Below are 57671 nucleotides of genomic sequence, written 5' to 3' on the forward strand. Positions count from 1 at the left end.
TAAATGCAGTACCACCAAATCTTTGGCACATATCTCACATATTATCGTCACCTTCATATTATTAAACCGTCCAGTCGGTTTTGTTTTTCAGAACAAAAGTATAAGAATTCTTAATAGAAACAAAGCAAAAGCCGAAACAATTGTCACCTATGTGTTAACAAGTGTTTCGGCTTTACCCTAAATGCAGTGATAAATACTTGCTATCGCGGAATCATTTTGATTTTGACCGGGACTCCCTGGGAATTCAAGACACGGACCGGAGCCTTTTCGCTTGCCTTAACATAGAAGAGGAGATAATCCTGCGCCCGCTGAGACTCATAATACCCTCTATCCCGGTATTCGGCTATCCACTTTTGAATTACGGGAACCTGCCAACGGTTCATCAACACATAATAAGCGGCATCGTATTCGGAATCGCTCAGGAAAATATTCAGTTTTAAATAATCCCACCAAAAACGTTCTTTCTCTTTGCTGTGGGCATTGAGCGCAGCTATGCGAAGATTGTAGGCTTCGCCGGGGTCGTCTGAATAGTAATCCCATGCGAATACATCGGGCGTACCACCCTCCACATTGTTCCTATCAGGAGCAAAAGATTTCAAGGCCTCCAGCGAAGCATTGATTTGGCTATATGTGCTTGTCTCGTACTCCTTATAATAAGAAATGACATTCTTCAACCGGCTTGACGCGGGATGAACCAATACTGCCCGCGCCTTTACATGGCGTTTGGCATCGCTGCTTACTTTTGCCAACCGCTTCATAAAACCGGCTTCTGAATTTATCCGTTCTGCCGGATCCGTCTTTACCAAAGGGAAATCTTTATTGATTTTGCGTATATTGCGGTGCAGATAAGGCAAACGCAATGCCCCACACGCACAACAAATGGAAGCACGGAGAATCTGGAAAATAGGTGTACGGTCGCCTTGAGGCGCCACATAAGGAAGATCAGAGATGCTGAAAAGCGCTTCGCTACCGACAATAAGGGTGACGGAAAGCGACTCATTTTCTTTCAACTCTCCCGTAAGTTTGAAATCACGCTGTTGGACACTTACCCAATCTATGGGTTGCAATGCCAAGAGGAGAACACAAAAACTACCATTGTGCGGTGTGTAATCCACATTCTGCGGTCTGGACTTGGAGACCACCTCGTTGAGGAACCTAATTTTTTGACTATCTACCATAATTAAAATCGGTATTAAGTGAAACTTCGTATTAACGGTACAAAGGTAAGCAGCTATGCAGATTTGTCTGTTCCGATTTTCGCCGAAAACACTGCACAAATAAATTTTCTAAACTAAATTCTGCATCATGCAAAGGAAACCTGTACATCCGGTAAAATTCCGGTGATGTTGGAAACTGAGTTGACAGAGACCTTAACAGGTTGCAGCCATGCCAGTTTTTGTTTCAGTTTTTGCTGCCAAATGCCCATTCGTGCCCTGCGCTCCGCCAGATTGGCTTCGTCCCATTCGATACAAGCGATAATAGCCAGTTGAACACCGCTGTCAAGCAACCGACTATTTATCTGTGTGAAGAACTCTTCGTCATTTGTAGAAAAGCGTGCGGCACCTGTGGCAGTGGCAATCGAATCCCTAACCTTGACGGCAATCCTCCGCATCAATTCTTCGCCTCCGGCATTAAGCACTGCACGAGTGCTTTCATCGCGGGTATGTCCCCGATAGTTTTTGACTTCAATCAGAAATAACTGTTTCTCCTCATGAATGCCCATGAAATCTACCGCCTTTGTAGGCTTGAGAACCTTTTCCACCTTTCGGTGCGCGATATGTTCATCGTACTTGACGACCACCCAACTGGCATCTTGAAAACTGAAATTGATGCCGCTCTCCTGAAAATCACTCATAACTGCTCATGTATTTCTGTTCCAAATCATAGAATGCCGCATACTCCTCCAGAATCGGATTATTCTGTATGGCTGTGAGCGTATCGCTTTCTTCGACCGCTATACTGCCTTCTTCTTTGTGCAATCCGAAGAAACGAACACATACACCCGTGTGTTCCTTGTACTCAGAATACAAAGAAAGCATGTGTGTAAGCAAGTAATCATGTGTGGCGATGAAAATCTGCAAGCCACACTTCTGAAGTTCGCGAATGAACTCGGCCACTACCCGGATGAGAGCCGGATTGAGATTGGACTCCGGTTCGTCCCAAAATAAAATCGTTTTGGCATTGATTTCACCGTTCAGGATAAGGTAAAGGATGGATGCCAGTTTGCGCAACCCTTCAGCCACCAAGTGGGCTTCCATGTTTCCCTCAGCCGTCTGTATGTAAAAACGGCCGTTCATCTGAAGCACTTTGAAACCCAATTCACTCTCTAACAATTCGATAGCCGACTTTAAGGGATTGCCTTCTATATCGCGCAAAACGGGAAGAGCAAGCGAGTGCGCCAGATTGATGTAAGTCTGATCGAATGAAAGTTCACGTTTGCTGCTCAATCCTATAAACCCCTCAAACAGGGAAAACATCTCACGCGGCGGAATATAGATGAACTGGCACTCGCCCCATTTGTCGTCTCCCTCTATCTTGACTGTTGTCTTGGATGTAGCAGAAAAGCTGAATGCCAAATCCTTGTCATCCACAGCAACCTTTACAAATGCTTTACTTGCCACCATACTCTTGTTTACCAGATTGCCGATGAAATCCGGTTTGAAATAATGGGTGACGTTTTCTGCTAATGTGTATTCAAACTGTTCTTTGGAAGTAGTTTGCTTGGCAAGGAACTCATGACGTGCCTGCAAGGCAGAAGCTAAGCATTTGAGCACATGTGTCTTTCCCGTACCGTTTTTGCCAATAAGGACATTGACTCCATTGACAAATGAGAAACTATTGTCGATGAAGCTGGTAAATCCTGCTAATGTTATACTGTTTATCATTGAAACCTCTGATTAATAAAACTGTTACAAAGTTAATTGAAAAATGAAAAGCATCCAACTTAAATAAATAAAAAACGGAAAAACAGATATAGCAGGCATTGCTCTAACTAATCGTGATGTGGATTATGTAATTATAACTAAAATTCAGTGATATATATATGCTGAGAATGAGCATATAAGCATAACAATGTTTTTCAAAGACATCACTCACATAAGAGACATCAATGATTTTTATGGCGCTGGAGGGAACTTTATGTTGTTCCCTTTTTTAATGATGCAAGAGGAAGCTTCATCTTGAATTTTTTTTGTGATACGGGTATAATTTGTTTCTGTTCGTAGCTTTGAATCTGGTAATTCTTTCCAATCAAAAGTATGCTCTATATTAAAAACATTCTGTTCATTGGCTGAAGTAAATCGCATGGATGATTTTACATGGATACTACCCTCCGGTGTCCGGACATTCCAATTGAATTTTGGATGGAATTGTAACTTTGCAGCAAGACATAATCTTTCGACTGTTGCCTGAATTATACCTTTAGTCGTGTTTAAATCTTTCAGACTCTGGGAGTAATACCATTTGAATTCATCATAAACTTTGAAATCTAAAGGATTTTCAAATGGCTGGAATAACTTGTAAATTTCTGCACAAAAAGATGAGTCATAATCATTTAAGGATGCTGGAACTTCCTGATCCATTAAGACACGACAACCTTTGGCTCCTGCCTGTTCCAACTTTACAGCCTTGCTCACGGCATTGCCCAGCAGCATTTGTCCTAAATTGTTGTTATGGTCTTCAATAATATCCCCATAGGCTATTCCACCACGACATAAAATGCCATTCTGCAAACAATCCCACATGATAGTATGACAAGACAGTATGACATCCTTCATGTTTTCAGACCAAACGAAAGCACAATCGGACAACTGGGTGAAATTCACTTTAGGGTACTTATTCTGGCAGTTTGTCAATATTTCACGAAATAGTATCAATATATTAGCCGCAAATTCCTGATTCCCTGAAGTCTGAAAATGTTTAGAGACCTGCCAGATGTGAAAATCGTCTTCTGTAAGCTGGATTTTATTTTGGGTTAAAGCTGTAAATCCCAGTATATCTACATAGAAGACAAAACCTTTTAGATTTTTCAAGCTCATCATGATGTATCGTTTATAATCTATTAAAATCGTTTTATACAAAGATAGATTTTCAAATTTAAATGTGGAAGTACTTTTGAGGTTATAATAAAGTATTTCCACATTTTAAACTGGATATAGATAAAAACTGTTCGGCATTATAACGTATCAATTATATTTGTTTACACAGATAGCACTTCTGAATGAGATAACCTAATGGATGACGGGGTTCATTTGCCCTGAACATAAATACCTTTCCAATTTTCAAGGAAATGCTTTTCTGCCCACATGCTGTTGAATCTTTAGGGTGAACAAATGGAATTTGCCGTATAAAAGACGGCGTAGAAAACAGAATACGAAGGATTCCCTTTAGCTTTCGGAATCTGCTAGAAAGAAAAACCACCCCGAAAGGTGGTTCTGTTTATCCATTTTGTTTTTCTCTGAACTCCTTTAATTTCTTTTCAATAAATGCAAAATCGTTAATAGCTTTATCCTTATTTTTTGCTTTATCATATTTTTCTCGCCATTTTATAATTCCATACTTATAAAATTTAAAACCTTCTTCTGTTAAATCTTTGATCCAAAGTTCGGAATCATCATTAGCTTTTTCGTCACTGTTTAATATGATTCTTGTTGTAAAGCCATTATCTTGCAAAAAATGGATATAATTTTCAAAAAAACGATATTGTCGTTCTATATATTCTTTTGTTAGTGGTGGAATAGATTTTCTTTGTGTTATCCATCCTATTTTTTCTATTATAAAATTCTCATCCATAATGCTTTAGTGATATTTAACTTCTTTTGATTCTAAATCAACATCTAATCTTGTTGTTTTAATATTTGATATATCATAAAGTTTACCTTTTTTTCCAGGTTCTTTTATGTATGTTCCGCCACGCCGCTTTATCCGCTCCTCTTTAAGAGCCTGAAATGATTTATCTGCTGTTGAACTTGTGACCTCATAAACACCAATTACTTTTCCATTTTCTACTACTACAAAGTCAACTCTTCTTCTTGAACCTGTTACAACATCATAGACACTTTTTCCATTGGCATATTTTAAATACCTTTCGGATAAGATTTCAGCATTTGGGAATTGATTTTGTAGCCATTTTTTTGCAATGGTTTCTCTTTCTAATCCTGCGGCTTTGTTTGGAATTATTTCGAGTCCTAAAATATCTGTCCAACTATTTGTATCGTGAACATAACCATGGAGTGTTGGATTTCCACCAAATATTCCAATCGGATCTTGCGAGACATACATCCCGATATCTGGGTTGTAGTACCTGAATCTATTATAATATAGTCCTATTTCTTCATCCGCATATTGTCCTTGGAACCTGAACGGACAATCGAACTCCGTTCCCTTGTCAACGGCAAGCACTTTTCCGTAAATATCCAGTGTGCAGTCCCAGGTCTTGTTTCCCTGCCCGTCGTACATCTGGATAGGAGTACCCATGTAGTCGGACACGATGGAATACTGTTTATCGCCCTGTATCTTTGCCGCAGGTACAAACGTGCCCGCCTCGAACACCCAGGTGGTAATATCTTCTGCTGGTTCTTTGGGAGGGATGTTTCCCTCTTCGTCCGATTGTAAGCCAATGGCTTTGTAACTCCATTCGTGCAGCGGTACGTTGCCATCCCACACCCAGCGTGTGACCTTCCCGAAATACCGTTTGGCCGTGCGGCGCCCCAACGCGTCATACCGGAACTCCACCGGCCTGCCGTCCGGACGTATCACTTTCTTCAGCATGCCGTTGGACGCCCACCCGTAGAGCCATCCCGTGCCCGTAGCCAAGCAGCGGATGCCGCGCTCCTTCTCCAGGCGCTTGCGGTCATGAGTCACGGCGTTGTCCTGCAACTCCTTGAACTCGCGGAAAACGAGGTTGCCCTCGTCGTCGTAGTGGTAGAAACAATTCGGGTCTTCCAGCAGCCGGCCTCCCGCACCGTACTTGCGGTCTTTCCTCTCCGGCGTTTCAAAGAGGTTTCCCACGAAGTCCGGCACGCGGTATATCACGTCCGTCTCGGAACCGTCTGTCGTTTCCTGGCGGATGAGGAAGTCGAAACGGTCGTAATCGTAGCGCATGACCGTTCCCGTCAGCTCGTTCTCCTTGGCGAGCAACCGATTAGCGATGCCCCACTCGTAGCGGTACGCCCCGCGCTCGATGCCGCCCGACCGCACGGACTTGCGCACCTCGCGCCCGAAACGGTCGCGCTCCGTCCTGACGGTCACACCCCCGGAGAACGTGCGCTGCACCTCCAGCCCCGTGTTGTCACGCACCCAGGACGCCTGCCAGCCTTCGCCCGACTGCATGGCCTGCAAGTTACCCTCCCGGTCGTATGTATGGCGGATGTCCGCTCCCAGACTGCTGGTGATGCGGGTGCAGTTTCCTTCGCTGTCATACGTGCGGCTGACGGTATATTCTCCCTGTTTTTCCCCGGTGACCAGTCCTGTCTTCCTGTCACGGATGAACTCCAGCAGGTTCTCCGCGTTCTGTGCCTTGACGAGCAGGCCGTCCTTGTCATACGTGTAAAGGGAGACCTCCCCGTCGTACTGTTCCTCCTTCAGGATGTTATCCAGCCCGTCGTAGAGGTATTCGGTCCATTTGCCGCCGGGACGGTTCACCCGTGTGACTCGTCCCGCCCCGTCACGCTCGTACTCGCGGCGGATGCCGTCGAAGCCTGTCTCCGTAATGACCTGGCCCAGCCCGTCCAGCCCGAAGAAATAGTTGTCGCCCGCCTCGTTCCCGATGCGGCGGAGCTGCAGCTCGCTGTTGTAGCCGAAGGTGATGCGGTGACGCTCCTGCTCGCGGCTTTTCAGCACGCCCAGAGCACCGTAGGTGAACCTGACCTCACGGATGTTGTCGGCGGCATGGACCAGGTTGCCCATGGCGTCGTACTCGAAACGGTGCACGTTGCCGTCCGGCTCCTCAAGGCGGATGAGGTTGTCGGCACGGTCGTAGGCGTAGCGGGTGGCGTTGCCTTTCACGTCCACCGCCTGCACGAGCCTGCCCCTGCCGTCGTATTCCCAACGGCGGAACAGCCCGTTGGGGAACTGCAACAACTCAAGGTCGTACCTGTCGTTGAAGGTGAGCGTGTAAACCCGTCCCTGTCCGTCGGTGATGGTGCGCAGGACTCCGCCGTCGTAGGTGTATTCCACCGTCTCCCCGCTGAGCGTGGTGCGGCTGACGACACGGTCCTGTTCGTCATAGTCCCATGACAGCTCCCTGCCTTCCGGTGTGCGGAGCGAGGTCAGGTTGCGGTTCTTGTCGTAATTCAAGAACGTGTCCCCGCCGTTCTCGTCCGTGATGCGGACGGGCTGACCGAACTCGTTGTAGGCCGTCTTGCGGGTATATCCTTCGGGATTGACCGTGACCTCCAGCTCCTGATAGCCGTTGTACTGCTGGCGGGTAATCCCGCCGTTGGCATCCACGATCTTGTAGATGAGCCTGTCCTCTCCGTAGTAGTATTCGGTCTCGGCATCCTCGCCGTTGCGGATGCGGGTGCACCCCTTGGCGTAGCGGATGAAGTATTCCATCACGCCGCCGTCGCCCCACGTATGCACACACCGGGCATTTTCGCCCCTGCCTTCATATTCCCAATGGAAGGACATGCCTCCCTGGTTGGTGAGCTGCACGAGCAGGTGTCCGTCGGCATAGACGAAATGCTTGCTGACATCCAGCGCGTCGGTGGTCTCCACCATGTCGCCCCGTCCGTCGTACCGGTAGCGGACCAGCTTGACCTCCTCGTTGTCCTGCCGGATGGACACGCAGCATACACGGCCCAGCCCGTCGGTTTCCACTTTCAGGCGTTCGCCGCGGGAGGATATGATGCCCGACAGGCGTCCGGCGGAAGCGTACTCGAAACGGATGCGGAACCCGTCTTTTGTGGAAATCTCCGACACCATGCGGTATCCGAAACGGTTTTCCGGCCCGCCGAAACGGTATTGGAGCCCCCGGATGTCGGTGAGCAGGTAGCCCTGTGCGTCGAGTGTCCAGAGAAGCTGCTCCTTGCGGTCGAAATAGGAACCGCCGGGTTCCAGCACGGGCAGGAAGGACTCACGCCCGTCGGCGTGGCGGAAAAGGAACGCCTCTTCCTCCAGACGGCGTATGCCCAGGTTGTAGCTGTGGTGCCAGTTGTAGCCCAGCGGCCCGTCCACAGCGGCATCGCTGTAATAGGTGCGCTCCCAGACGATGGGGATGGGGCCGGGAAGCTCGAAGTCCACGTTGGTGTGGTACACCCTGCCTGTGGCGGCATCCACCGGCTCGCCGAACGTCTTGCACTTGATGGGCTGGAGAATGTCCGCCAGCCTGTTCTTTCCTTTCTGTCTCAGCCTGTCAATCAGTGCCTGGAACTTGTCGCCCAGCTTTTTCCACAGTTTCCCCAGTCCCTTGAGGCCGAATTTCAGGGCCAGGGCGAACATGTCGATGGTCGGCGGGCCTCCGACAAGCACCGGCTTGCCCGCCGAAGTGATGGTGGACAGCATGGAGGTGGGGGCCATCAGCGCCTTGCTTACCTTCTTGGGCTTGCCCTTGCGGGGGACGGTCGGTATTCCCACTATGTTGCAGGAGAGGGCCGGATGCGTCAGGGCGGAACAGGGGGCGCCGTCCGCCAGTACCGTAGAGCTGCCCATCCACATCTCGGACTCGGACATGCCGCTGACCAGCGGGGCGGAATGCAGGACGTAGGCCGGCAGGTGCACGATGCCGATGCCCGCCTGGGCGATCCACTGGCCGTGGACCTTCACGGACGGGGCCATGCCCTTGAGTATGCTGCCCGCCACGCCTGCCACGCCGCCCGCGGACGGGGGGATGGCCGTTGCCAGGCTTGCCATGAGGTCGGCCAGGAGGTCGTACACCTTGCCCACGTGCGGCACGGGCATGACGGGGGAAGGCGGCGTGACCGTGGGGTGCGTGTCGATCCCTACGGACAGGTCGCCGAACTTGGCCACAGGCATGCCCGGCACGGAAGGAAGAGCTCCTGCCAGACCTGACTGGAGCCTGTCCAGAGCCGCTTTCGAGGCCGTGAAAAGGTCGGAAAAGCCCCGTCTGACGCTGTTGCTATCAACGGCGTCAGCTATATTTTTGAATACATCTGACATAGTGAGAATTTTTTAGGATGTAAAAAGGAGAGTAGCTGAAGAGCCCCGCCGGACCCTTCAGTTACTTCTAAAAATACTCATTTATGCATCCTGTGCATAATCGCTGTTCCATTCATTTTCATCATCCCCCTTCGTTCCCTCCAGCTTGATGACAAAGCTCTTTGCCGGGAAATAGGGAGTCAGGTGAATGTCGAGGAAGATACGGTCCTTCTGCTTCGGGTCTCTCTCGAAGCGCAGGATCTTGAATTTTTCAATCAGGCGTCCGGGACCTTGTATGCTGTCCAAGAAATTGCTAATCTGCCCGCGCAAATCCCTTTCAGCCTTGCTGTTCCAATTTTCGAAGGCACGGCGGTTGAGAAAATCCATCAGGACCTTTGTCACCCAATCGAACACACGCACCACCGAGTAGGTCTGCAAGCCCAGATTGTCACCGTTGAACAAGGTCTTTGCCGAGAAAGCCATGACTTTGCCGTATTCCTTTACCATCGGTATCAGACCAATCTTTTCTATTTCGGAGATTTCGCTCTTCTTCAGGTTGAAAGCCACGCTGTCCACCTCGCTCATAGAGCCGTACTTTTTTCCGGCAGTGACCTGTGCCATCACGGTTTTGTACACACTGCCAGCCAGTGCAGCCGAAGGTGGAATCAGCAAGTCCTCGGTTTCTCCCAATTCGGTATAGCGTCCACGTCCTACCAGATAGTTGCATGTCATGCAGACATTGGACTTATAGACATCGCCACCTGTCAGATTGGAATCGAAGAACATCTCAATCACATCATCCGGTTTTTCAAGGTCTGCAAAATCAGTGAAAATCATAACCTTGTTGTCATGCGCTATTTTTGCCCATTTCTCCACCACCTTGTTGGAACCCAGGTATCCGGGGATTACCAGCAGTGAATAATTGGTACGTAAATCCAAACGGTCATAGTTGGCACGAAGCTCGTCGGCAATAGCGTCGATAAAGAAAGAATTGTCCAAATCGGTAAGCTGCGCCATGGAAGCGTTGACAATGGATACGTTCTTAATCTTGTCAGCATCCGTATTCTTGTAGAAAAGCATGACCGTGCGGTATGATTTTTCCAATTGTTTCACTTCTTCTACCGCCTTCAGCTGATTTTGAGAGAGCAGGTCAGAGACGGCAGCAGACTTTTTCTGGCACAAATCCACCATTTCGCTGATGGACTTGCCGTCTTTCAGCATATCTATCCACATCTCAATCCTTTTTCTCAGTTCCTTACGCTCGTTAGCCCGTTCCCGGTCAGTAAGGAATATATTCCGGCGTGCCTTACGTTCCGGATTCAAATTCTGTATGCCGTCCACCGAAGATTCCAAGACGTTGAAACCTCCGAACTTTGCCAAAGCCTGTAACTCCGCATTCAAGTTTTTGGTTTGTACCGCAGCCTGCTGTTGCTGTACTGCGGTTTCCTTCTGTGTGTTCTGTTCGCTCATGGTTCTCATTCATTTACAGGGTTAGACTTCTCATTTTCCTTTAATTCGTCCAACATGATAGACAGTGTATTGACGAACGCCTTGCGTGTAGCCGGGTTTTCCAGAACCCGTTGCAGCACCTTGTTAGACCGTAACGACTTCTCCATCCTGTCAGCAAACTGTTTTTCCGCATTCAGCCCCGACAGGAAAGGACTCTGTTCCGTCATTTTCTTCACGGAGAAATCTCCCACATTGTGGAAACGGAAGTTCTCTTCAACAGGAGCCCCTTCCGCATCAGCGAACTCTATATCAATTTCCGGCTGGAAATGTGCAAAGACTTCGTCAATGCTAGTCAGACCGATGACCACTTCGGGAGCTACCGGTTCGTCCTTTGTCAATTGTTCAACCAATAATGTCCGGTTCTGTGGAATTTCCGCAATACCTTCGGAGGCATCCATTTTCACTTCATTTCCGCCTATTCCGTAATTTCCTAAATCCATACTTAATCTGTTTTATAATTAAAAAAATATGTTAGTAAATCTCACTCATCCGAAAATCTTACTTTTTCTTCTGGCTTTTGCCTGCTGCATGGCCGGACCCTCCACCAGTTGTTTCCAATCTTCTCCCAGCCATTCCTGAAGCTGCCCTTCCAAGACCTCCATATCAATCGGCGCACGTACCTGCCTGCCAGTGTGGAGCGCCAGATATGCCGCATAAGTAAACGTGGAGTTCCGTCTGATTTCTTCGGAAAGATAACTCCCGGCTGCCAAAGCAAGCAGAAAATACTCGAAAGCCTGATTCAGCTGGCCTTCCTCGTAGCGTAAAAAGCCACACATACGATAACCTTCCATGACATAGTAGGGATCTTTTTGTCCGATAGCTTTCTCCGCCAGTCCCTCATACAGTGCAATTGCTTCCTCCCGTTTTTTCTCTGCCGTCAGGACAGCCGCTTTCATGGAAGTTGCCATTTTCCAGTAGCTATATCCAGCCGCTTCGCCATTATCCATCGCCTTTTCCGCTTCCCTGATCGTGTCGTCGCTGTACTTTATGCTATGTTTGTATTCCCGAATCGCATAACACGCTTCAGCGGCGATGAACAGAGCGGACGTCAATATATTCGTATCCTTCAACTCCTTGGCTACATCCAGCAGTTTCCGGATTTCCTTGTCCAACAGTTTCCAATCCTGTTTTTGCGTGCAATCCATGACGGCACTCACCTGCTGTTTGAACCGGTTTTCGGGTGCAATCAGGTCATTGCCCGTATCGCTCCGTGCCATCCGGTTATGCAGGGCCGCCGCCATATCGAACTTGGGGCAGATATAAATTACAGCCGGCGATTCATCCAGATTGACACTTCTGTTTTTCTTCATGTCAATGGTCGTTAACCGGATTCCCTGCGGAATCCCTTCTTCCAAGACCTTCTTGAACCATTCGGTCCTGGAAAGCCCCCTTTCCTGTCCCAGAGGAAAATAGATGCAGAAACAGGCATTCTCCAATCCGGATATACATGCCTTGAAACGCAACATCTCTTTCCACAGATTGGCTGCCGTATGTTCGACAGACATGTCCGGGACATATTCTTCTTTCAACAGTCCATCGTGCCGCAAGGCCTTGATGATGTCGTATTTTTCCTCCACTTCTTCTGAGAACCAGCCGGCATATTCCTGCCATAGCTGTTCGGTGTATTCATCACCGCTTCCCTCATACGGCGTCTCAAACCGGAAGAAAATATCCTCGAACTGTCCGACAGGCGAGCGTTCGATTTCCAAGAACCTGTCAACCAAATCCACATCGTTCTGTCCGGCAATCCATATAGCCAGTTTCCAGTCCTCCTTATCGGCAATATCCGCCCAATAATCGACCGCCTTAAAGTATTCCTGTACAACAGACGCAGATGCTCCCATATCCTGAGGTTTTATGAGTTGAACTTTATGATTCCTCCTGTTACCGCTACATCGGCTGTGCCTTCGATTGACAAGTTTGTACCTTTGACTGTGCCTTTCTGAGTACTCAAGTCATATCCTTTGGAAGCCTCCTGCTTGATATTGGTTCCACTGCTGCCGATTATCTTCTTTTCACCGCTGAGTATCATGTTCTCACCGCCTGACAACAGTGTAATGCTTTTCCTCCCTTCAATGGAAATCGTATCAGACTGCAAGCCGATAGACCTGCCATCCATGATAATAACCGACTCTTCTTCGTTGGTGACGGTCACCGTTTTCTTTGCCATGATATTAATCGTATCTTTCCCATCCAGAACAATAAGCTGTTTCCCAGTCTGGTCCATAATGGTGATACTTCCCGTCTCATCATCAAAAAGAATGGTGTTTCCACTTCGGGTGATGATACTTTTCAGTTTGTTGTCCTTGTCTCCGCCCTTTCCCGAGTCCTTGTGAAACATGGCTCCGGTTACATAAGGACGGTCCGGATTGCCGTGTTCATAACCGACCATCACCTGGTCCCCGACTTCCGGAACAAATACCCATCCCCGGTTTTTGGATACCGCATCGCTTGTTCCCGCATTAGGGCTCTGTACCCTGATCCAATTGGTCGTTTTTCCCTTTTTCTGCCAATCAAAGACAACCTTCACGCGTCCCTGTCCTTTTTCGTCATCGTTCTTCTCCACCGTTGCCAACTCAGGCAATGCCAACGGCATTTTCACATTGGGCACAGGGATATGTGTCATTTGATCCGGGATGCCGACAAAACTATTCATATAATGTCCGTCCCGATTCACCTCGTGGGTGATTTCAGTAATACGGAATTTCCCTAAAGGAGACAATTTCATCCTATCCGGAAAAGCCACGTCAATAACCTCTCCGATCCTGATCCGGCATGTTTTTCCGATCCCCTTTATATTCAAGAGACCGGCACCGGATGAATTTTTTACAATTTTCATTTGTTCGTCCAATCCCGCCTTGTCTGTGATATGCGGATTTGCCGCAGAAGTGGTGCGGGCGCTGTAAGCCTTTTCCGAACAGCCATGAGCAATGGACTGGAGGTCGTTCATTCCTTCCGGTTTAGCGGGCGTATCTGCCTTATGTATTTTGTTCTCCTGCGCTACATAATCGTATCTGGCAGATTTCCCCGGTACCAGATTGGCTACCAACCTTACTTCTTCCAAGTCCACGTCATACAAGATCTTCTTAGGGTCGTCCTCCTTGTCCGGCTTGCCAAAATAAGTTTTGGCGCCATCGTAATAAAACCATTCCCCATACAGGGCCGAAAGGCGATTCATAAAATCAAAGACACTTTCGTTGTATTGTGCCATGTAAGGGATAGGCAAATCATATTCAGGATTAGAGACCAGACTGACTTTTCCGTACTCCTGTGTCACTTCCTTTATAATGGCGGATAAGGTCTGATCCGTCCATGAGTCGAGTGTCTTGTTATTTTCATACAGTATAGTAGGGCTTGCTCCATGAATAGCCACTCCGCCCGTTTCGCCCACACTTCCAATCATTTCCACCTGATTGATAATCCCTTCGAAATCATAGCTTTCTCCGGTCTGCTTGTGGACGAATGAAATATTGGCAGTCTCCCCAATGTAATTGATGAATTTCTCCGGAGTCTGCTGAAAGGTGTTGTTAGGCGACAGATAGTTTACAATTATAGTAAACGTGTGATGCCGGTTGAAACCTTGATGAAGGCGTAAAGAAACGAATTTTTGTTCTTCCCCCTTCACGGTTACCTTGGTGGCTACCAAATTCAGAAAACTTGCTCCCATACTTATTAATATCTATTTAATTCCCATTTATTAATCCGACTGGTCGGTATGTTTTTGAGTGCCGAAATAACCGGAATTGGTATATTCCGGCACTCCAAGAATTTGACTAGAAACAACGGTTAGTTGTTTTCCGGCCAGTCTTGTACAAATGTAGCATCAGCCATCTTCACTGTTTGAGCAGAGATGGAGAATTTGATTGTCATTGGGTATGAGTTCGCTACATTCAGTGCCTCCTCGTACTTCACAATATACCCGTTCTCAAATACCAGTTCCTTCATCTTGGCATCCTCGTCTGCTTTCTTGAAGACGATGTTTCCGTTTACAGGCTGATACTGCTTGAACATTTTGTCCAGTACAATCGTATCCGGAGTTGATTCAACCTCGACATTAATTGTACCACCATAGATGTCAGATGCCGGACGACCCTTAGGATCCACATCACGGTTGAACTTGACATCCCATCTCAACACATCAAACTCTTTCGAGTCCGAGAACTTAAATGACGCTTTAAATGCCATATTCTCAATGTTTTAAGTTAATAAAAATGTTAATTCTGAAATTATCCCTCATCCATGACCGGTTGCCCCGTCATTTTTGACTTCTAATTTCGGTGCCCAATTTATGGCATTTTGCTGAAATAACAAAGCGTTTTAGGAAAAATTTTCGATTTTTCTCGAAAAAATGCCCTCAGGCATAAAAAAAACGCTCTAAAAGTAGCGGATTTTCGTTTTTTGCCTTATATTTGCGGTGTTCTCCTGCGCAATTTTAAATCTTATTGATTATGGATACAGGAGTTGGTTTCATTAATCTTGATGATTCTATAAAAATTGCGCTTAACATAGCACAGGCAGTGGCCCGTGAAAATGCAAATGAGTATTATACCCCTTCGCATTTATTGAAAGCCTTACTTCATAAGGAAGTAGGGCTAAGAGATTTTATTTTAAGTATAGGTAAGGATTTGGGCTATCTGGAAGAATGGGCGGATGTTCATATCGAGCAATGCCCGAAATCTACCCAGCTGTCAGAAATCAAGCCTTCGGAAAAGATTGGCAGCCTATTCCGTGCTGCCGATGATGTGCGCATAGAGCTAGGGCTGTTCGATATTAACCCTATATGTGTATTGGCTGCCCTGGCAAAGCCGGGAGTCGCCTTTTCGAGCGACCAGCTCAAATCCTTTCCCATACTGGAAAAGGATATCCGTTCCATATATAATAATGAGCCGTCAGGCAACCCTCCCGTTTTCATGACGGAAAGTCCTGTCCTGTCCCCCAATTCATCTTCATCTTCCTTTTTAACCAAATACTGTATGGACCTTACCGCTGCTGCGACGAACAGCCTGCATCCGGTAATCAACCGTGACCGCGAGAACCGCATGATCATGGAGATTTTAGGCAGCCTCAGCAAATCCAATGTGCTGATTGTCGGCGATGCCGGGGTCGGGAAAACGGCTTTAGTTTATGGGCTTGCGTGGGATATCGTGAACCATAAAGTACCCTCCTTCCTGGAAGGAGCCCGTGTCTTTGAACTGGATAATGCCTCACTCATAGCCGGAGCGACCTATAAAGGAGAAATTGAAGACCGCCTGAAAAATATCCTGAAAGAACTTCGCGGCATCGACAACGCTATCCTGTTTATTGATGAAATCCATGTATTGCTGGATAGCCGGCAAGGGAATTCGGGCGCCGGAAATGTGCTGAAACCCGAATTGTCGCACGGTAACCTGACCGTGATAGGCGCCACTACCATTGACGAATACCGTAAGATCATCGAGCCGGACCATGCCTTTAACCGCCGTTTTGAGGTGATACAAATCAATGAGCCGGACATGAAGTCCGCCATTCAGATGCTGCACTCCGTACAGAAACAGTATGTGGACTACCACCATGTAAAAATCAGCGAGGACGCAGTAGCCGAATGTGTGCGCCTTGCCAAACGGTATGTGAAAGACCGCCGTTTGCCGGATTCTGCCATAGGGCTGCTGGACATGACACTCTCCGCCATTAAAATGGTGAATGAAACAGGCAAGAACGATGCGGAAATCCTGCTTGGCCAATTGAACGAAATTGAGCAGGCGGAAAAGGAGCCTGTAGAGAAGGAAGAAGAACTGAGGGACCTGATATTTCTGATGCACAACAAGCTAAGCCCTATCCTGCTGGGAGTCATACCAGAAGAGACGAATGTCCAAGAATTGCAGAAGTATGAAGAACTGGCAGCTTATCTGAGAAACGCATTGAATGCCATTCTCCGGTTTGCCGAGAAAGAAATAGAGCAGGTGGAAGTGTATGAGGTTGCTGCCGTTGTTGCCAGCAAGACAGGTATCCCTATCGGTAAAATACAGTCCCAGGAAAAAGAACGCCTGCTCAATATGGAGGAGTATTTGCGGCGCAGGGTCGTCGGACAAGACCGGGCATTGAAGACATTGACAGACGCTATTCTGGAATCCCGCAGCGGTATGAACAAGCCGGGGCAACCTATCGGCTCCTTCTTCCTGCTAGGACCCACCGGAACCGGAAAGACCGAACTCGCCAAGGCATTGGCAGAAACACTATTCAACGACGAGAAGTCCATGATCCGCTTTGACATGTCCGAATTCAAGGAAGAACACTCTGCCGCCCTGCTATACGGTGCGCCTCCGGGATACGTGGGCTATGAGGAAGGCGGTATGCTGGTCAACAAGATACGCCAGCAACCATACGCCGTCGTGTTATTTGACGAGATAGAGAAAGCGCACCCTTCCGTATATGACATTTTCCTACAAATCATGGACGAAGGGAAACTGCATGACCGGCTGGGAAAGGAAGGGGATTTTTCGAACTCCATTATCCTGTTCACCTCCAATGTGGGAAGCGAGTGGCTGACAAGACAGCTGGAATCGGGCAATGTACCGACCACCAACCAGATAATGGAGGTGATGGGGCAGTATTTCCGCCCAGAATTCCTTGCCCGCCTGTCTGAAATTGTCCCATTCTCCCCTATCAGCGAAGATATCCTATTGAAAATATTCGATATACAATTCAACGGGGTCAAGAAACTACTGGACAAACAGGGTATCAACATCATCATCAGTGACGATGCCCGAAAGATGCTTGCCCATAAGGGATTTACTCCCAAATACGGCGCACGCCAAGTGGCCGGTGTAATCCGTAACTATCTGCGCAGACCCATATCGCGCCTCATTATCAAAGAGGAACTGTGCCAGGGAAAGACACTGGAGGTCGGCCTGGATGAACGAAACGAATTAACCTTGAATATTCACTCCTAAATTTTGTATGCACTATGTTTGGATACACAGTATTCTTAAAAATCGGCAATCTGGCAGCCACCTCGCTGACAGACATGTATAAGGACAGTTATCAACTGATAGGTTGTGAGTTCGGATTCGCCCAAGGGATAGATGTCAAGGGACAAGTGCAGACGGAAGTCAAGGGCGGAACCTTTTATGTGACCTATCCCCACCTGCCCAACCGGGACATGATCCAGTGGATGCTGGATGCGCGCAAATATCAGAGCGGCGCCATTGTCGTGCACGACAACCAAGGCTCCGCGCTTGAGAAGATACTCTTTGAGAAAGCAACCTGCGTGGATATGGAAATCAGCTATATCCGGCAGGGTAAGGGCTATATTGCGACCAAACTGACCGTACAGGCACAGAAACTGATGTTCGGTACAGAGGAATTTGAAAACCAGTGGGTACTCTAAAAAAGATAATGCTATGGGACTCTTTAATTTTCCACAAGTGGACAGCGATGTGAATGTCATATTCTGCATTGACGGCGACGAATATGCGGTAGAACAGTTCAAGATAGGTTTCCACCAGCCTGTTGACGGAAACAAGAACCAACCGGAAGGAGAAGTGCGCGGAGGGCGAATCATGATTGTCCTTTCGCAAACGGTGAAAAGCAATATCTACGGATGGGCCATCAAGCCGTGGGTAAAGAAGAACGGGGCGGTGCTGTTCAAGACCGGTACGTCCGGGGTGATATTTGAGGTGGCGTTTACAAATGCGTACTGTGTCAATCTGAGACGAGTTATAGAGGCTTTGGGACAAGGATTGTCAACTACTCTAATTCTATCTCCTGAGAGTGTTAGCGTGAATGGTATTGAATTTGATAATAGATGGGTAAAATAACTATGCAAAGAAAAGATGGAGCAAATATTATTTCATTGGATCTATATGCTAATTTATTGAGTAATGGAGATTTATATGAGGGATATGTTGAAAATTGCGGTTATGCTTTTTATGAAAATGTTCCTGTTCCAACTAAAGATAATAAGAATATAATTTTTTATGATTCATGCTATGTTTGTAAATTGGATATTTCTCCTAAAGCATATAGAGCGAGTTCTAAACTTTATGAGACAAATTTAGAACAACAAGACGATTCATGGTTTACTCCTGAAAATATCCTAAAATCAACTTCTGCGTTATCTTTAGTTATTGTAGCAGATGATGTTACAGGAGTAGGGACTGTAGATGATGTGTTACTTCCATTTGTTTGGGCTGGTGGTTGTTTATGTTATATTGCTGCCGTTATATATTATAAAAATGTAGGAGATGGAAATTCTCATTATCCTGGACCATGGTGTGAAACCCAAATTCCTAAAACTCATTATACAATGAGAGAACCTATTCCAATACAAAATCCTAAAAATTTTTCAAATGGAGGAGGTAATTATTTCTTGCCAGGATTAGCTTATGCAATACAGGATTACTATAAAGTAACTTCTATAGATACAACTAAAAATACTTTTATAGAAAACAATGTTGATTATAATAGTAGATATAATGAGCAGAAAAAAAATAGAAGCGAATATTCATATTTTAATTCCAAGTCACAAAAGGTGGTAAAACCTTCGGTTATCAATAAATTTAAAATAGCAAGAATAATAGAACAACTATATTCAGAAGCATTAGTATTGCCAAAAGATAATACGAATGTTGTACAAAAGGAACACTTTGAACAAATATTTCCAAATAAAAGATTAAAATGAGAAAAAATATATTATATAACGATTTAAGTAATGTATATGTTATCATTCTGATATCATTAAATTTATTGTATCCATATACTTTTACAGGAGAGGTGTATCGTATATTTCTATTGCTAGGAGCTATTGCTAGTTTTTATACGTATCAAAAACTAAAAAAAGAGAAGAATGATGATTGGATTTACCGTTCTTTCTCAAAACTAAATAATGTGTTTTTAGTTGTAATGTTTCTCTGTTTTTTTATCGTATTTTTAAATACAAATATATTATACAATGTGTACGTTTTTCCTTTTTTTTTAATTTTAATAGGAATGTATTTAGGGTTTATCATTACTCGTATTTTTATTATCAATTTAAGTTAATTCAAATATGATACAATATAAAACATTAATTATTTATGCAATCTCTAGTGACCCATCAAAGAAGCTATTTGAAGAAGAACTGGAGAAATACGGACTGGAACGGATAGGAACGCAAGACATCTTCGCCCTCCCCTTGGAGGAATACCGGACGAAGGTGCAGGCATTCAAAGCCTACCTGCGTGCCTACGCCCGCAAGCATCTGGACAACCAGGACACGGTACTGTTCGTGGAGTCACGCATGAATGAGGAACGGACCCTGACCGCCATGCTGCAAACCAATCTGACGAGTGAAGAAGAATAAAAAAACATAAGGATATGAGTGCACAATCATATATCAAGTTCTGGACCGCCGAACCCTCGGAGCATGAAGAAGTGCAGGCATACGACCTGCTGAGCTTTGAGTATGACTTCGAGAAACAGGCCCGCCCGAACGGACAAGTAACTGGCGAGACACACGGAGGCAGGATGCGGGCAAGCATTGCGGGATTCCCTGCGGAAGAACTGCTGGAATGGATGTTCAATTCAAGAATCCTGAAAGACGGGGAGGTAATGAACACTTCCGGCTTGAGCGGTGCGCCCAAGGAAGTTATCCGTTTCAGAGGCGCCCAATGCCTTGAACTCGACGTGCATTCGACAGTAAAAGAAAGCCGGACTTCGCTATCCATTCATTTCAGGGAAATGGAAGCCGGTGATTCGTGTCACTTAAACTTAAAATCATGAACTGGTTTACCTCTTTGTTCAAACGAAAAGACGCCGCCGTACCGGATGACCGGTACGTAATGCGGCTGACTGTCTGCCACGAGACCTACGCGGTAGAGGAGTTTGACCTGAAATTCAAGCGCGATACCGACCGCGACGGACTGCCGGAGGGTGAGGCATACGGCGGCTTTGTCACCTGCACACTTACCGGCATGCCGGGGGACGGACTGCTGAGATGGGCCTCGTACAGCAGGATGTACGAGGACGGAGACCTGCGGATTTACCGGAAAGACGAACCCGACCAGCAGGCCGCATTCGCCCTGCGCTTTACGGAGGGCAACTGCATCCGTTTCCGGCGAAGAATAGACCATAGTACCCATGAGTGCAGCATCGTCCTGCTGTTTGCCGCGAGAACACTGAAATTTACGAACGAGGAATTTGAAAACGAATGGTGCTGACGGATATGGAAACGAAATTTTGCAAACTGCCTTTGGACTTTGAGGCCCTGCTGAACGAAGATGTGGGAAACAACCATCTTGCCTCGTGCAACGAGATTGATTCGATTGACCAGTTCATCGAGTTGCTGATCAGTACGGCTCCCGGAGAGCATACCTTTGACAAGGAGTTCGGCTGTGAGATATTTTATCTTGATTTTGAAAGCATTGTCTCCCATACCCGTTGGGAAGGGCAATTCTCAGAATACATTACGAAGGCAATCACCCGATACGAAAAGCGTCTTATGAACGTATATGTACGGGTCGCCATAGATGACACGACCCGACAGGTCAGTGTGTCCGGCACTTCGACCATAAAAAAACGCGTTCAGGTATATGTGTATGGCACTCTGGTACACACAGGAGAGAAGCGGTGCTTTTATTATGTGATTTATTTAGGTCCCATTTCAACCCGATAACAAGGTATATGAGCATAGAGAAATATAACAAGGAACAAATCAGGAACCGTATGCTAAAGTATGCTGCGACTTTCTGGGGAATCAAAAAAGCCGAAAATTTTGATCCCGTCGTCAAGCTCCTGCTGGAAGCATTGGCCAATGAAATGTATATGCTGGGAGAAGATTTTACCGCCATTGAAACAAGGCTGCTGGAAAAGACCGCCCGGATTCTGACACCAGGTATCCTGACCTCCCCCTTCCCCGCACACGGCATCGTACACGCTTTTCCCATTGAACCCGTTTATCTGATCACCCGGGAATCGGGCATGTATTATGAAAGCGACTCACTGATCCGGAAGCTGTCGACAGGAAGTATTTCGTTTTATCCGGCATGTGATACACTGCTACATAGAGCCGACATAAGATATATGGTCTGCAATAGTCTCCTGTACCGGATAGACCATACCCTGGAGAAAACCATGATTGCCCGTACGGAATCCAAAATGACTCCGCGTACCGTTTGGCTCGGCCTGGCTGTGGACGAATCCATTACCAACCTTCGGAATTTCTCTTTCTATCTTGATTTTCCCAATCTTACGGAAAGCTATGAATACCTGTTCCTGCTTCCCTGTACGGAATGGTCCGTCAAGGGAGAACAGGTTGTCATGCAGCGGGGAATCTACGAAAAGGACGATATACAAGATAATCCCTTCCGTGCATTTTTCCAAAACTATGATGCGATGTTCCTCATAGACAAGGAAATCATGGAAATCTACAATAAACATTTCCTGAGCGTCCGGCAGTCTTTCCCGCTTGATGATTCCTGCAAAGAGACATTGCCTGAAGAACTGCATCCTTGTTTCAAGGAAGCCGTGCGGGAAAAGATGCAGGACAGGCTGGTCTGGCTAAAAATACAATTTCCCGCCCATTTCACAGCTGAGGTTATGGATGAATTGCAAGCGGGAATCAATATCGTGCCCGTCGAAAACAAACTGTTGCGTGAACAAGTGAGCACCCTTGAAGACACTTTCAGGGTGATTCCCCTGCGGACGGAAAATCATGAATCCCTGTTGTCCGTACATAGTGTGAAAGACTCGGACGGGAAAAGCTATCATGAGCTTCTGTACCCGGAGGGAAATTCCAAGGCGGGCTATGGCACGTATTCCATCCGCAAAGGAGGGTGCGAACGGTTTGACTCCCGTTCTGCCAAAGAACTGCTATGCTATCTGCTGGACCTGCTGGATGATGAGACCCATGCATTCGGTTCCGTTTCGAGCATCAAGCTACAGGCACTTGCCACCCAAATGGAGCAACTGGTGGCACAAATGAAACAAACAGCCGATAACATGAATGAGTTCAGAGAGACGCCCTACTACCTGATGATCGACCAATTGACCGGTAAAGGCCAGGTTACCGTCAAATACTGGACCACCAACTGTGAGATAGGAAACCAGATACAAGCCGGCGTGGATCTGTCGCCCAATACCAACACCTATCTGGAGCCAAGGACTCTTGCGCTTGTCAGCACCACCTATGGCGGCAAACAGGCTCCCAAGAACCGGGAACGCATAGACATTTACAAATACGGTTTCATTTCACATGGCCGTGTATTGACCCAGAATGATATTATCAGTTTCTGTAAAAAAGAACTCGGAGAGCTGCTGGTACGTACAGAAATTAAGAACGGAGTGGAAATCAGCCCGATGCCCAGTGAAGGACTGATACGGACCAAAGAGGTACACTTGATTCTCAAAGAAAAGCTGGACGACCCGTCACAGGAGAAGCAGATGAAAGACAATCTGAGAACCAAGCTTTCAGCCTGTTCGCCAGATACATTCAATTACCGGATATTCATCGAATACAATAAAGCCTAAATAACTTATAGCATATGGACCCAGTTACCCAACATCTTATTTCATCGTATCTGCTGATGCCCCTGCTTACCGTAATTTTCGGGATAGCAGCCTATTTCGTCGCACGGAAGAACAGACTATTGAACAACAAGAGACTGATTGTTTATCTGCTCGTGTGCAGTATCGTGCTTGCCCTGCCCGGCCTGTCCGGATTTATGGACTACAATTTCATGCCTTATATCTATATCCTGCTGGTTATCCTATACTGGATTGGCGGGTATTACAACCGATTTGTCTTGCGCAAAGTGTTTTCTTCGGGCAAGGAGATGCCCTCTTTCGGCATACAGTGCCTGATGACAGTCACGGTCGTGCTGTTAGGTGCCGGAATTTTTTCGGTCGTCTTCAACCTCTGCAACGAACTTCAATACGGGGTATGGGCTTCGACCTGCATACTGCCTTTTGTATTTCCCCTTCTATATACCCAGACGGTAAAAAGCTATTTCGACATACCTGTAGAAATCTATAAAGTGTGGAAATACTCGGAAGAATACGATTCAGAAACCCTGTATATCAACCGCGAACGAAGTATCGTCATCGACGTGGACATTTTCCGCAGGGTAGACGACCCAGTGTCGGAACGTATTACCGGCAAGGCCTCCGATGATGTCATTTTCGGGCAATGGTTCCAGCGCATGATTGATGACTGCAACCTCAAATCGCCTTCTTCGCCCATTGTTTATCAAAATGAAGGCGGGGCATATTATGAATGGGTATTCTATACCAAATCCTCTTTTTTCAGAAAGAGGTTCTATATTGACCCGGAACTCACGCTTGCGGAAAACAAGCTGAAGATGCATGATGTGATTATCGCCAAACGGGTAGCGAATGAACTAGTAACATATAAAGAATATTAAAACGCAATACTATGGCAGGAAATCAAAATAAAAGGGGCAGCTATCCGCTTGTGAACTGGGCGGACGGCATGCCGGTCAAGAAGGAACACTTCGTCCAGCAGGAAAACCATTTTACGCACCGGCTGTGCGAATACCAGTCGTATCATCTGAACCGCACCAACTACGGGCTTTTACCCTTCAAGAAGGGGGAACCCGTTTCCGGAGATTTCAGCATCACGGAACTTGTCACGGGAACTTTGGAAGTCCGTCTGAAACGGTGCTATGCCATTACTTCCGGAGGATACCTGATTGATTATGACGCAGGAGACAATGATGAACTGACGGCCAGTTTCCATATTTCTGCCGATGAAATGGAAGACAAAGCCCTGCGATGGGACGTCATCCTGATGGCTGATCCGTTCGAGCACCGTCCTTCAGGTGTCCCGGATGAAAAGGAATTAAGTCCGCGGCAACCCAACGCATTGCCTAAATATGCGTTGAGCGTACTGCCAACAGGGCAAACCAACGGAGGCGAGCTAGGCAGGCACTTCCTGCTGATCGGTCGTTTGCGCAAGAACGGCAACCGCTGCGAAGTGGACGGTAACTTCATACCTCCCTGTACCAGCATGTCCAGCCATCCTGACCTGAAGAACTATTACACCAAATTCGGGCAGCTTGTCGATTCCATCGAAAAAGCCTCATTCGATATTCTCGCCAAGGTGGAAAATGCGGAAAAGCAAACGGCACTGGCCACAAACATCGGCATGTTGTGCCGCCATATCATGCTTTTCATATCCGACATTTATTTTTCCTACCGTAATGAAGGACAATACTATTCCCCCTTGCGTTTTCTGAATGTATTCTCCACACTGGCCCACCACCTGTACGTATGCCTGAGTTTCATGAGCAAGGAGGAGAAAGAAGATCTGTTGAAATACTTCAATGAATGGAACGGCATCACTCCCGGCGCATACGAAGGGCTGTTGCGGGAAAATTGCGGCTTGCTGTATGACCATCACAATATCCGCCAACTGATGGTAACAACAGAGCGTTTCCTATACCTGTTCAATGACTTGTGGACCACCCTCAGCCGCCTTGAATACATTGGCAAGCACAAGGAGAACATCGTGGTTGCCGAACGCTCCAGACACCCCAAGGAATCCAGCGAGACACGTTGGAACATATTGGACTAACCTGAATACCCGAAAAGTTATGGCAGAAGAAACTGACAAAATCGTATGTTTTGACGAACGCCCACATTCGTTCAATTTGCCGGACACCGATTTCAAGGCAGAAGTGGTGGCCAGCGGACTGAAAGAAAGCGGCTACGACGCGGAGCGCACCCTCATTTCCAGATTGGGGGACATACGGCGTGGCTTTTCGAAAGACATCCATGATGCCCACTCGGAATATTCCCAATACGACCTGACAGATTACCTGTATCTCTACGTGAACAGGCGGAGTATTTATGACACACTGCCTGAAGGCATTTTTCATAAGAACCTCTACCAGTCCGACAAAAGCTCCAAAGAGCAGATACTGGATGAAATCCGGATCCACCGGGACGAAGAGTTCTATGCCCGGCGCTTTTTCAAGCCTTTCGAGATAACCCTGGACTATATGCTGGTGAGTTTCCAAAACAAGGAACGACGTATCGATGAAATGAACGTACATCCGGACTTTGTAAGCATATTCTCCGACCAGTGGCCGGTGCTGAAACTGCTGCCGGTCCATCTGGCGATTATGCTTATCCGCATGCTTGCCTATATGGAACAGATTACCGTCAGTCCTTCCCAAATAAGCGAGTGCATGAGCATGCTGACCGGAGTGCCTATCCGCCTGCAGAAAGGTGAGAAAAGCGTGGTGGAAGCGGACCCGCATCTTGTCCCTAAACTGGGAGAATGCCTTTTGGGGGACACCATGGTCCTGGGGAACCGTTTTGCCGACGGCACTTACCAAATGCTGTTGGAAATCGGCCCGCTACCAGCACAGAAGATGGAGACCCTATTCTCCGATACCATTGACCGCCAGATACTCTGCGACCTGATGGACCTGTTCCTGCCTGCCGACAAAGAAATACAAGTCCGTTATATCATACAGCAGGAGGACGCCCAGTTCAAGCTGGGAAATCCAACGGAACAAGGAGCCTATTTAGGAATCAGCACTTATTTGTAACCCATAAAACACCTATCCGATATGAAACCGAGAAATAATACGGAAGTAAGGAAAGCCTATCTGAAATTTTCCTGTTACCTGACAGGTTGCGTCATTCTTGCCGTGGCCATATTTGCCAGTTTCCTTAAAACGTCCAGTACGGAAGTGAAACGGATCACGGAACAGACATTGAAGTATGACTATGTCTATGCCAAAGAACTTTCGTTGTCAAACAGCGTGGATTCGGTCTATCAGTACATGAAGCTGATGAACACCTCGCCACAGATTAACGATGTTCTTCTGCAAAGCGTTGTCAGCGTGCGGAAAATGAACCTGTTGAAGTACATGCAAAGTATGGATGACAAGGATTGCAGGCTTTACAAGCAACTGCTGGGAAACATCAACATGTTCCTGAGTGTAAAAGACTCCATCCGCCTGCTGAGCATTCAGGAAGAGATGGTAAAGAAAGACCTGATGCAATGTATCCAAGACAACTGGAAGACACGTCGCAATCTGAATGTCGGTTCCAACAACAAATAAAACTGCATATTATGAATGACAATAAAAAAACACTGAACAAGCGGGAGACCCTGATGGGGCATATTTATGTATTCCTGTTCTTTTTCGTAACAACCGTGGTATGTTGCCTGGCAATATTCATGTGGAATTCGGATTTCAAGATGTTTGAAGAGAAGGAGTTCGTGAAAATAAAAATGGACCGCATTAAAGATTTCCAACAGGAACAAGCCGACAGCCAACAGGCCATAGATTCCCTGTTCCGTAAAATCGAGACCTTCGAACCAGGGGTACATGCCCAATATGAAGAAGACGATATCCACTACCTGATAAACAACCTGCGCAACACATACGAAAGAAACAGCTGGGACAAACGGTACAAGCTGTTTATGCACATAGCCGACTTTTACGCCATGTGGTTGGCAGACAAAAAACAATTGTGGAGTATCGAACAAAACATACAACTGTTCAAAGCCAATCTGGAAGAATGCGAGATCGGATTGCAGAAAAAAGAAGAAGACTTGCGTTCAGGCACTAAAAAATGAATGACATGGGAAAGATTTATACCAGAAAGATTCTGTTTGTAGCGGCAGCCATGCTGCTGTGCATACTTATTGCCGTGCTGATCCGGATATTTTTCTCCAGCCGGACCGTGCGGATGACACTGACCCCCATAGAAGTGGAGGTCGGAGAACCTATCTATTATGCGGACAGTACCCGCAGGGCAAACTCATGGCTCTGGGAGTTCGGCAACGGGGATGTATCACACGAACGAAACGGGCAATATGTGTTCAAAGAACCGGGGCGTTACCAGGTACGCCTGCAAGTGGACCATTCGCTGGAAAAGAAGCAGATTATCACCGTACGGAAGAAAACAAACACTTACGGGAGCGATCAGCTTGTAAAAATGAAAGCTCCGGCAAGCGCTTTCCAAGGTGAAATCGTGTCTTTCAAAGGATACGGCCCCTCGAAAGAGTGGCGGTGGCAATTCGGCGAGTCAGGAATCGTTGATTCCCGAGAACAAAATCCGCTCTATGCCTATTCGGAACCAGGCGAATATGAAGTGCTGCTGACTACGGAAGACACACAATACCCCGTACGGCACACGATTAAAATCCTTTCCCAGTACACAGAAAACGACTCTACGGACGTGCTTGTCATTATCGGGAACGATATCCGAGAACATTTGCAGGCCATCGTGGACGGCAGACCGTTCAATACCCATTATAACTATATCCTGAAGAAATATCTCTGTGGAAATCCGGACATAGCCGTCACAGTCAACAACCATAAAAAGAATGACTTCTATTCTTACTGCCAGGGGCTGAAAATCATTGCGCGAAAGAAAACCGTGATTGATGAAGTGTTTGTCGATATGGGCGATGACCTGAACAACGAATGCGTCATGCAGCTGATGGTGACCCAACACGAACGTTTTTCCGAATCAAAAAAGTAACGAGCCATGAAAAAGAACTTTATATCGCATCTGATTCAGACAGGGTGTATTTTCAGCATTGCCTGCCTGACAGCCTGCGGGCCGGTACACCGTTTTACACGGGTGAAGAATGTTCCGCGCGAATATGTGCGGAACTATTCGGTGGAAGGAGTGAAAGCCCCCCGCAGCCTGTCGCTGTTCAAGCATCATCCGTGGATTGTCTTCGCCAAGGAACAAGGGACAAGCTATCTGAGTCCGAGCGGAAAAAACGAGATGCAGGCCGTGGAATACATGGATGCCTTTCTGGTCATCAAACGGAAAGGGGACTGGCTCAAACTGATCCAATATAATCCCGCCATTCTGAAGAACGGGAAGCTGAAAGAATGGAAACAGGCCCAGTATTGCGGCTGGATGAACCAGAACGACCTGCTGCTGACCCGGAGCGGATTTACCGATGTCCTCACGGGATTCAAGAACAAGCAAGTGGTCATGCTGAGCGACACCGTGGCACTGGCCAATCCCTCAGCGTATTTTGCCAATGATTCTGTGAAACTGTTTGAAAATACCGACCTGACACAGGAAGCCGGCAAGATTCCGTTTTGCAGTATCGTGTACCCTTATAAAATATCGGAAGACAAGGGATGTGTACTCGTGGCAAACAAACCGCAGCTTGACGCCGACAGCATAGGACAGACGGTTGTCGGATGGATAGACAGAGGGCTGCTGACCGCTGCCAGGCAACAACTCCATATAGACATAGCCTCGCTGCCGGACAGTACGCTCATCTTCAAAGACAGGGAACGAAAGGACACCTTGCAGCTGTCGGCCGGCGACATGAGGCAGAAACTGGAATTTGCAGAGAGCCAGCCTGCAATATGGTACAGTCCTGTATTGTTTTACAAAGAGAATGACACGAGCCTGTGTTTCAGGACGCATATTCCGATGCCGATCATTGACAAACAGGAAAGCTATGTGCTGAATGTTAACGGAAATCCGATTTATTACAGCACTTTCAAGAATAAGATAGAGAAGGACTTGCAGAAAATAAACCTGATGTTTGTACTGGAAGGAAAAGAGAACACCATCCAGCAGTTTCCAGCCGTAGTGAACACCATTCAGGGATTGCAGTCGCAACTGGTAAATGACGAGAGCTTTTCTTTCAGGTTCGGCGCCGTGCTGACCTTCAACGAACCGGACAGCCCGACAGACCCCATCTGCAAACTGACTCCCGACTACATGGAGCTGCTTGACTTCCTTTCCGCCAAGGCACGTAACGTCAAGCAACTAAAACCTACATACGGACGGTTCGGCAGCTGGTCAGGTGTTCAAATCGGGGTGGAACAGTTCAACAAATGCCCAGATGAGACAAACATCCTGGTCGTCATCGGCGACAAAGGATTCAACAGCGAATGGGCGGACTCTACTCTGGTGAACAAACTGGTGAAGAACAACTGCCGCCTGCTGGGTTTCCAGCTTTACGGAGGAGAGCCGGACAACTTCAACAACTTTGTGCTGCAAATCGGGAACATGATAGACTGCTCGGCACCACGCATCAGCCGAAAGAAACGGGAGCTGGTGGTATATCCCGAACAAGTCCGAAATGAAAACGAATACGCGGAAGTGGGCCATAATACCTATTGCCTGGACTTCCCCAACCGGAGCATGACACAGGGATGGCTGGTGTTTCCGCAAAAGAACGAATCGCTGGAACTGGAAGGGCTGACCTCCGCCTTGGATTCCATGCTGCTGCAAGTGAAGTTTGACAACACCCTGCTGAGCAACAGCCTGACAAGAGCATTCGACGAAGTGGGAACCCAACGGTATAAGGCGGACTCGACTATGACGGACTACTACCACATCCGCCAGGCAGGGGTGCAACCGATATTGTCTGTGCTTCCGGGTGTCGAACCAGCCTGGAACCTGCCGGCACAGCCTGTCGTGTTACCAGACTCGCTATCACGGACACTGGAGTATTATCTGCTTGCCAACGAAGACGAGTTCAAGCGCCTGAGAAAATATGTGGAAGAACCCGCCAAGCTGATTGTGGACTATAAATACGAGGCCGTCAAGAAGAAAAAACAGGCGAAAGTGGACATCTGCGACTGCCCGAACGACTACTTCGAAACAGATACCGAAGAATCCACCGTACACGTGAAGACGGACAGCCTGAACGTGCCGGAATATGCCTCTACCCGCCGTGTGCGGAGAAAGTTGGTACGGCATTTCCTGTCCGAGCGCAACACGGACAAGTATTGCAAGGTGAAGAGGAAGACCTTTTTGAGAATGCCCATATCGGAAGCCTTGCAGCGGTTTACCTCCTGCCCGGCGGACTACCCGTTCTTTGAGGTCTATCGGGTCAAAGACCTGAAAGACAAGGATATGATTACGGACGTGGAACTGGACATGCTGATTGAATACTTCAAGGAAAAGAAGAAAATGTTGGACGAAGCAGCCGGCAAATCGTTCAAATCCAACGGAGAGACCTATTACTGGATCAGCCGTGAGCTGTTACCCTAATCGTTCATTTGAAACTTTACAGTTATGATTTATCAGGCAATATTGAAAATAAAAGGCAAAGAGATACCGTTGCTCTATTACAGCTACCAGTGTCATCTCCGGCACTGTGACGATTCGAATTTGGGGCGAATCATACAGCTGCATATTGAGGCTTGTGAAAAGACCGGTAATAGAGAATACTTACCAGTTGAAGGAGACCTGATCATGCTCATGTTTGAATGCAGCGGTGACGAGCAGCTCTTTTATGACTGGTTGAATGAAGGAAACATGCACTACGGAGAAATCCATTTCATCTATAACGAAAGTGAGGTTGTGGACATTTTCCGGTTTGGGGACTGCTTCTGCTTGAAGATAGAGGAAAGCATGAGTGCCGTGAACTCTCCGATGGTGATGACCGTGTATCTGTCACCGGGGATTATCAAGAGGAATAATCTGGAGGCGAGGGAGAAGGAATGGAAGGTGTCGGAAAATTTAACACATATAAATTTCAATGCCATTGAAAGTGATGAATTTCTGATGCGTAATAATAAAACGACAAATTCAGTATCAAATCAAAGACAAAAACAAGAATTAGAAGAGCAAGAGTTAAAGACTCAATCTAAAGAGGCTTGGAAAAGAGCTGAAAAAATAAACCTACTATTGCCTCCGAGTAATAGGGGAAAAACTATATGTTCTGATGGAATAGTTACAGTTAGCGGATATAGCAAAGAAAGGGTCAGTAAAAAATTTAGAAAGCAGGTCCCTAATTTTGTTGATGTTCCTGTTTTATCAGTTATAGAAGAAGCTCTAAAATTAAACCATAAATTACATGAAAATTCTTCTTTAGATAATGGACTACCTGGTAGTAGTAGTGCATCGCATGCAGAAAAACAAATGCTTGTGATACAAAATACAGATATTGCGATTGGTGTAAACAGAAAAATGTGTGATTGTTGTAAGAAATTTATACAAAAACTATCTAACGAAATAAATAAAACTATATATATAACCACTCCTCCTGGGCTAACAGAGATATATACTCCTTCAAAAAATGATGAAGATGAAAGTGTTATAGATAATGATTAAAATTATTAATTATGGACATAGAAAAAGATTTGATTTTGTTGAATGACGAAATTAATAAAAATGCAAATGGGCATTTATCATTAAATAGTCGGGTTCAATTGATGCGAAAAATTAATAGCAGCAATATTATTAATAAAATTTATTATACATGCGCTATTAAAATAGTTCAAATGAATGTTAGTGTATTCGAAAATGATATATTTAATGATATATTGTTAAAATCTAAAGATTTTTTATATAATAACAAATACAGTAAATCATATTTTGGAGAAATATATGATAAGTATAAAAATTTTCTTAATAATTTTGATGCCATTGGTTGGATATTGTTGTCGTTGTGTAAAAATATAGAAACAGATGTGTCCTTTATTTGGGATATGGATGATTATACTGATGATGATGTTTATGATTTTGAAGTTTGGACTCCTGATTTTTTGGCTGAAATTATATTTTCAGGGGGAAGCCCTTTTGTCAATAATGACATCAATTCTGTAGAAGAAAGAAAAAAATATTGGCTTTGGTATATACAAATGGTAAGGGGAATTTTAAAAAATCCTGATGTTGAGTATTTGATATTACCATCATATGAAAAAAGAGAACATTTAATTAGTATACCTTTTCGTCATCAGTTGCATTTAGTAAGTGCGAATGGGAGAATATCTTTTGATGATATTGAAAATATTATTTTGTCACAGATTCCTGATGAAATAAAATGGAACTATATAAATGTCGAATTTGTTTCATGTACTAGTAGTATGTTAAATGTATTTTCTTCTACAGGAGAAAAGATTAGGATTAGACATATGAATGTTGTTGATATATGCAGGGAATTCAGATTGAAAAGAAAAGAAATGTATATGCAATATCCTAAGGAAGGAGCATGGTTTTCCTTGAAAATGGTTATTGAAAAGAATTATTCTTATAAATTGGAATTTAATTATGATAATTTCAACGAGATACCTGCTTATTTTCAAGAATTAGATTGGATTTTCAATTTTTATTGTAAGTTCCCGCGAAGTAAAGAATATACACCAGAATGGTTAAGAAAAATAATAGGTAATAAAGGTAAATATTTGGAGGATTAAAGTTATGGTTTCTTTTGTTTTAAAAATAAATACATCTCTTGTATTTTTCATATCCATCATTGATGGTTTTGACTATACAATGGACTATATGGAAAACGTAGCCCGGAGCTTCACCAAGAAGTATCCGAGCTACCTTATCCATAAGAAAAGCGAAGACAAGATAAAGGCCTTCTTGACCGACAGGATGAAAGCCAAAGTGGAAAACTTTGTGAATGCAGAGGCAAAGAACGTGACAGTGACCGAGGTGCGGGAAATAGCAGACCTGATAGCGGAATACGAGGGAACGGAGCCCCCGTCCCCTTATGGAAGCCATCCGGCGGACGCCCCCTCGCTGGGAAGCACCGGTGTGGAGCTTGCCATGAGCGTGGACACAGGCGCATCAGACATCCGCCCCGTCAATGTAGCCAAGCCCGCAGGCGCATCGGGGAAGCCCAAGATAATAAAGCGGAGTGTTATCCGTGTAACAGTGGAGTTGGAAGTGCTGATGGAAACCAAGCAATACCTGCAATTCCTGCAACAAGTTCCGGACCTGTTCAGCCTGCATGAATTCCCCAACTTGAGATGCCGTGTGACGTGTAACCAGAAAAAGGTGATAATCAACGAAGAGCCTTCACCTGTTGAGGTGAAGGTGGTAGAAGATAGAAAATATCAACGCTGGTTTGTTACCTTTACCCTATTAATGATATGCTGCATGGGTGGAATCATAGCCCTGTTCTTTTCTATTCCGAACCTGTATAAACAGGACATCCATTTCCTACGGAACGATACAATACATCAGGACTTTTCCATATCCAACAGCATGATAGACCTGGATAATGTGAGCCTGATTAAAAACGGCGGGAAAGACACGCTTATCATCAAAGACAAAAAACTGATTATTGCCAAGTAAAAAGAAATGCTTATGAATCCAATGGAAATACAACACCTCCAAACAGCCCTGTCGCAAAGCGGATGTCCGGAAGACCTACTGGCAGACTATCTAGACTTTCTGCAAAACGGAGGACAACAAGTGGAAATTGTACGAAACAACATCACCCAAGTGTTTCAGAAAGAAGCCCTCTACCGGAAACGAAGACATGAAACCATGGAGGGGACAGTAACCTTCCGAAACAAAGAGCAACATGGAACCGGGAACTCGGATACGGGCGTGTTTATCGGGATAGAATTTATCCGCTGTTGTTTCACTCATGGTATTCCAGCACGAATGCTGAAGGTCGTGAGGGAGCATGGAGAGGTGGTGGAGATTGTTGTGGGGTTTGGGATAAAGTCTATGTGTCTTTAGTTTATAACTATAGGAAGAAGATGTAAAAACTGTTTATACAATACTATATGGAAGCATATCTAAGGAACAAATTGCAGGTAGAAATCATGGATGCATTGAAGCAGTGCATAAAAGGACTTACGAATCCTGATGAACCTGCATACATAGCAGCACTCGTTAATCAATTACCTTCTCACTTAGAAGCTATACTCAACCATACTTTTCCCACATTGAATTTCAAGGTTGGCGGGTGTTTCCTCCATCAAAAACCTATTGTAGAATTTTGCGAGAAAAGAATGTTAGGATACAAAAAGGATCCTGAAATAGGGGATTTACTCATCGTATATAAAAAAATACGCGGTACAGAAGTCACATATAACGCTTTGCTACTACAAGCCAAGAAACTGAATGGAAATACGGACAGTATTTATCATCACAAAATTGGTTATAATGATAAGCATCAGCTATTTTTATATACCCATTGGCCTAAATTCATATATCGAAAAGCCAATAACTTGAACGGAAGGAAAAGAAGCGTAATACCTAAAGCCATAACGGCAGGTGCCCAGTATTTGTTGATAGATAGAAATGCTGTTTGTACACCGTTTTGGTGTGCCATGCCCAATGATATACTCGTTGCATCAAAATGTCTGGCCTCACAATTGGTAGATTTTATTGAATTCCAAACCGGACGGACTTTTGTCAAGTGTGTCCCCAGAGACAGCTGGTCACAAATGATTTGGGATTTGCTGGAAATTTCATTTCAATCTGTATTTAATAAATCCCAATATGGATATGTAAAGGCCTCAAGAGCTTCTGATGGGATTTCTGATTTTTTGGATTTATCAAAAAGACTTATTCTGTCTGATAATAATGATGATGTTGGCATTCCCATTCTTTGTTTCCAAAGTGAAGAAAAAGAGGGCAATGATGAATTGAAATGACAATAGGCCAGATATTCACCTGTCAATCCTTGGTCTATGAGGGATGGTTAAATGAAAACAAGACCAATTATTTTTAAACTTCAGGTTTATTGCCTCTAAAACAATAGGTACCCCCAATCGTAGAGCTCCCAGTACGGGTACACTTGATGTAGTGGAGATAACACTGTTAGTAATCAGCGCATGTATCGAAATGAGATGCTGCAAAATCATCTATCCACAGTAGTCAAAGACACGACTTGTCAAAAGGTTGTGTCTTTTTTTACCTCACATATTGAGCGTTTTGTGTTTTTTTTTGTATTTTTGCAAACCGATTGGTCGGTATTTATTGAGGCAGGCTAATATGGAAGGAATCAACTAATGTTCCATTTGTCTATCTCCCTATCTAGCAATAGTGTTAACTTTAATATTGAAACAAGATGAAAGATGTGATTAATACTCTTGAGAAATTCAAGCAATACAGAGAAAGAAAAATATGCGAATACATTCGTGAACATTCTTTGTTTTGCGGAGTTCCTGTGCAATGGCTTACAACAATATGTATTGTTTTGGGTTGTGCCGTCCTATGCTGGGTGATATTATTGGTTTATGGAATAATATGTGATCATTTTCATTTAATGTCAGTTGGCTTTAAACAGAATTCATTGTTTCACTATTTTATTAGTCTTATAGACTATTCTGCAAATTATAAATATAGATTAGTTCTAGGGGGATACTTATTGATCCTCTTTTCTTTATTGTTTGCTTTTTTCAAGAGGAAGCTTCGCAATTCAAAAGAAATCGAAGCCGTTATGTTAAAATGTTCCATTGAATTGATGAGATATGAAAAATCCATATCGGATAAAATAAAATCAGCAAATTTAAACTTTGAAAAAAGATCCAAAGAAGAGGATGTGAAATATCTTGAAAATAGGAAACAGAATTTAAAATCAGCCTGTTTAAACCGCCAAAAAGTGACTCTGACTAATTTTTATGAACTTCGGGGAGAAATCAGGATTCTTTCAGAAGAACAAGAAAACCAAAGAAACACAGTAAATAATAATGAGAAAATTTGCCAACTAAAGAAGAAACAAGCTGAAACTTTAGAAAAATGCTATAATGACTGCTTGCTGTATAAACAAGACATAAATAAAAACCAAATAGAAATTGAAATATTAGGATCTCAAATAAATAACATTCAAAAAGATGTGGAAAACCATTCAAAAACAGAGGAAGACCTCAAATTTGATGATGTTATTGATGATATTAATGCAAATATAGATGCAGGAGACATAAATAGTTTTTACAAAGATTCATTAAAATCATTTTTTTACGACTTACTAGGAAAAGCATCGCAATTAAAGATATAAAAGCACTATGAAACAACAGTATGCCAACCCTTTTGACCGGTACTCATCACGTACCAAGCGTTTGAACTATTATCTGCCTTTTTTACGAGAGAGACGTTTTACGAATAAGCAAAATATTCATGAAGCTTTTATTGGAAGAGAAGATATTTTGTACAGGCTAAGGAACTGGATTACGAATAAAGACAAAACCGGTTCGTTCTTAGTGGCTGGATATAGGGGGATGGGGAAATCTTCATTTGTTGAAAAAGCATTATACGATATCACCAGACAACGACGGAGAAGCAGTAAAATTGAATTCATATTCTTTATACTGCATTTGATAACCATTGCTTTATTTTGTTCCCTCTTCATAATAAAGCCTATTGATAATATTCATTACCTTTTTATTGGGCTTGCAGCATTAGCTATGCTCTCTATTTTCTGCTATGTAAAAAAATATCACATAAGATATTGTTGGGGATATTTTTGCTTGTATTGCGGTCTCGTCAAGCACATTATCCAGCATGGAGAATGGCGCAAGAATAGCACCAGTGATATAGGGAAATCTATAAAGGAATGCATTGCAGAATGTTGTGGCAGGCTTCGAAAAATAGACAAAGAAGAGCGTAGCCGCCTGAATAAAATCATTTTCAAAGATTATAGAAGAAAAACGGCCCAGCGAATAGCCATCCAAATCAATTTAGGGCATGAAATCCTCACAGAAAGAGACATACTGTGTCTAATAGCCAAACGAATAAAAGCAGAGGTGGAAAATTTCGTTTCCAACAAACATCTGTATTTTCTGCCCGCATATTTTTACATTTTAGTATGTTGTTTTGCCACATTGGGAATCATGAAGCAATTAAACGGCCCTATTAAAGAGGTAGTCCAAAAGATTTATGAACAACAAATATCCCCATCCTCTTCTACTTCTGAAGTTCATATTGCAAATGCCTCTGATATGGCAGCCAAAGGAGAGGTGTCTTTTATCCACTTACAAGAAAACAGCAAACCCGGTTTCTTTCAAACACTTACTTCTTATCTCAAAACCTTTTTCATACAACTAAAAGAAACAAGCAATGGCTATATTATTCTTTTCAAAATAATCTGTTTTGTTCTAATTTATCTATGCATCAGAAAACTACTGCGAATTACGTTCTTGTTCATTCCAGGAATCAAGCAATATGTATGGATAAGAAAACAATTGAATACTTTGAATGACAGAATCCATACCGTAATTGACGAAGAAACGCCCCCATTAGCCGAAGGCAGCCAAGGTTTCATCAACATCACTTTCGGGAAACGAAGGAAGAAAAACTATCCAATTGCGGAAGTACGCGAGATAGAAAGCGAACTGATAGACATATTATCGCATTTTGACCGCATTATCAACGCATATACGCTCAAGTTTGTCATCGTATTTGATGAGTTGGACAAGATAGATCCGGAGATGAGCAACAAAGAACCAGAAGATGAGCTATTCGCGACATTTGAAGGTACTGCCAATGGCTTTTCCGGGGATTCCAGTTCCCGCAAAAGGAAAGACAATGTGCTCCGCCTCCTTGCCAATATGAAACATTTTATTTCTACAGCACGCGCCAAATTCATATTCATATCAGGGCGTGAGCTGTACGATGCTTACCTTGCCGGATTGTCTGACCGGGAATTTGCCATAAGCAGCGTTTTTAGCGGTGCAATTTATGTGGACAGCTTTCTGACATCAAACCGCACACAAATGAATGTCATCTCCATGACTGAACAATATCTGTGCAAAATGCTCCTGCCTAAAAAATATCTGCGGAACAAAATGAAAGAAAAATATTACCGATACGGCATAAGCACCCCTGAATATCCTTCGTTGAAATGGTATTACAGGTACCTACGTGAGCTTGAAAAGGATAATCCTTCTTCCAGTGCAGCAGAAGAATGGCGGTTGAAAGGAGGAATCGTATTCCTGCATTATTTCTCCATTTATCTGACCCATATCAGTAATGGGTCACCACAGAAAATTCTTTCTTATTTCCGCATGTATGTGAGGACTGAAGATAACCTATACCGCAAAGGAAATAAATCCCCTTATATCTATGGATGGAAAACACGTGACAAACGTAAGCATCCAAGCAAGAACTATGTGTTGACCTTCAATTATGTCAATCAACGGAAAATAGCTTTTATCTTCTATATGGCTTATCCTATCATGCAGGCTATCATCAACAATGCCAGCCAATACGGCGACAAACTATTGATATCCGCATCGTTTCTAATGAATCATATCTATAAATACCACAGCTACAGTTTTTCCTGGAGAAATCTGGAGCAGGCACCCGAACTGCTGGAAGTGTACCGTACCCCAGAGTTGCGCACCTTCATCCATACGATTTTATCCTATATGGTGCATACCCATATGACCAACATTCCATCAGGACTGTATAATTTTAAATTCAGGAAAAGTGTAGCCAGTGAAATTGCCATATTCTCCAAATATTCAGAAGAGATAGCCGCTATATTCAACTTCACACTGGATGAGTCTCTTTCAGTCAAGAAGCATTTCACACGTATGCTCGTGCATTATTCCAATATGCTTAAGCAGACGAATTCAAACTATGAACATTATGCCATCATTCTATCAAGAATCCATCAGGTACTGGGTGACTTGCAAATGACGGATGAAAATTATCTGGATTCAGCTTTGGAATACCGGAACAGCATAGCCTACCTGAAAGATTTGCTTCACCAGAAAGAGGCATCTGAACAAATGGCTTCGGGAGATATCATCCTTCCCCTTATCCGGAATATGCTGAAGCTAGGGCTAACCTATGAGCACCGTAAAACCAACAATTCCGCATACGTTATCTACTACGAACTGATTTGCATGCTGATTGATTTCAGGTATGTGGACGAAGCGAAATTAGGGCTTAAACTCCGTGTGGAAAAATCACAAGACTGGCGAGATAAAAAATATGTACTCTATAAAGAACATGAAACAGGTACCCCAAAAGGGATAGATCCCAACTATTTCGCCACCAAACAAGATGAGATTGAAGAAAAGAAAAATTTCGAGAAAGAGATAGAAACCCAGCTGTTGCCTACCCGTGAACATTTGACCGACCAATATGAAATGCAAGGCGACGAACTGGTGACCGGTCTGTCACGAATTCTGACTCCAGAGAAAAGTAACCTGATTTTCCGGTTGTCCCTTTTGGAAGACCTTCGGCTTGTTTACCAAGCTATCCTTGCCAAGCTGTTCGTATTGGAGAAAGTCGAACTGGGAGGAATTACCAAAGCCAATGTGGATGTGGCAGAATCGGAATTCCGTTATTTGTATCGAGTGACCAATGCCAAAGACAAATTCATCATTCTAGTGGATTTCTTCAGGAGACTTGCCGAAATCCTGTACTACAAAAACGGACTCATCAACCGTAATTCAGACCGATTTGTGACCGGTCTTTATTTCTGGGGGTATGAGTTTGACACCGACATTGAAGAATTTTGCCGGGATAACGGACTAAACATCAAGACACAACAATCCATAGAACGCGTTATCAACAGAATATTATGGAGCGATTTAGGCAACGATATCGCCGGATGGAAAGATGTGGATTACACGGAACAATGGGACAGAATAAAAAAACGTCTCATTGATATTGTGGACAAAATGAAACTGGATGATGAGCCATTGAAATCCTATAAAGAGGATACAAAAAAATTCCTCAAGAACTGGAACATTGAAAAATCTTATGTGAAAAATTTGTCCTACTTCAAAGTTGATAAATGTAACAGACATCGGAAAGAAATGCTCCAAAAAGGATGTTCTGTTCCTTGCTTCTCCTGCCGGTATTACAACCGAAGCATGCATATCCTGCTGGAATATTTCTTCGGGGAAAAAGTGAACATTGAAGATAAGGTATCCAAAGTACGTGCTTTTTTAAAAAAAGCTAACTGGTCTCCCCAGACCTATTCTCTCAGGCCCAATTATCTGCAGACCATAGCCATCACATTGGACGGCATGGGCAATGTGCTGCTCAGCTGCTCAGGGAAAGATTCGGAACTTACAGAGGACTTTTTAAAACAACTGGCAGAATTATCTGACAGCAATAAAGAATTTGAACGAATGGAGGAACTGACCTCACTGGAAAAAGCGATATTGTATTATTGGGCAGCCGCCAGATACTATAAAAGAGGTTCGTTCCTGAAAGACGCCTCTATCAGTATGAAGAAAATCCTGTGCCTGCTGAACCGATATATCATGGTAGAAAAAATGCTTCCTTCGCATACAGACCACCGGATACCAGTCTTGTCCGAATATCTCTGCAAAATCATTGATGTGGTAACACGAAAAGCCACTTTATACCTCTATGCCCACAATGAGAATATCAGTATAGCGGAGATACAAGACCTAAAAGGATTGTTCTCTCTGAAACCATACGAAGACATTTCCCTGGAAAAGCTTTCCCTTTATCCGGATCTAGAAGAAATCATCATGCTTTCCACGGAACTAAAACTATATATTTACCGACACTTCAAATACCGACCCTCATTAATGCCTAAAGATTTCAGCAAGGCCGAAACTTTGAACATACTAAAACTATATTCTTACCGTCTGTCATCTGCTTACAATATAGAACGAACCGTCCAACAACTGATTGTGGAATCCCGCATGAAAGCCATCTGGAACTATATGTTCATAGACTATCTGTTTGACGGCATCGATTTAATGGAATATCATGTAGCCAAAGGACAACGAAAAATAAGGTACAGGACTGATACCCCCATTGTATTTTATAAGAAATTCGCCCGTTTCTTAAAAGAGCCTTTGAAAAAGAATAAATTGGAACTGTTTGGCATGAATCTGGAAGAATGCGGCATGACGGAAGATTACCTGACTGTAAAAGATAAATTGCAATTAATTGAATTCCTTTTGAAAGACTCCATGTTCTGCTTGCAACGGATATTGTCCGTACTAACGACCAATACCAACCAACTGCTGCACACAAACAGTTATATTGCAGAAATCTACCGGATGATGTTTGCCTGGACACAAATCTTCAAATTCCTGTATTTCGCATACGAATACATGGACGCGGAAGAGGCTGTACAAAATAAGATTCTTATAGCCCTAAACTCTTTCATCACATCCCGCCACATTTCTATGGAAGAGCCCTTGACTGACATGGAAGAAAGAAGGAACATGCAGACTATCAAAAAAGTTTTGGAATTATGTGTCTGTGAAATCGGAATCGAAGGACTTGAGCCCGATTTCGGAACTTTAGGCACCGAATTTTATAACCATATCCTGTCGGTCATTGAACCGACCAATTTGCGGTATATCATCAGTAACTATCCGGCAGAAATGGCCCTGATGTATTACAGAAAAACAACAGAAATGCATACGGAAGGAAATGCATATAAAGAGATGGTTGCCGGGCTGTATTACCTGGATGATGACCTGCAGAATGATACCGAGCAGTTCTATATGGCACTGGAACGCTATCTGATTAACTGCGGATACATAGACTGCATGTCGAAAGCCATAAAGGATATTTACAGCAAGGCGTATATCTATACTGCGGAATGCTATGAAAATGGCGATCCGAACATTCCCCGACCGGAATACCAGAATGTGGATCCGATATGGGGGATGAATATTTGATGCCAAAAAATATTATTAAATTCGTTGCTAAAAAGATATATAATATGCCAGCAAAGTTAGACATTACAAAGCCCTTGCGGCTTATTGGGATTCAAATTTTTGAAGATACTTTGAGTGATGTAAGAAAGGCTTTAGAGCCAGGATGGTATCCTCTTATTAAATGCAAACGAGATATAGGAACCTCCAAGGATTCATACCCAGAAGTTTCTGACGACGGGTGTCCACAAGATTATTACAGAATCAATGAAGATTTACCCAAGATTTCCATTTCTGCAATAGTCGGGAAAAACGGTTCCGGCAAATCATCATTATTGGATATTTTGTATCGCATCATTAATAATTTTGCTGAAAATACGTTTTTGAGGAAAGGGCTGGACGAGACCAACGAAATTGGGCATGCCCAAGGCATTTCAGGTCGGCTGCATTTTGAGCTGGACGGAGTGCAAAAATTCATAGAATGCAATGATTTTGGTACAGACTATTATGAGATAATAGACGGACAGCCCGAAAAAATACAAATTCATGGATTGACTGAAAAACAACGGGATGCTATACTTAATGGATTTTTCTACACAATCAGCGTAAACTATAGTCTTTATGCATTTAATCCTTCGGACTTCAATTCAAAATTCCGACCAAAAGATAATAGTAACGATGGTGATTGGCTCAATTATTTATTCCACAAGAACGATGGCTATTATATTCCATTGGTATTAACTCCATTCCGTGACAAGGGTCAGATAGACATAAATAATGAAAACAGCTTAGCACAGCAACGGATTGAAATTTTATCTCTTATGTTTCATTCACAAGGGAAGGAATTTCTGGATGAATATCAACCGATATACTACAAGTATAAATTCAATCCACAATATAAAGAGTTAAAGCAACAAAAACTATTGGAGAAACCTATCAGGAATGAAATACGAGATGGACAAGACCTGATTATCGCTCAAATAGAAGAACTTTGGAAGAAAATTCTTATTGGCAAATGGAACATTGATTTGGGGCAAAATGATTCCAAACGCGATGAAATAGCTTTGTACTATCTGGCATATAAAACACTTAAAATATGCTCTACCTATCCTCACTATAAAGAAATGTCAGATTGGGATTCTTTGATGAAAATGCAGGAACCTAAAATGATGATTGATAGTAGGACTGGAAATGAACGACCTGTCATTAACAAAGATGGCAGTAAAAGAATGTATGTAAAAGAAAGCAACATATTAACGTGGTACAAAAGTCACATCCAACATTTATTGAATGTCATCAAAGATATAGCCGAAAATTCGAATAGCCATATCACCTTGAAAATTCATCAATGCTTGAATTATCTTACTCAACATACGTATCTAAAAGGTGAAGACTGTTTGGATGTGGACAAAGATTTATTGCAAGGTAAAAAATACGAGACTTATGATGATATGATGAAATTGCTGGCACCATCCTTTTTTATCACAGAAGTTGTTTATCGGAAAATGGATACAAAAAGGATGGACCAAAAAGATAATAGTCAAGAAATCACCTTGCAATCCATGAGCAGCGGTGAAAAACAAATGCTGTATAGTTTAAGCTACATATTTTATCATATAAAAAATATCGCCAGCATAAAGAGTGAAAATGGCAAACGTGTAGTAGGTTATCACCATATCAATCTGATATTTGACGAAGCAGAATTGTACTATCACCCAGAATATCAACGACAGTACATAAAAAGACTGTTAGAACGCTTAGCCATGTGCCATATCAACCGAACAAATATCCGTAGCATCAACATTATAATCGTTACACATTCACCATTTATTCTATCAGATTTGCCAGAAACCAATATTTTATTTCTGGATAAAAGTGAAGAATATACAAATGAAAAAACGAGTACAACTTTAGGAGCCAACATTTATGATTTATTGAAAAATGGATTTTTCCTAGAATATGCTATTGGCGATCTAATACAAATGAAACTGCGTGAAATATTAGATCTGTATTATGAGGATGATATGAATAAGCAACAGCGAATATTTGTGGAGAAAAAAGACCATATTAAGTTCACAATAGATCATTTAGGTGAAGAATATATTCGTAGTAATTTCAACCAAATTTACAAACAATTGGAGCAACGAATATTGCATAAGTCACAAGAAGAACAGATTCGTGATGAAATTCGTTATCATGAAGAACAAATTAATTCATTGAAGGACAAATTAGAAAAGAAGAAATGAGAAAAGTAGCATATCAAAATAGGAATATCCTTAAAACTTACATGCAAATTTTTCAACCGACACTAACGAAAATGCAAACTAGTTGGGAGAGTTTGCGAAAAACCAATGTTGAACTACAACAATTTCCAGCAAATATTCAGGATATACTAATTGGAAATTTTCATCAATTAGTACAATGGTACAATTTGTTTATGAATTGGTCATTATCCATAAGAGAAAAATTGAATAGTAGTTTAGAAACACTATTTAATTATGATGACTGGAGTCAAGAAATAGCTGAGTTTTTCAAAGACCCACAAAATGGCTTCAGCATCTCATCATGCCATTATTGTGACATGGCTTATATTAATGTATTCGAAATAGATCCTGATGCAGATGCTATTTATTTTTTGAATACTGCATCTGATGAAGAATTAAAAGCAAAATTAAAGGTAAAATCAGATAATACCATTGAGAAGATTAAGCAAGCGCGTATATTTCATAGTAAAAATGACTTTAAAGCATTAAAAACAAAATTCGCTCCAGATAAATATGAAAAGACTTTTAAACCTAATTATAAGTATCGACATCACTTTGACCTTGATCATGTGCTACCCAAATCTAATTGCAGATTGGTTTCGCTTTCCTTGTTTAACTTCGTACCAAGTTGTCAAATCTGCAATCAAAAGTTGAAAAAAACAAAGGTATTAGGAGACTTATCAGGCGCTCCATGCGAAAAATTAAGCCCGACAAGCCCTAATTTTGACTTTGACAGTAATGCAGAATTTCATATTATAACCAAACAAGGTACAAATCCGGGACGTATCAGACCTGTACTTCACCCTCAAGATTTTGAACTAAAAATATTATGCAAAGACCCTGATTATGAAAATTTTGTCAAATTATTCAAATTAAAGGAGCGTTACCAATCTCACATAAAAATTGCATTGCATTGGATGGAAATGAAAATTGATTATACAGATGCACATATTCAAATGATGGCAAATTCATTACAACATTTTGGTTATAGTTTTGAAAAAATCAAATGTGATATTTTCCAAAAAGACCTTTATGACAATGGAGAAATGAGTTTTACGAAATTAAGGAATGATATGTTGAAATAGCGTGATAGCATACCATTTTAATCTTTAGATTCTTCATCATTCTCTTTCAGCCCCAACCGTTTGTACAGTTCCGGATCTGCCTTGATACGTTCCATCTCCTCATTGACAATCGCCTGTGCATCTGCCTTGATGCGGTCGTAGTTGCGCTGGATTTGCTGGAACATGATGTCGTTGCCGTCCTTGTCCCTGAAAGCGTTGATGACAGGTATCTTTTTGTACGCTTTCTCTTCGGCACTGACCCTGGCGTGGTCCACAACAATCTCGGCATGGAAAATCTTCTGGTCAATCTTCTCGCCGAAGTTGTCCGACACCGAACCGACAAAGGTACCCTGCGAGAGGTTGGCAATCTTGGATGCCGGAATGAGCGAATCAAGCTGGGTATTGATAGACGTGGACACATCCTGACGGTTGATGGAAACGGACTGCCGCTGCTGGAGCACCTTGCCGAAGCGTTCGGAAAGCGTCTTTGCCGTTTCTCCCACCACCTGGCCGCTGAAGATGTTACCTACCGTATTCTGGATGACCTTGGACTCTTTTTCACCATAGTCCCGGTTGAGCTGGCTGAAATCCTGAAAGCCCAACAGGACAGCCACCTTGTTGCTTCGGGCGGTGGCTATCAGGTTATCCAGCCCGCGGAAGTAGATGGTGGGAAGCTCGTCGATGATGACCGTACTCTTCAATTGGCCCTTCTTGTTGATGAGCTTGACGATGCGGGAATTGTACAGCCCCAGGGCTGCGGAATAGATGTTCTGGCGGTCAGGGTTATTGCCCACACAGAGAATCTTGGGCTCCTGCGGATTGTTGATGTCCAGCGAAAAATCATTGCCCGTCATCACCCAATAGAGCTGCGGGGAAATCATACGGGTCAGGGGGATTTTCGCACTGGCTATCTGCCCCTGAAGCTGATCCTGCGCCCCGCCTTTCCAGGCATCCATGAAGGGGGAAAGATAGTTCTCCAACTCCGGATAAGAAGTCAGGATGGTAAACAGGTCGGAATACGGCTTGTTCAACAGTTCGACGGCATGAGGGAACGTGCAGTAGATGCCTCCTTTGAATATTTTGAGGTACCAGATAATGGCTGCAAGAAGGATAATCGGAGACTCCACGAAGAAGTCGCCCTGTTTTTCAATCCAGGTACGGTTCAAGTTGAGCATGATTGTGTAGCTTGCCTCGTACGCATCGGAGATGTCCGTCATGAACTCCGGATTGATGGGATTGCAGCGGTGCGAGCGGCGTGGGTCGTCAAAGTTGATAACGTAGAATTTGGGAGTGACCTTGTACTTGTCCGTATTATGCAGCAACGTGTTGTAGGCAATGGTGGAGAGATCATCGAACTTGTAGTCGTACAGGTAGCAACTGAAGCCCTTGGAAATCATCTGGCGGATATAGCTGTTGACCACCGCATAGGATTTGCCCGACCCCGGCGTGCCCAGCACGATGGAGGCCCGGAAGGGGTTGACCACATTGATCCACCCGTCATGCATCCTGCCCCCGTAACGGAAACGTGTAGGCAGGTTGACGGAATACTCGTTTTCCATCAGCCGGGTTTCCTGCATGAAGCTCTCGTTCTCGATGTTGAAGCGGTCCTCCATCAGCCGGTGCCTGAACAGACGACTCATCCACAAGCCCGCCTTCAGCAGGCAGAGATAACCGACGGCGAGGGTAAAGACATACAAAGCCGTGACCGCCCCGTGAGGCAGGGAGAGGTCCAGCAGCCACCAGTTGAGGAAGAACAGCACCGTCCCGACGAAGAGTGCCGCACTGATTCCTTTCCAGGTAATTTTTTCCCCTTTGACACCTATCGTGCCCAGGCAGGAAATGGCCAGCAGCAGGACCACCGCCAGCTTGCTCCAGAGGATGCAGTTAAAGATTCCCGTAGTGCGGTTGAAATTCAGCAATATCCTGTCTACCACCTCCAATGTCAGGTTCCAGTGGTAAAAACTCGGATAACAGTACACATAGACATGTATCACCAATAGAAATATACTCACGGCTCTGCCGAAATCCATGATTTTGGCAAGTGCCCTCAAATCGTCTTCCTGTTGCATAAGTTCATGTATGGTTGAATAATGGTTCTGTTTCTTGAACTGTCAGAAGAACAGACTGGATGAAGCTAAGCATTATCCTACATAAGTCCGTAACTGATGTACCATCAGTCCGGGACTGATGTGGGATGAGTCCGTAACTTATCATATCCCCCTTCCTTTACGCTTCTTTTTCCTTTTCATACGGCGGCGGAAAGCCTCCTCCTCGTAATCGACCGCCGGATTCTGCTCCGTGGAGAGGATACCGGCCGCCTGTTCCAGCACGCTGCCCTGTTCCGGACGGTGGCTGCGCCAAAGCTCGGCGGAAGAATTCACTCGCGAAGAGGCTGGAATGCTTTCCCACCAACGGAAAAGTTCGTTGAACACGTTTGCCGAGAACTCCCTGCCCATGCGCGAGCCGTTGAACACCTCACGGCGGTCACGGTCGATAAAGGTCACGCCGTATATCCTGCCGGACGCGTTCTCGCGGAACACTACCCCGATATGCCGCCTGTCCAGCATCCTGACCAGCTCCTCCCGTGAGCGGGCGTTGCGCATGGCTTCAGCCACCTGCCGCTGTATGGACGGTGCCCACCGACCTTCCCTGAAGTCCTTCGCATGCACCAGCATCCTCCTGTCCAACCCTTCCTTCCCGAACCGTTTACCGAACCGGGAACTCTTGAATGGCGGGCTGGCCACCTTCCCGTTATCGTCCGTTGCCGCATACACGATGCCGGTATATGGTCTGCCGCCGTATTCGCCCCGCACCAGCTTCGCTTCAATATTGAGCGTGGACAGCAACGCGCTGTATTCGCCGAAGGTCTGAAAGCGATAACCTGCTAGCACGGCTTTCAGCGTGCTGCCTACCTGATGGCGCACGTCACCTGCCGAAGCATCCACTTTCTTCAGTTCTGCTCCCAACTCACGCCCCTGCATTTCCGCACTGTTGCGCAGGCCGAATTCCTGTTCCAGTTCACGGCAGGCCGTCATGGACCGGCGGTGTTCGTAAGCGTCACTGATTTTCCGTCCCTCATCGTCCACGCATACGCTGACGATGTGGATGTGCGGATTGTGCGTGTCGCCGTGCCTGAACACGATGTAAGGCTGGCTGCCATAGCCCATCTTTTCCATGTACTTTGCCGCCAGTCCTTCCAGTTGTCCGTCCGTCAGCGTATCTTCCGGTGCCGGACTGAGGGCGATGTGCAGGACCGGCTTTTCGGTACGCCGGTTCGCCAACAGGTGGTTCTCGAAGGAGAGCAGCGCCAGCCGCAAGTCCCCGCCCGGCTGGTCCGGACGGTCGGATATGATGCGGTTGCCTGAAAGAACCTGTGCCGTACCTGCCGCCACCTTGTTGAAGTTGTAGGCAAGCGCCCCATAGAGGCTTGCCCCGTGGCTTATCTTTGCAACCATTTCCGCTGGTATTCTTCGGTGAGCGCCATCACTTTCCTGCACACGAGTATCAGTTCCAGGTTGGACTTCTCCAGCCGGTAGAGCAAAGCCATCGCCCGTTTTTCCCCGAAGTTGTTGCGGATGGAACGTACCACCTGGTTGTAGTTGTTGCCCACCGCCTGGAACTGTCTGTAAAATTCGGTCAATCGGACGTAATAATCCATAGTTACCTTGTCCACCTTCACCACTTTGAGTGTGCCTCCAAAGACGGCCTTCTTGATGAAAAGCGTGCGGTCCCTGGCTCCCGATTCCGCCAACAGTCTGTCGAACTTCGTCTTCTCCGCCGCATTCAGGCGGAAGCTGTATTTGTAGTCCGCCGGATCGTTTTTTGGCTTCCTGCCTGTTCTTGTCCTTGTGTCTTTACCCATATATTTCCCTTGTTTTCGACTTTGGAGAAAAACGCCCGCTCCGGGCGGGTCGGAGGTCTTTGTCGGGCAGAAGCATTTCTGTCGGACAAAGACACAACTTGCTCTGTTCGTTTGAACAGAGAATCCGCCTTCGCCGGATTGCCGTGCGACGCTTGCGGAGCATGGCAGGCCGGTGAAGCGCATTTCTCTCTTCCGTCATGGTTCACGGTGCAAAATTAGTTCCTTTTAACGGGCTGTCAAACAGCCGTTTGCATGACATGTGAAGACATCCGATGCCGTATCATGCCAAAGCATTCCACTGATAACCCATGGGACGGAAATACTTCCTACTTTTGACGTGACGCAAGGGGGCATGCAGTGCTATGCATCCGTTCATGTACTGCCATACGGACCGCCATACGCAAAATATAGCAGGGATGTCTTGCTTCCAACATTGCATGGATGCCATGTATGCGGCAATGCCGGACGGGATGCATTGCCACACGAAACACATTGCCCTGTCGCGTACTATGAGAGCGAACCGGAAAACGAATATTCACCTAAATTCAAGAAATTATGAGAAAGAAGAAAAGCCTGTTTGAAAGCCTGTGCCGGAAAAAGGAAAGCGGCGGTACCATCCTGGTAGAGCAAATAACACTCGGTGCCATTCCGGATGACCGGGAAGGAAACACAGCCGAAGACTTGCGGATGCAGGAAACCTATGAAGACCTCTTCCTGAACCGCAACGAAACCGTGCACCGCAAGCAGACTTACATCAGTTGTGAAACCTACTCCCTGCTTGCCCGCATATTGCCCATGGTCAAGGAAGGGATGACCGTGCCCGCCTTCCTGGACAATGTGCTGGCCCACCACCTGAAAACCTACGGGGCAGAACTGGAAGAACTGTTTCACCGCAAGCTGGGCGATGTGAAATTCTGAGTGCAGCCTTGCAACAGGTATCGTGACATGGTACAGCCACCGTTGCATTACTTGCCGTAACACAGTACATACAGGGATGCAACAGGTATGACGGTGCATCGGATATGTCAATGCCTTGTAACCTGTAACGCCCTGCATTGCCTCCTGCAAGTATGGCCCTGATGTATTCCATATTATATTGCATGGATGCATTGGTGACAATCCTGCCATGCGTTCTTTGATACCATACACTTTGGCGTATATACAGTGCCCTATCGTATATGCTGCATTGTAGCAATGGGCGCTGTGTATGCAGCAAGGTACTGGTGCAAGGCATTCCGTATGGCAATCCTTATCTGCAAGCATAACCAATCAATCCAAAGAAAATACAATGGAAAAGAAGAAAGAACCTTTGTTCGTTGCCTTGAGCAACCAGAAAGGAGGCGTCGGCAAGTCCACGCTGACGATACTCCTTGCCAGTTATTTCCACTACCGGAAAGGCAGAAACGTGCTGGTCGTGGACTGCGACTATCCGCAGCACAGCATCCGCGACATCCGGGAATGGGACATCAAGACAGTGGAAAAGAACGAAAAGCTCCAGGGAAAGCTGCTGGAGCAGTTCGAGGGAAGCGAGCGGAAAGCCTATACCGTGCTGACCTCCACCCCCGAAGACGCCAAGCAGACCGCCTACGAATTCCTGGACCGTTCGGAAACCTCCTATGACCTTGTGCTGACCGACCTGCCCGGAACGGTGAATGCCGCAGGCGTATTCCGCTCCCTGGTGAACATGGACTATCTGTTCGTGCCGGTGACACAGAACCGGATGGTCATGCAGAGCAGCATGAACTTCGTGCTTGCCATCCGGGAACTGCTTTCCCGCAATGACAGTTTCCCGCTGAAGGACATCCGCCTGTTCTGGAACTGCATGGACCGCCGGGTGTCCAAGGAACTTTACCGCGCCTACACGGAAATCTTCCGCCACCTGAAGCTGAAGACGCTGGAAACCGTGTTGCCGAAGGCAGAACGCTTCAACCGGGGCATCTGCACGGACGGCCAAGTATTCCGCAGCACGCTGTTCCCTCCTTCGCCTTCCCTGCTGAAAGGGAGCCACATCGACCTGCTTGCCGACGAACTGGAAACGATACTCGGACTTACTGACTAAAAATACAGCATACTATGGCAAACAGAAACCGTAAAATATACGATGTGGACGAGGATGTCCTCAAACGGGTAGTGGCGGGGGATACGGCCGCCCTCGAAGAAATGACGGACAACGGCGCATCCCTTTCGCCTCAAAGGAAGGACACAAAAGACGGGGAAAAGGAAATGAAACCCCTTTACGGGGCACCACCGGAACAGGAAGCGTACCGGAAACGCTTTCTTGCGGAACGTCTCAAAGGCACCCGGCGGCAGACCTACATCCACGATGCGCTGTACCGCGCCATCGCGGGTGTACTGCCGGTAATCGCACCGGACCTGTCGGTGCCCGCTTTCGTGAACAACGTGCTTTCAGACCACCTAAAGCAGTATGAAGAAATTATCAATGGGATTTATAATGAAAAAGCCACTCAAAAACCTATACAATGGAAGAAGTAATCTATCTGTCGGTACGGACGGCCTGTGCCGCCTATATCTTATATAAAGTATGGCAAACGAAAAGCCAAGTCAAAAGAATCTGTGATGCGCTGTATGCCGTTTCCTCCTCCGCCCAAGCGGAGAAAAAAGAAACACCGGTTCCGGGAGCGTCTCCGGAACCGGATGTGATGGGCGGTACACAGTCCGTCTATTTAGACGAGAACACGGGCGAAACGGGAGCCCCTTTCCTGAGCCTGCCTCTGGAGAAAGATTTTATCGGCGAAGAAACAGAAACGCCGGATGAGGACGTGGAATGTACGCTGGACCTGGAACGGATGCGCATGTTGCAAGAGGAACAGGAGGAACTGGATGCTATGAATATACCCACGGAAGCCGTGTCGCAACCGGTAACACAGGCGGACCTGGTGAACATGGCCGACGTGCTGTTCAACCGGAACCGGGCCAGGGAAAACGAGGAACAGTCGTCCCGTGCCGCCCTTACGTTGCATGCGATACGTGAAACGGAAATGTTCGCGGTCATTGAGGCGCAGGTGGAAAATAAGGAGGTCATCGAGGAATTGATGGGACGGTATCTGGATGAAGAGGGGAATCCGAAGCCGGTCAGGCACGGCACTCCTCCTAAAAATGAGTCCAGAAAGGATTGGAAAACACTGATAGCGTAAATAAGAAGCTGTTTTGAATTTCTCCAAAAAGTTTTTCTTGGCTTGATGTACCCGTTTTCGTGTGTGCTTTGGGCGATTTTTTGGTCCTTTTCGCTCCTGTTCTTCGTCAGATAGCCCGCTATCTTCCTCATCACAGAAGCGAAAATGCCTCAAAAACTCATCCCAAATCATCGCACGATAAATTCAAAACAGCTTCTAAAGAATCAAATAAAAAACGTCCGGCACAGCCGCTTCATACCTGTAATGAGGGTCTGGTCTGTGCCGGGCGTTGTTACTCTTCCTGTCACAAGGGCAGTTCCTGCAATTTCCCGATATCTGTCCTGATGCGGGTAATTTCATCGTATTGCCCAAAAGCCAGAGCCGACCTCATGACATTCTGTTCAAAATCTACCCCGGTATTTTCACACAGTTTTTTCCCGATGGACACCAATGCATTGTAGAGGTCATGGCCACGGACATACAGGTATGCATTCGTTTCCCGCAGTCCCAAAGCTTCATAGCGGCCCCTCTCCACTCCAACGTCAAACCCGTATTGCGCAGCCATGTCCACCGTTTCAGCAGCCAGATTTTCTTGCAGGCGCTTCAGGAAAGCCGCGCCGTTGCCCAGTTCATCCCCTTGCCGGTATTGAAGCGCGACACACCGGTGAAAGTCGCCCCGTTTGAAACGGGGATGATTCTCCCTTTCCTGATGCAGCATCAACAGAAAAGGCTCGTACACGATCCGGGAATATCCTTCCAGAAAAGAGTGGAAGTCAAATGGTTTTCTTCCTTCCACCTCATCAAAGGCTTGCTGCAATTTGCCGGCAAACGCACAATGGTTTTCCCAAGAATAAGTATAGGTCTGCAGGATACCCTTTTCCGCCCGCAAGTCCTCACCGGAAAGATAACGGAGGTCACTGTCTATGCAGATGAAGAACCGTCGTGACAGAAAATCCTTGTACTTCAAGCATTGCGTACATCCGGTCGTGGAAGTGCCTTTCTCATTGGTCGTTGCCCGCATGAACTTGTAATGTCCCGTGCGGTATTGGGAAAGACACTGCTGCCAGAACCAGATGTCGTCCGTGTCTTCCACATGAACCACGGCATCTACGTTGTAGAGCCTGGCGGATGCCGCCAGCCCTTTTGCCGCTTTGGCATAAAAGTCACGCTTGTCCGCTTCCATCATGGCCGCTCCAAATCTTGAATGAACACAATCTTGTCCTCCCAACCATTGGCAAAGATATTCGGGGAATGGGTGGTCAGTATCACCTGGCAATACGGATTCAATTGCCGTATCCATTCGATCAGACGATCCTGCCAGCTGATGTGCAGGGAGATTTCCGGCTCGTCCATCAACAATACATTCGGTTTCTCTTCCTGAAGGAAAACGGTAGTCAGGATCAGCAGCATCTGCTTTTCGCCGGAAGAAAGCTGGTCCAGTTGGATTTTCTCATCCGAAACATAAATCACGTTCCCTTCAGAATCGACTATATTTTCACCCTCTTTCGTCACGAGTTTTCCTCCCGTTCCCCGGATCGAAAAGACCAAGGCATTACTTTGCGGGTCTATTGTAATTTCTTTGCCTGTTTCTTTAAATAAGGTATTGACCAATTTGAAAAAAGTGTCGATCCGTTTCTGAATCATTTCCGCCTTGTCCGGATAGTTCAACATCTTCATCCGGTAATCGAAAAACGAAGTGCCTTCCCCGTTCTGGTTGATGACGTGTTTGAGTTCCTGAAGCAACATGCTTTCCGTCTTTTTCTTCGCGTTGGCAGGCACATCAAATGAACGGATGTATGTGACCGGACTGCCAATGGCTGTGCCGCTGACGGATTCGGCAATCCCTTTCTTTATTTTCTGTCCGGTATAGTAATCCGACATCAGGTTGAGCAGGGTCGTCTTTCCACAGCCGTTGATACCGACAAGGATATTCACATCATCATGTATGCCTTCCCATTGCAGGTCAAGCCTTCCCCACATCCTCCGTACCTGAAACCAGCCTATATATTTGCTTTTATTTTCCATACAAATTCATTTTTGAAATACAAAACTATTAAAATTCAGGCAAATGCACAACTCCTGTCTGGCAAAATTGCTGAAACTGCGTTGTTTTCAACCCGTTCCATTGCCTATGGCATTATTTTTCTGATAGAGAACAGACAGCCCTTAAACAAAAAGTTCCGCCCTGGTACGCTGGTCTGCGGGAAGCGTGGCGGATTCTAGCGATGCAAAGGTATGCTTTTTATCTTACACTGCAAAACCCTGGATTGGAAATCCGAACGGGGCATTTATAATGTTACATGTAGCATGGTTTCTGATAGCTAAAATAAAGCATAAAGGATGCTGAATCATTTTTGGGGCTGACACCTGAAGACATCTGTCGCCATGTGATGAAACGCCTGTACCATGCCACATTCTCCGCCTCTATATTTGCACCGAAATCAATTGTGTAACCCCAAAAACGATTCAAGCATGAGAAAAAGAATCCTTTTTACCGCATTGAGCGTGTTAGTGACAGCAGGGGCTTTCGCCCAGGGCGAGGGACTTGCAGGCATCAACGAGGCCACCAGCCTCATGACCAGCTATTTTGACCCGGCGACGAAACTGTGTTACGCCATCGGCGCCGTACTCGGTCTGGTGGGCGGCATCAAAACCTACGGAAAGTTTTCCAGCGGGGACCCCGACACGTCGAAGACCGCCGCGAGCTGGTTCTTCGCCTGCATTTTCCTGATTGTGGCCGCCACCATCCTGCGTTCCTTCTTCCTCTGAGCCTATGGAATACGACGTGAACAAAGGCGTAGGGAAACAGGTGGAGTTCAAGGGGCTGACCGCCATGTACCTCTTCATCCTGGCGGGCGGGCTCGCCGCCGTGCTGCTGGCGGTGGTCGTCCTGTACCTCGCCGGTGCGGGGCAATGGACCTGCATTCTGGGCGGCATCTTCGCCGGCAGCCTGCTGGCCTGGGGCGTGTTCCGGCTGAACGCGCGGTTCGGCGAGCACGGACTGATGAAGATGCTGGCAGAAAAGCGCCATCCACGCTACCTGATCCGGCGCAGAAAGATATTCCGAATGTTGAACCCTGAAAGAAAGCCATGAGAAACATACTGAAAGCCGAGACACTGGAACGGAAATTCCCCCTGCTTGCCGTGGAGCACGGCTGCATCGTGTCGAAGGACGCGGACCTGACGGTCGCCTTCGAGGTGACGCTGCCCGAGGTGTACACCGTGGCGACGGGGGAATACGAAACCATCCACTCCGTGTGGGTGAAGGCCATCCGGGTGCTGCCCGACTATTCCATCGTGTGCAAGCAGGACTGGTTCACGGAAGAGAGCTACCGGCCGGACTGGGAAGGCAGGGAGATGAGCTTCCTGGCCCGGAGCTATGAACGCCACTTCAACGAGCGTCCCTACCTGAACCACCGCTGCTACCTCTACGTGACCAAGACTGTGCGGGAACGGAGCCGCCGGAACAGCGACTTCAGCACCCTGTGCCGGGGGCATATCCTGCCCAAAGAAGTGACGGACAAGGAGGCCGCCTCCCGTTTCATGGAGGCGGTGGAACAGTTCGAACGGATTGTCAACGACTCGGGGCATGTGCGCCTGCGCCGCCTGCCGCCGGAAGAAATCATGGGCACGGAAGAGCGTCCGGGGCTGGTGGAACGCTACCTGTCCCTTTCCCCGGAAGGCGGGCAAACGGTGCTGGAAGACATCTGCCTGGAGCCGGACCGGATGCGCATCGGAGACAAGCGGCTGTGCCTGCACACCCTCTCCGCAGCAGACGACCTCCCCGGCAAGGTGGGCACCGACATGCGCTACGGGCGGATGTCCACGGACCGCAGCGACTGCCGCCTCTCGTTCGCCGCCCCCGTAGGACTGCTGCTTCCCTGCAACCACATCTATTCGCAGTATGTCTTCATCGACGACGCGCGGACAGTCCTACAGGACATGGAGAAGACCGCCCGGAACATGCTCTCCCTCTCCCGGTACAGCCGCAGCAACGCAGTAAACCGGGAATGGGTGGAAATGTACCTGGACGAGGCCCACACGAAAGGCGTGCTGCCCGTGCGCTGCCACTGCAACGTGCTCGCCTGGGCGGAAGACGGGGAAAGCCTGCGGCGTGTCAAGAACGATATGGGAAGCCAGCTGGCCATGATGGAATGCACGCCCCGCCACAACACGGTCGACGTGCCGGTGCTGTACTGGGCGGGCATCCCCGGCAATGCGGGCGACTTTCCTGCCGAGGAAAGCTTCCACACCTTTCTGGAGCAGGCGGTATGCCTGTTCACGGAAGAGACGAACTACCGCAGTTCACCCAGCCCGTTCGGCATCCGTATGGCAGACCGCCAGAGCGGGGTGCCCGTGCACGTGGACCTCAGCGACGAACCGATGAGGCGGGGCATCATCACGAACCGCAACAAGTTCGTGCTCGGCCCGTCCGGAAGCGGGAAATCGTTCTTCACCAACCACCTGGTAAGGCAGTATTATGAACAGAACACCCATATCCTGCTGGTGGACATCGGGAACAGCTACCAGGGGCTGTGCAGGCTGATCAACCGCCGCACGAAGGGCGAGGACGGCATCTACCTGACCTATGAGGAAGATAACCCGATTGCCTTCAACCCCTTCTATACCGATTCCGGGGAGTTCGACGTGGAGAAGCGCGAAAGCATCAAGACGCTGATACTGACCCTCTGGAAACGGGAGGACGAGGCGCCGAGGCGTTCGGAAGAGGTCGCCCTGTCCGGCGCGGTGAACGCCTATATCCGGAAAATCACGCAGGACCGGAGCCTGAGGCCCGACTTCAACGGTTTCTACGAGTTCGTACGCGACGATTACCGCCGGATGATGGAAGAGAAGAAGGTACGTGAAAAGGACTTCGACATCGACGGTTTCCTGAACGTGCTGGAACCCTTTTACCGGGGAGGCGACTATGACTTCCTGCTGAATTCCGATCAGAAGCTGGACCTCACGAACAAACGGTTCATCGTCTTCGAACTAGACAACATTTCCTCAAACAAGGTGCTGCTGCCGGTGGTGACGCTGATCATCATGGAAACCTTCATCGGCAAGATGCGCAAGCTGAAAGGTATCCGGAAAATGATACTGATCGAGGAATGCTGGAAGGCCCTGATGTCGGCGAACATGAGCGAGTATGTAAAATATCTGTTCAAGACCGTCCGTAAATATTTCGGGGAAGCGGTAGTGGTCACCCAGGAAGTGGACGACATTATCAGTTCGCCCATCGTGAAAGAAGCCATCATCAACAACAGCGACTGCAAGATACTGCTTGACCAGCGGAAATACATGAACAAGTTCGACCAGATACAGAAACTGCTCGGGCTGACGGACAAGGAAAAGGGACAGATCCTCTCCATCAACCAGGCGAACCGCCCGGGGAACGCCTACCGCGAGGTATGGATCGGGCTGGGAGGCACCCGCTCTGCCGTGTACGCCACGGAGGT

At 45.9% G+C, this 57671-nt stretch carries 48 protein-coding genes (1 of these 48 running past the window's edge); 32 read left to right on the forward strand and 16 right to left on the reverse strand.

Annotation, left to right across the window (positions count from 1 at the left end; all coding sequences use genetic code 11):
* Nucleotides 1–200: 200 nt before the first annotated feature.
* The 11 genes from BACSA_RS05350 to tssD (BACSA_RS05400) form a co-directional block, all read right to left on the reverse strand.
* Complete coding sequence (locus BACSA_RS05350; protein ID WP_013617097.1) at nucleotides 201–1178, reverse strand: hypothetical protein; 978 nt, start codon at nucleotides 1176–1178, stop codon at nucleotides 201–203.
* A 125-nt stretch (nucleotides 1179–1303) separates the two neighbouring features.
* Entirely contained in the window at nucleotides 1304–1855 is a 552-nt protein-coding gene (locus BACSA_RS05355; RefSeq protein ID WP_013617098.1) for a hypothetical protein, read from the reverse strand.
* Entirely contained in the window at nucleotides 1848–2885 is a 1038-nt protein-coding gene (locus BACSA_RS05360) for an AAA family ATPase (RefSeq protein ID WP_013617099.1), read from the reverse strand. Before BACSA_RS05360 ends, BACSA_RS05355 begins: the two co-directional genes overlap by 8 nt.
* 231 nt (nucleotides 2886–3116) lie before the next feature.
* Nucleotides 3117–4040, reverse strand: a complete 924-nt coding sequence (locus tag BACSA_RS05365) for a hypothetical protein (protein ID WP_245546579.1) — start codon at nucleotides 4038–4040, stop codon at nucleotides 3117–3119.
* A gap of 397 nt (nucleotides 4041–4437) precedes the next feature.
* Entirely contained in the window at nucleotides 4438–4791 is a 354-nt protein-coding gene (locus tag BACSA_RS05370) for a hypothetical protein (RefSeq protein WP_013617101.1), read from the reverse strand.
* A 6-nt stretch (nucleotides 4792–4797) separates the two neighbouring features.
* A complete protein-coding gene (locus BACSA_RS05375) occupies nucleotides 4798–9117 on the reverse strand; it encodes a DUF6531 domain-containing protein (RefSeq protein WP_013617102.1) in 4320 nt (1439 codons plus the stop codon).
* Between the two features lie 81 nt (nucleotides 9118–9198).
* Nucleotides 9199–10575: a DUF5458 family protein gene (locus tag BACSA_RS05380; RefSeq protein WP_174490712.1), complete on the reverse strand. Its 1377-nt coding sequence runs from the start codon at nucleotides 10573–10575 to the stop codon at nucleotides 9199–9201.
* A complete protein-coding gene (locus BACSA_RS05385) occupies nucleotides 10572–11045 on the reverse strand; it encodes a hypothetical protein (protein WP_013617104.1) in 474 nt (157 codons plus the stop codon). The genes BACSA_RS05380 and BACSA_RS05385 overlap by 4 nt, the downstream gene beginning before the upstream one ends.
* Before the next feature lie 45 nt (nucleotides 11046–11090).
* Complete coding sequence (locus tag BACSA_RS05390) at nucleotides 11091–12449, reverse strand: hypothetical protein (RefSeq protein ID WP_013617105.1); 1359 nt, start codon at nucleotides 12447–12449, stop codon at nucleotides 11091–11093.
* An 11-nt stretch (nucleotides 12450–12460) separates the two neighbouring features.
* Nucleotides 12461–14272: a type VI secretion system Vgr family protein gene (locus tag BACSA_RS05395; RefSeq protein WP_013617106.1), complete on the reverse strand. Its 1812-nt coding sequence runs from the start codon at nucleotides 14270–14272 to the stop codon at nucleotides 12461–12463.
* Nucleotides 14273–14391: 119 nt separating this feature from the next.
* A complete protein-coding gene (tssD, locus tag BACSA_RS05400; RefSeq protein WP_013617107.1) occupies nucleotides 14392–14790 on the reverse strand; it encodes a type VI secretion system tube protein TssD in 399 nt (132 codons plus the stop codon).
* 263 nt (nucleotides 14791–15053) lie between these two features.
* Here tssD (BACSA_RS05400) and BACSA_RS05405 point away from each other — a divergent pair, with 263 nt between their 5' ends.
* The 25 genes from BACSA_RS05405 (at nucleotide 15054) to BACSA_RS05530 (ending at nucleotide 45237) form a co-directional block, all read left to right on the forward strand.
* Nucleotides 15054–17534: an ATP-dependent Clp protease ATP-binding subunit gene (locus tag BACSA_RS05405; RefSeq protein ID WP_013617108.1), complete on the forward strand. Its 2481-nt coding sequence runs from the start codon at nucleotides 15054–15056 to the stop codon at nucleotides 17532–17534.
* A 14-nt stretch (nucleotides 17535–17548) separates the two neighbouring features.
* Nucleotides 17549–17971, forward strand: coding sequence for a type VI secretion system tube protein TssD (gene tssD, locus BACSA_RS05410; protein ID WP_013617109.1), 423 nt, complete (start codon nucleotides 17549–17551; stop codon nucleotides 17969–17971).
* Between the two features lie 13 nt (nucleotides 17972–17984).
* Nucleotides 17985–18401, forward strand: a complete 417-nt coding sequence (gene tssD / locus BACSA_RS05415) for a type VI secretion system tube protein TssD (RefSeq protein ID WP_013617110.1) — start codon at nucleotides 17985–17987, stop codon at nucleotides 18399–18401.
* The gene (locus BACSA_RS05420) at nucleotides 18389–19264 is read left to right on the forward strand and encodes a hypothetical protein (RefSeq protein ID WP_144005184.1); all 876 of its coding nucleotides are present in this window, start codon (nucleotides 18389–18391) and stop codon (nucleotides 19262–19264) included. The genes tssD (BACSA_RS05415) and BACSA_RS05420 overlap by 13 nt, the downstream gene beginning before the upstream one ends.
* Nucleotides 19265–19630: 366 nt before the next feature.
* Nucleotides 19631–19924 (forward strand): hypothetical protein, encoded by a 294-nt coding sequence (locus BACSA_RS05430; protein ID WP_013617113.1) that lies wholly within the window; start codon nucleotides 19631–19633, stop codon nucleotides 19922–19924.
* Between the two features lie 14 nt (nucleotides 19925–19938).
* Complete coding sequence (gene tssD / locus BACSA_RS05435; protein WP_013617114.1) at nucleotides 19939–20343, forward strand: type VI secretion system tube protein TssD; 405 nt, start codon at nucleotides 19939–19941, stop codon at nucleotides 20341–20343.
* Nucleotides 20340–20780, forward strand: a complete 441-nt coding sequence (gene tssD / locus BACSA_RS05440) for a type VI secretion system tube protein TssD (RefSeq protein ID WP_013617115.1) — start codon at nucleotides 20340–20342, stop codon at nucleotides 20778–20780. The genes tssD (BACSA_RS05435) and tssD (BACSA_RS05440) overlap by 4 nt, the downstream gene beginning before the upstream one ends.
* A gap of 5 nt (nucleotides 20781–20785) precedes the next feature.
* Complete coding sequence (locus BACSA_RS05445; protein WP_245546580.1) at nucleotides 20786–21235, forward strand: GPW/gp25 family protein; 450 nt, start codon at nucleotides 20786–20788, stop codon at nucleotides 21233–21235.
* A gap of 8 nt (nucleotides 21236–21243) precedes the next feature.
* Nucleotides 21244–23088: a type VI secretion system baseplate subunit TssF gene (locus BACSA_RS05450; RefSeq protein WP_013617117.1), complete on the forward strand. Its 1845-nt coding sequence runs from the start codon at nucleotides 21244–21246 to the stop codon at nucleotides 23086–23088.
* A gap of 14 nt (nucleotides 23089–23102) precedes the next feature.
* Nucleotides 23103–23981, forward strand: a complete 879-nt coding sequence (locus BACSA_RS05455) for a TssN family type VI secretion system protein (protein ID WP_013617118.1) — start codon at nucleotides 23103–23105, stop codon at nucleotides 23979–23981.
* Nucleotides 23982–23992: 11 nt separating this feature from the next.
* Nucleotides 23993–25153: a hypothetical protein gene (locus BACSA_RS05460; RefSeq protein ID WP_013617119.1), complete on the forward strand. Its 1161-nt coding sequence runs from the start codon at nucleotides 23993–23995 to the stop codon at nucleotides 25151–25153.
* A 19-nt stretch (nucleotides 25154–25172) separates the two neighbouring features.
* Entirely contained in the window at nucleotides 25173–26135 is a 963-nt protein-coding gene (locus BACSA_RS20915; RefSeq protein ID WP_013617120.1) for a type VI secretion system baseplate subunit TssG, read from the forward strand.
* A 21-nt stretch (nucleotides 26136–26156) separates the two neighbouring features.
* Entirely contained in the window at nucleotides 26157–26654 is a 498-nt protein-coding gene (gene tssO / locus BACSA_RS05470; protein WP_013617121.1) for a type VI secretion system TssO, read from the forward strand.
* A gap of 11 nt (nucleotides 26655–26665) precedes the next feature.
* Entirely contained in the window at nucleotides 26666–27175 is a 510-nt protein-coding gene (locus tag BACSA_RS05475; RefSeq protein WP_013617122.1) for a type VI secretion system transmembrane protein TssO, read from the forward strand.
* 5 nt (nucleotides 27176–27180) lie between these two features.
* Entirely contained in the window at nucleotides 27181–28086 is a 906-nt protein-coding gene (locus tag BACSA_RS05480; protein ID WP_013617123.1) for a PKD domain-containing protein, read from the forward strand.
* A gap of 6 nt (nucleotides 28087–28092) precedes the next feature.
* Complete coding sequence (gene tssR, locus BACSA_RS05485; protein ID WP_013617124.1) at nucleotides 28093–30582, forward strand: type VI secretion system protein TssR domain-containing protein; 2490 nt, start codon at nucleotides 28093–28095, stop codon at nucleotides 30580–30582.
* Between the two features lie 24 nt (nucleotides 30583–30606).
* On the forward strand, nucleotides 30607–31647 hold the full coding sequence (tssD, locus tag BACSA_RS18865; RefSeq protein WP_013617125.1) for a type VI secretion system tube protein TssD: 1041 nt from the start codon (nucleotides 30607–30609) through the stop codon (nucleotides 31645–31647).
* An 11-nt stretch (nucleotides 31648–31658) separates the two neighbouring features.
* Nucleotides 31659–32732, forward strand: a complete 1074-nt coding sequence (locus tag BACSA_RS05495) for an Imm5 family immunity protein (protein WP_013617126.1) — start codon at nucleotides 31659–31661, stop codon at nucleotides 32730–32732.
* Nucleotides 32733–32736: 4 nt separating this feature from the next.
* Complete coding sequence (locus tag BACSA_RS05500; RefSeq protein ID WP_013617127.1) at nucleotides 32737–33621, forward strand: hypothetical protein; 885 nt, start codon at nucleotides 32737–32739, stop codon at nucleotides 33619–33621.
* A 12-nt stretch (nucleotides 33622–33633) separates the two neighbouring features.
* Nucleotides 33634–34014, forward strand: a complete 381-nt coding sequence (locus tag BACSA_RS05505) for a hypothetical protein (protein WP_013617128.1) — start codon at nucleotides 33634–33636, stop codon at nucleotides 34012–34014.
* A gap of 47 nt (nucleotides 34015–34061) precedes the next feature.
* Nucleotides 34062–34937, forward strand: a complete 876-nt coding sequence (locus tag BACSA_RS05510; RefSeq protein ID WP_013617129.1) for a hypothetical protein — start codon at nucleotides 34062–34064, stop codon at nucleotides 34935–34937.
* 416 nt (nucleotides 34938–35353) lie between these two features.
* Nucleotides 35354–36283 (forward strand): hypothetical protein, encoded by a 930-nt coding sequence (locus BACSA_RS05515; protein ID WP_041583898.1) that lies wholly within the window; start codon nucleotides 35354–35356, stop codon nucleotides 36281–36283.
* Nucleotides 36284–37475: 1192 nt separating this feature from the next.
* Complete coding sequence (locus tag BACSA_RS05520) at nucleotides 37476–41912, forward strand: ATP-binding protein (protein WP_245546582.1); 4437 nt, start codon at nucleotides 37476–37478, stop codon at nucleotides 41910–41912.
* Between the two features lie 44 nt (nucleotides 41913–41956).
* Nucleotides 41957–44134, forward strand: coding sequence for an AAA family ATPase (locus BACSA_RS05525; RefSeq protein ID WP_013617131.1), 2178 nt, complete (start codon nucleotides 41957–41959; stop codon nucleotides 44132–44134).
* On the forward strand, nucleotides 44131–45237 hold the full coding sequence (locus BACSA_RS05530) for a hypothetical protein (protein WP_041583900.1): 1107 nt from the start codon (nucleotides 44131–44133) through the stop codon (nucleotides 45235–45237). The genes BACSA_RS05525 and BACSA_RS05530 overlap by 4 nt, the downstream gene beginning before the upstream one ends.
* Before the next feature lie 17 nt (nucleotides 45238–45254).
* On the opposite strand, the gene mobC is transcribed toward BACSA_RS05530, so the two are convergent.
* The 3 genes from mobC to mobA all read right to left on the reverse strand — a co-directional run bounded on the left by mobC (nucleotide 45255) and on the right by mobA (nucleotide 49078).
* On the reverse strand, nucleotides 45255–47285 hold the full coding sequence (gene mobC, locus BACSA_RS05535) for a conjugal transfer protein MobC (RefSeq protein WP_013617133.1): 2031 nt from the start codon (nucleotides 47283–47285) through the stop codon (nucleotides 45255–45257).
* A 141-nt stretch (nucleotides 47286–47426) separates the two neighbouring features.
* Nucleotides 47427–48671 (reverse strand): conjugal transfer protein MobB, encoded by a 1245-nt coding sequence (gene mobB, locus BACSA_RS05540; RefSeq protein ID WP_013617134.1) that lies wholly within the window; start codon nucleotides 48669–48671, stop codon nucleotides 47427–47429.
* Nucleotides 48656–49078 (reverse strand): conjugal transfer protein MobA, encoded by a 423-nt coding sequence (mobA, locus tag BACSA_RS05545; protein ID WP_013617135.1) that lies wholly within the window; start codon nucleotides 49076–49078, stop codon nucleotides 48656–48658. The genes mobB and mobA overlap by 16 nt, the downstream gene beginning before the upstream one ends.
* 555 nt (nucleotides 49079–49633) lie before the next feature.
* Between mobA and BACSA_RS19205 the strand changes: the two genes are divergently transcribed.
* The 4 genes from BACSA_RS19205 (at nucleotide 49634) to BACSA_RS05570 (ending at nucleotide 52233) form a co-directional block, all read left to right on the forward strand.
* Entirely contained in the window at nucleotides 49634–49996 is a 363-nt protein-coding gene (locus BACSA_RS19205; protein ID WP_013617136.1) for a DUF3408 domain-containing protein, read from the forward strand.
* Between the two features lie 370 nt (nucleotides 49997–50366).
* Nucleotides 50367–51137 carry an AAA family ATPase gene (locus BACSA_RS05560; RefSeq protein ID WP_013617137.1) on the forward strand — a complete coding sequence of 257 codons (771 nt, stop codon included), beginning with the start codon at nucleotides 50367–50369 and terminating at the stop codon, nucleotides 51135–51137.
* Nucleotides 51138–51151: 14 nt separating this feature from the next.
* A complete protein-coding gene (locus BACSA_RS05565) occupies nucleotides 51152–51571 on the forward strand; it encodes a DUF3408 domain-containing protein (RefSeq protein ID WP_013617138.1) in 420 nt (139 codons plus the stop codon).
* On the forward strand, nucleotides 51559–52233 hold the full coding sequence (locus BACSA_RS05570; RefSeq protein ID WP_013617139.1) for a DUF4122 family protein: 675 nt from the start codon (nucleotides 51559–51561) through the stop codon (nucleotides 52231–52233). The genes BACSA_RS05565 and BACSA_RS05570 overlap by 13 nt, the downstream gene beginning before the upstream one ends.
* Nucleotides 52234–52516: 283 nt before the next feature.
* Here the strand turns inward: BACSA_RS05570 and BACSA_RS05575 are convergent, their stop codons facing one another.
* On the reverse strand, nucleotides 52517–53398 hold the full coding sequence (locus tag BACSA_RS05575) for a DUF4435 domain-containing protein (RefSeq protein ID WP_013617140.1): 882 nt from the start codon (nucleotides 53396–53398) through the stop codon (nucleotides 52517–52519).
* The gene (locus tag BACSA_RS05580) at nucleotides 53395–54237 is read right to left on the reverse strand and encodes an AAA family ATPase (protein ID WP_013617141.1); all 843 of its coding nucleotides are present in this window, start codon (nucleotides 54235–54237) and stop codon (nucleotides 53395–53397) included. The genes BACSA_RS05575 and BACSA_RS05580 overlap by 4 nt, the downstream gene beginning before the upstream one ends.
* A gap of 381 nt (nucleotides 54238–54618) precedes the next feature.
* Here BACSA_RS05580 and BACSA_RS05585 point away from each other — a divergent pair, with 381 nt between their 5' ends.
* The 3 genes in view from BACSA_RS05585 to BACSA_RS05595 are tightly spaced (at most 4 nt apart) and all read left to right on the forward strand, a layout consistent with a single transcriptional unit that may run on beyond the window.
* Nucleotides 54619–54981, forward strand: coding sequence for a DUF4134 domain-containing protein (locus tag BACSA_RS05585; RefSeq protein WP_394358866.1), 363 nt, complete (start codon nucleotides 54619–54621; stop codon nucleotides 54979–54981).
* 4 nt (nucleotides 54982–54985) lie between these two features.
* Nucleotides 54986–55306 (forward strand): DUF4133 domain-containing protein, encoded by a 321-nt coding sequence (locus BACSA_RS05590; protein WP_013617143.1) that lies wholly within the window; start codon nucleotides 54986–54988, stop codon nucleotides 55304–55306.
* Nucleotides 55303–57671 carry the 5' portion of a TraG family conjugative transposon ATPase gene (locus BACSA_RS05595; protein WP_013617144.1) on the forward strand. It continues 145 nt past the right edge of the window, so only the first 2369 of its 2514 coding nucleotides appear in the window; its start codon is at nucleotides 55303–55305; its stop codon lies off the right edge, out of view. The genes BACSA_RS05590 and BACSA_RS05595 overlap by 4 nt, the downstream gene beginning before the upstream one ends.

Origin of the sequence: Phocaeicola salanitronis DSM 18170, assembly GCF_000190575.1 — a bacterium.
Lineage (GTDB): Bacteria > Bacteroidota > Bacteroidia > Bacteroidales > Bacteroidaceae > Phocaeicola > Phocaeicola salanitronis.

Coding starts and splice junctions, on each gene's coding strand:
- BACSA_RS05350 (WP_013617097.1), bottom strand. CDS start 1,178: ATGGTAGATAGTCAAAAAATTAGGTTCCTCAACGAGGTGGTCTCCAAG.
- BACSA_RS05355 (WP_013617098.1), bottom strand. CDS start 1,855: ATGAGTGATTTTCAGGAGAGCGGCATCAATTTCAGTTTTCAAGATGCC.
- BACSA_RS05360 (WP_013617099.1), bottom strand. CDS start 2,885: ATGATAAACAGTATAACATTAGCAGGATTTACCAGCTTCATCGACAAT.
- BACSA_RS05365 (WP_245546579.1), bottom strand. CDS start 4,040: ATGATGAGCTTGAAAAATCTAAAAGGTTTTGTCTTCTATGTAGATATA.
- BACSA_RS05370 (WP_013617101.1), bottom strand. CDS start 4,791: ATGGATGAGAATTTTATAATAGAAAAAATAGGATGGATAACACAAAGA.
- BACSA_RS05375 (WP_013617102.1), bottom strand. CDS start 9,117: ATGTCAGATGTATTCAAAAATATAGCTGACGCCGTTGATAGCAACAGC.
- BACSA_RS05380 (WP_174490712.1), bottom strand. CDS start 10,575: ATGAGAACCATGAGCGAACAGAACACACAGAAGGAAACCGCAGTACAG.
- BACSA_RS05385 (WP_013617104.1), bottom strand. CDS start 11,045: ATGGATTTAGGAAATTACGGAATAGGCGGAAATGAAGTGAAAATGGAT.
- BACSA_RS05390 (WP_013617105.1), bottom strand. CDS start 12,449: ATGGGAGCATCTGCGTCTGTTGTACAGGAATACTTTAAGGCGGTCGAT.
- BACSA_RS05395 (WP_013617106.1), bottom strand. CDS start 14,272: ATGGGAGCAAGTTTTCTGAATTTGGTAGCCACCAAGGTAACCGTGAAG.
- tssD (WP_013617107.1), bottom strand. CDS start 14,790: ATGGCATTTAAAGCGTCATTTAAGTTCTCGGACTCGAAAGAGTTTGAT.
- BACSA_RS05405 (WP_013617108.1), top strand. CDS start 15,054: ATGGATACAGGAGTTGGTTTCATTAATCTTGATGATTCTATAAAAATT.
- tssD (WP_013617109.1), top strand. CDS start 17,549: ATGTTTGGATACACAGTATTCTTAAAAATCGGCAATCTGGCAGCCACC.
- tssD (WP_013617110.1), top strand. CDS start 17,985: ATGGGACTCTTTAATTTTCCACAAGTGGACAGCGATGTGAATGTCATA.
- BACSA_RS05420 (WP_144005184.1), top strand. CDS start 18,389: ATGGGTAAAATAACTATGCAAAGAAAAGATGGAGCAAATATTATTTCA.
- BACSA_RS05430 (WP_013617113.1), top strand. CDS start 19,631: ATGATACAATATAAAACATTAATTATTTATGCAATCTCTAGTGACCCA.
- tssD (WP_013617114.1), top strand. CDS start 19,939: ATGAGTGCACAATCATATATCAAGTTCTGGACCGCCGAACCCTCGGAG.
- tssD (WP_013617115.1), top strand. CDS start 20,340: ATGAACTGGTTTACCTCTTTGTTCAAACGAAAAGACGCCGCCGTACCG.
- BACSA_RS05445 (WP_245546580.1), top strand. CDS start 20,786: ATGGAAACGAAATTTTGCAAACTGCCTTTGGACTTTGAGGCCCTGCTG.
- BACSA_RS05450 (WP_013617117.1), top strand. CDS start 21,244: ATGAGCATAGAGAAATATAACAAGGAACAAATCAGGAACCGTATGCTA.
- BACSA_RS05455 (WP_013617118.1), top strand. CDS start 23,103: ATGGACCCAGTTACCCAACATCTTATTTCATCGTATCTGCTGATGCCC.
- BACSA_RS05460 (WP_013617119.1), top strand. CDS start 23,993: ATGGCAGGAAATCAAAATAAAAGGGGCAGCTATCCGCTTGTGAACTGG.
- BACSA_RS20915 (WP_013617120.1), top strand. CDS start 25,173: ATGGCAGAAGAAACTGACAAAATCGTATGTTTTGACGAACGCCCACAT.
- tssO (WP_013617121.1), top strand. CDS start 26,157: ATGAAACCGAGAAATAATACGGAAGTAAGGAAAGCCTATCTGAAATTT.
- BACSA_RS05475 (WP_013617122.1), top strand. CDS start 26,666: ATGAATGACAATAAAAAAACACTGAACAAGCGGGAGACCCTGATGGGG.
- BACSA_RS05480 (WP_013617123.1), top strand. CDS start 27,181: ATGGGAAAGATTTATACCAGAAAGATTCTGTTTGTAGCGGCAGCCATG.
- tssR (WP_013617124.1), top strand. CDS start 28,093: ATGAAAAAGAACTTTATATCGCATCTGATTCAGACAGGGTGTATTTTC.
- tssD (WP_013617125.1), top strand. CDS start 30,607: ATGATTTATCAGGCAATATTGAAAATAAAAGGCAAAGAGATACCGTTG.
- BACSA_RS05495 (WP_013617126.1), top strand. CDS start 31,659: ATGGACATAGAAAAAGATTTGATTTTGTTGAATGACGAAATTAATAAA.
- BACSA_RS05500 (WP_013617127.1), top strand. CDS start 32,737: ATGGTTTCTTTTGTTTTAAAAATAAATACATCTCTTGTATTTTTCATA.
- BACSA_RS05505 (WP_013617128.1), top strand. CDS start 33,634: ATGAATCCAATGGAAATACAACACCTCCAAACAGCCCTGTCGCAAAGC.
- BACSA_RS05510 (WP_013617129.1), top strand. CDS start 34,062: ATGGAAGCATATCTAAGGAACAAATTGCAGGTAGAAATCATGGATGCA.
- BACSA_RS05515 (WP_041583898.1), top strand. CDS start 35,354: ATGAAAGATGTGATTAATACTCTTGAGAAATTCAAGCAATACAGAGAA.
- BACSA_RS05525 (WP_013617131.1), top strand. CDS start 41,957: ATGCCAGCAAAGTTAGACATTACAAAGCCCTTGCGGCTTATTGGGATT.
- BACSA_RS05530 (WP_041583900.1), top strand. CDS start 44,131: ATGAGAAAAGTAGCATATCAAAATAGGAATATCCTTAAAACTTACATG.
- mobC (WP_013617133.1), bottom strand. CDS start 47,285: ATGCAACAGGAAGACGATTTGAGGGCACTTGCCAAAATCATGGATTTC.
- mobB (WP_013617134.1), bottom strand. CDS start 48,671: ATGGTTGCAAAGATAAGCCACGGGGCAAGCCTCTATGGGGCGCTTGCC.
- mobA (WP_013617135.1), bottom strand. CDS start 49,078: ATGGGTAAAGACACAAGGACAAGAACAGGCAGGAAGCCAAAAAACGAT.
- BACSA_RS19205 (WP_013617136.1), top strand. CDS start 49,634: ATGAGAAAGAAGAAAAGCCTGTTTGAAAGCCTGTGCCGGAAAAAGGAA.
- BACSA_RS05560 (WP_013617137.1), top strand. CDS start 50,367: ATGGAAAAGAAGAAAGAACCTTTGTTCGTTGCCTTGAGCAACCAGAAA.
- BACSA_RS05565 (WP_013617138.1), top strand. CDS start 51,152: ATGGCAAACAGAAACCGTAAAATATACGATGTGGACGAGGATGTCCTC.
- BACSA_RS05570 (WP_013617139.1), top strand. CDS start 51,559: ATGGAAGAAGTAATCTATCTGTCGGTACGGACGGCCTGTGCCGCCTAT.
- BACSA_RS05575 (WP_013617140.1), bottom strand. CDS start 53,398: ATGATGGAAGCGGACAAGCGTGACTTTTATGCCAAAGCGGCAAAAGGG.
- BACSA_RS05580 (WP_013617141.1), bottom strand. CDS start 54,237: ATGGAAAATAAAAGCAAATATATAGGCTGGTTTCAGGTACGGAGGATG.
- BACSA_RS05585 (WP_394358866.1), top strand. CDS start 54,619: ATGCCACATTCTCCGCCTCTATATTTGCACCGAAATCAATTGTGTAAC.
- BACSA_RS05590 (WP_013617143.1), top strand. CDS start 54,986: ATGGAATACGACGTGAACAAAGGCGTAGGGAAACAGGTGGAGTTCAAG.